Below are 57671 nucleotides of genomic sequence, written 5' to 3' on the forward strand. Positions count from 1 at the left end.
TGTACGACTCCACCAAGGCCAACGGCCGCGGCGCGCAGTTCGAAACCTCGCCCACGGGCGCGGGCGTCAGCTTCGCGGTGGCCACCGGCGCGGTGCCGATCAAGGGCTGGGACCAGGGTGTTCTCGGCATGAAAGTGGGCGGCAAGGCCAACCTGGTGCTGCCATCGAGCCTGGCCTTCGGCGCCGCCGGCTACACCAGCACCACAGGCGTGAAAGTGGCGGCCAACGCGCCGCTGGTGTTCGAGGTGGAGCTGATCGCGGTGAAAAAAGCCTCGCCGTCGGCCACCGTGACCATCAAAGACAATGTGGTCGGCACCGGCGCGGAAGCCGTGCTGAGCAAAACCCTGACCGTGCACTACACGGGCTGGCTCTACGACGAGACCAAGGCCGACTTCAAGGGCACCAAGTTCGACAGCTCGGTCGACAAGGGGCAGACCTTCGACTTCGCCATCGGCACCGCGACCGTCATCAAGGGCTGGGATCGCGGCGTGCTGGGCATGAAGGTCGGCGGCAAGCGCACGCTGATCGTTCCGTCGGAACTCGGCTACGGCAGCGCCGGCACGAAGGACGCCAACGGCGCGGTCGTCATCCCCCCCAACGCGAAGCTGATCTTCGACATCGAACTGATCGCCGTGAAATAAACCACGCGGCGCGCAAGCGAAAGGGCGGCTTCGGCCGCCCTTTTTCACGTCCTTGTTGCTAGAATGCGCCGCATGACCGCCCACATTCTGATCCTCGACGACGACACGGACGTCGCCTACGCCGCGCAAATGCTGCTGCGCCGGCGTCATGGCAAGGTAAGCGCGGCGCACACGCCGGCGGCGCTGCCGGAACTGCTGGCGCGGGACGTGCCGGACGTGGTGCTGCTGGACTTCAACTTCGCGCCCGGCCGCATCGACGGCGCCGAGGGCTTGGCCGCGCTCGACCTGCTGCGCGCCCTGCCTCGCCCGCCCGCCGTGATCGCGATGACGGCCTACGCCGACGTGCCGCTGGCGGTGGAGGCGCTGAAGCGCGGCGCCTGCGATTTCATCACCAAGCCCTGGGACAACGCCCGCCTCGTCGCGGCGGTGGACAGCGCGCTGGCGCGGCACGCCGCGGCCGCGTCGCCCGCCATGTCCCCGGCGACCGAGGCGTTGATGGGCGACTCGGCCGCCATGCGCGCCGTGAAGACCATGATCGCCAGCGTCGCGCCCACCGAGGCCAACGTGCTGGTGCTGGGCGAGAACGGCGTGGGCAAGGAACTGGTGGCGCGCGCCATCCATCAGGCCTCGCGCCGCGCCGGCCAGACCTTCCTCGCGGTGGACATGGGCGCGCTGCCGGAATCGACCTTCGAGAGCGAACTGTTTGGCCACCGCAAGGGCTCCTTCACCGACGCCAAGGCCGACCGCGCCGGGCGTTTCCAGGCCGCGCGCGGCGGCTCGCTGTTCCTCGACGAGATCGGCAACATGCCGCTGGCCGCGCAGGCCAAGCTGCTGACGGTGCTGGAGCGGCGCGAAGTCACGCCGATCGGCGCGGACCGGCCGGAAGCGGTGGACGTGCGCATCGTCAGCGCCACCAACCTGGACGAGGCGCGGCTGTTCGATCCCTCCGTGTTCCGTCCCGACCTGCTGTTCCGGCTGAACACCATCGTGATCCGCGTGCCCCCGCTGCGCGAGCGGCGCGAGGACATCCCGGCGCTGCTGCTGCACTACCTGCGCGCCTACGAGTCGCAATACCAGCGCCCGGCGCGCGGGATGAGGGCGGAGGCCCAGGCCTGGCTGGCGCAATACGCCTGGCCCGGCAACGTGCGCGCGCTGCGCCACGCCTGCGAACGCGCGGTCATCCTGGCGCTGGGCGCGGAATACGAGGTGGACGATTTCGGCCTGGCGCCGCAGGCCCACGCGGCGGGATACAGCACTGGCGGCGTCGCCGGCCCCGGCCCCGGCAATCCGGGCGACGAGCTCACTCTGAGCACCCTCGAACGCGACGCCATCGCCGCCGCGCTGGCCGCCGCCAACGGCAACATCAGCCAGGCCTCGCGCATGCTGGGCGTGAGCCGCGCGGCCCTGTACCGCAAGCTGGGCAAGCATGGCATCTGAGCGCGCGCTCAAGATCCGGATAGCGGCCAGCGTGGCCGCGCTGATGGCCTTGTCGGCCTGCGTCCCGCCCGCCGCATCGTCGCCGCGCGTGCTGGTGCTGTGCGCGCTGGCCGCCGCGATTCCGGCGTGGACGCTGCGCCGCGCCCTGTCGCGGCTGACCCTCCGACAGTCGACGCCGCTTTTTAGGGAAGTAGGCCCCGTGGGATTGCTGACGCCGCTTCGTGGGGGAGGCAGCCCCGATGGGGCTGCCTCCGATCCCGAAGGGACAGACCCTCAAGCGCTCACGCCGCTTCCCGCCGGCAACGCCGAAGCCGCGCTGACGCCCGATCGGCGCGCCCTGCTGGACGCCGCGCAGTCGCTGGAGGCGCGGCTGGAGCACGCCCCCATCGCGCTGTTCAGCATCGAGCGCCTGAGCGGGCCGGGCGCCGTCACGCCGGTGAACGCCAGCGCGCGCCGCATGCTGGCGCCGGGCCGCGCGCGCGATCCCCGGCAGTTGATGGATTTGCTGGCCGCCCAGCCCACCGCGCGCCGCGCGCTGGTCAGCTTCGACACCGAGCGCGGCCCGGAGCGCGCGCTGGCCTCGGTGGCCGCGCTGACGGTGGAGGGCGCCGGCCAGCGCCTGGCCGCGCTGATGCCGGTGGAAAGCGAACTGGAAGCCGAGGCCATGAACGCCTGGCGCCAGCTGGTGCACGTGCTCACGCACGAGATCATGAATTCGCTGACGCCGGTGGCCTCGCTGTCGCGCACCGCGCGCGACCTGCTGGCCGAGGTGCAGGCCGACCTGGCGCCCGACGTCAGCGGCGACCTGGGCACGGCGCTGGACGCCATCGCGCGCCGCGCCGCCAGCCTGGTGGAGTTCGTGGCCAGCTACCGCAGCCTGTCCACGGTGCCGCAGGCCAGGCCCGAGCGCGTGCACCTGGGCGAGCTGTTCGCGCGCCTGTCCATGCTGATGGCGCCGCAATGGGAGGTGCGCCGCGGCAGTGCCGAATTCTCGGTGGAGCCGGCGTCGCTGGATGTGATGGTCGATCCGGGACAGCTGGAACAGGCGCTGATCAACCTGTTGAAGAACGCCGCCGAGGCCACGGCCGATCTGCCGCATCCGCAGGTGCGGGTGCACGCGCGCCTGAGCCGGGGAGGGCGCTTGCGCATCGACGTGGCCGACAACGGCCCCGGCGTGCCGGACGACATGCTGGCCCATATCTTCACGCCCTTCTTCTCGACCAAGAGACAGGGGCGCGGCATCGGCCTGGCCATGGTGCGCCACCTGGCGCACGCCAACGGCGGCATGGTGCGCTACGCCAAGCCGGTGGGCGGCGGCGCGCGCTTCGTGGTCACGTTCTAGCCGGGCGCACCATGTCGACGTGCATGATGCCGTCCTCGTCGTACGGCTCGGTCACGGTCTGGAAGCCGAAGCCGCCGTAGAACTTTTCCAGGTGATGCTGCGCGCCGATGCGGAAGCCGTGGCCGGGATGCAGCGCCTCGGCGCGGGCGATGCCTTCGGCCAGCAGCAGGCGGCCGATGCCGCCGCCGCGCGCGGCCTGCGTGGTCAGCACGCGGCCCAGGGACATTTCGGGGTATTTGACGCCAGGCGCGATGCAGCGCAGATAAGCCGCCAGCTGGCGCTGGCCGTCGACGGTTTGCCAGGCCATCAGGTGATGGGCGCCCTGGTCGTAGTTGTCGATATCGGGATAGAGGCACTTCTGTTCCAGCATGAACACCTGCTGGCGGTGGTGCAGCACCTGGTACAGGTCCGCCACCGGAATCTGGTCGAAAGCCAGCCACTGCCATTCAATCATGTGCGCCTCGCGGGATGAAACGCTGATTGTACGGCAGGGCTGGAGGGCGATGCTTAAACGATGGTCAGGGTGACGTCGATGTTGCCGCGGGTGGCGTTCGAGTATGGGCACACGATGTGCGCCGCGTTCACCAGCTTCTCGGCGGTTTCGCGGTCCAGGCCTGGCAGCGACACTTTCAGTTCCACTTCGATGCCGAAGCCGGTCTCGATCGCGCCGATGCCGACGGTGGCGTCGATCGAGGTGTCCGCCGGCACGGCGATCTTGTCGCGGCCGCCGACGAATTTCAGCGCGCCGATGAAGCAGGCCGAGTAGCCGGCGGCGAACAGTTGCTCGGGATTGGTGCCCACGGCGCCGGCGCCGCCCAGTTCTTTCGGGGTGGTCAGTTTCACATCCAGCACGCCGTCGGACGAGACGGCACGGCCTTCGCGGCCACCGGTGGATTTAGCGTTTGCGCGGTACAGGACTTGTTGGATCGACATGATGGATTCCTTTGCTGTGGTGGGGTTTAGTCGCTATCTATTGAATAGCGTCCTACTTTTTGCTACTTCTCGCCGCGTGTGCGGCGTCGATGGAGTTACTTTACATCGTGCACTATGTAATAGCAAGCGATATTTTTAATAGTCGCCATGGCCGTGCGCCTCTTCACGCGCCGCCGCCGCTACTTCGCCGCCACCGCCTCCACCTGGATGCGCAGTCCCACGTCCATCGAGAAGCCATAATCCTTGCCCGCCGCCAGGCCGAAATCCTCGCGGTTGAACGTGGCGGACGCGTCCGCGCCGCACAGCTCGCGCTTCAGCATGGGGTGGGGGATGCATTTGAAGCGGTTCAGCTTGAGCGTGAGCGGCTTGGTCACGCCATGCAGCGTCAACTGTCCCTGCACCTCGGTGGGCGCGCCGCCGGCCAGGCTGAGCGTGCCGGTGTAGCGCGCGGTCTTGCCGTGTTTTTTCACGTCGAAGAAGTCCTTGCCCTGCGCCCACTTGTTGAGCAGGTCCTCGCCGAAGTCGATGCTGGACAGGTCGATGGCGATATCGACCGTGCCCTGGCCGGCTTCGCGGTCCAGCGTGACCTTGCCGCTGTTCTTGTTGATCTTTCCGCGCCAGAAGGAGATGCCCATGTGGTCGGCCTCGAAGCTGGGGAAGGTGTGGTGAGGGTCGATGTCGTAGGTCACGGGGGCGGCGCCGGCGAGGCCGCTGGCGAACAGGGTGGCGGCGAACAGGGTGCTGCTGATCTTCATGGCGTCTCCTTTTTCGGTGGGTGGTTACAGCGCGGTCTCGAAGCCTTCCAGCACATTGACGACGTTCACGCCCAGCTCCTTCACCGCGTAGCCGCCCTCGAACACGAAGGCGGTCGGCAGGCCCAGGTAGGCCAGGCGCTCGCCGATGCGCAGGTAGTCGGCGCTTTGCAGCGTGAAGCGCGACAGCGGATCGCCGGCGAAGGTGTCCACGCCCAGCGACACCACCAGCGCCTCCGGCTGGTACATCTGCAGGCGCAGGCAGGCCGTTTCCAGCGCCGCGAACCAGGCTTGCGCGCCGGTGCCGGCTGCCAGCGGCAGGTTGACGTTGTAGCCCAGGCCCGCGCCCGCGCCGGTCTCGTCGGCATGGCCCAGGTAGAACGGGTACTCGCCGCGCGGGTCGGCGTGCAGGGAGACGAACAGCACGTCGTTGCGGTCGTAGAAGATGCTCTGCGTGCCGTTGCCGTGGTGGTAGTCGATGTCCAGGATGGCGACCTTGCGCAGGCCGTCGTCCAGCAGGTGCTGGGCCGCCAGCGCGGCGTTGTTGAGGAAGCAGTAGCCGCCGAAGAAGTCGGCGCCGGCGTGGTGGCCGGGGGGACGCGTCAGCGCGAAGGTGCTGCGTTCGCCCAGCCGCAGCGCGTGCGCGGCGTTGACGGCGCAGTCGGCGCCGGTCTTGGCGGCGGTCCAGGTGCCGGCGGTGAGGGGCGTGCCGCTGTCCATCGAGTACAGGCCCAGGCGCGCGCAGAAGTTGTCCGGCTCCACGTCCGAGCGCAGGGTGCGCACCGGCCACACGGCGGGGAAGGCGTCCTTGCCGGCGTTGGCGGGATCGAGCGCCAGCCATTCGTTCCAGGCGCCGCGCAGGAATTGCAGGTAGCGCGGCGTGTGCACGCGCTCCAGCGTCATCAGGGGCACGCCGTGCGGCGTGACGATGCTGCCCAGGCCGCGCCGGCCCAGTTCGGCCAGCACCGCGTCGGCGCGCTCGGGTTTTTCAAAGCACGGCACCATCTCGCCACGGAAGATCTCGTGGCGTCCGCGATGCTGGGCGTGCAGTTCGTTGTAGAAGGTCAGCACGCGGGGCCCCGGGGCGGATCAGTTGGTGTCGTGGCAGAGATTGCTGGCGCGGTAGGCCGCCACGAAGTCGTCGAAGCTGCCCGTCGGCGCGCGCTCGAGCTCGGCCTGTTCGGCCAGCGATTGCTTGGCCAGCGCCGTGAAATAGGCGTGCTCCGCCTCGGTGGGGGGATGGCTGCGGAAGTAGGCGGCGTGCAGCTCGCTCTGGCGCAGGCCGAAGGCGGCGAAGGAGCCGCCGTTGGCGCGCAGTTCGCGCAGCACGCGGGCCGACGGCGTGCGGTCCGGATCGTTCAGCTTGGCGGCCTGGGCGGCCAGCGCGTCGACGTGCGCGGAGCCGCCGCGTTCGCGGTCCAGCAGCTCGGCCACCGGGCGGATGCGTTCCAGCAGTTCGTGGCCCCAGGCCGGCAGCGACACCTCCGCGCCGTCCTTGCGCAGGGTCAGCCCGGGACGGCGGCCCTCCTTGACGGTGCGGGCGAAGTTGTCGGTGTGCACGCGGCCCTCGTCCTCGGAGATGGTCGCGCTTTGCTCCAGCGCGCAGAACAGCAGGAAGGCGTCCAGGAAGCGGCCCGTTTCGAGGCTGATGCCGACCGGTTCGAACGGGTCCACGTCCATGCAGCGCACTTCGATGTATTGCACGCCGCGCGAGCACAGCGCCTGGATCGGCCGCTCGCCGCTGCGGATCACGCGCTTGGGCCGTATCGTCGCGTAGTATTCGTTCTCGATCTGGATCACATTGGTCGACAACTGCACCCATTCGCCGTTCTGCTTGGTGCCGATGGCGGCGTACGGCTCGTAGGGCTGGTTGACCGCCTTGGTCAGCGTGGCGACGTAGCTGTCCAGGCAGTTCTCGTGCGGGCTGAGGCCGGACTGCGCGTCGTTCTGGTAGCCCAGGTCGCTCATGCGCAGGCTGGTGGCGTGCGGCAGGTAGAGGGTGTCGTCCGACAGCGTTTCGAGGCGGTGCGGCTTGCCGCGCAGGAAGCTGGACGACAGCGCCGGCGAGGCGCCGAACAAATACATCAGCAGCCAGCTGTAGCGGCGGAAATTGCGGATGGTGGCGAAGTAGCTGTCCGACTGGAAGGCCTTGGCCGACAGCTTGCGTTCGCGGTTCTCGCTCTCGTCGAGCAGGCGCCACAGGCGCTCGTCCAGCGAGTAGTTGTAATGGATGCCGGCGATGCATTGCATGGCCTTGCCATAGCGCACCGCCAGGCCGCGCCGGTAGACGTGCTTGAGCATGCCGATGTTCGATTTGCCGTACCACGCGATGGCGATGTCCTCTTCGGACGGCAGCTGGCAGGGCATGGACTGGCTCCACAGCATCTCGTCGCCGAGCTTGCTGTAGCTGAAGCGGTGGATGCCGTCCAGCTTTTCCAGCGTGGTGGCGATGTCGTGCTCGGCCGGCGTGATGAATTCCAGCAGCGCCTCGGCGTAGTCGGTGGTGATTTCAGGATGGGTCAGCGCCGAGCCCAGGGCCGCCGGATGCGGGGTGTCCGCCAGGTGGCCGGTGGCATCCACTCGCAGGGTTTCCCGCTCTATGCCGCGCAGGCCGCCACGCAGCACCGGTAGGTGCGCCTCGTCGGCCAGCAGGGCCAGGCGGCGTGTCAAGAGATTGGACAATTTGGTCTTCCTATTCTGGTGCAGCAATCAAGATGGATGCGAGATTAACCGAAAACGGCCAAGCGCGTCGGCGGCGGCAAAAACGATCGGATTGCTATATTAACAAAACACACGGAAGAGGGTGGAGCGGGCCCTTGGCGAGCCCGGCCGGGTCCGGCGCGGGGCCGGAGGCGGCGTCAGGGACGGCGTCCGCCGCTCACCCGTTCGATGCCGGCCAGGTCGCGCCAGCTCTGCACGTCAGTGTAACCCTGGGCCGCGAGCAGGGCGCGCACCGCTACCGCCTGGTCGTAGCCATGCTCCATCAGCAGCCAGCAGCGCGGCGCCAGGCGGGCCGGCGCGCCCGCGACGATGGTGCGCAAGGCGGAGAGGCCGTCGGCGAAGTCGGTCAAGGCGCCGGGGGGCTCGAAGCGCAGGTCGCCCTCGGACAGGTGGCGGTCGCCGTCGGCGATATAGGGGGGATTGGAAACGACGAGGTCGAACCGCTCGTCGCCGACGGCGGCGTACCAGTCGCTTTCCAGCAGGCGCACGGCCACCTGGTTCAATTCGGCGTTGCCGCGCGCCACCGCCAGCGCCTCGGGGCTGACGTCCAGCGCGGTCACCGCCGCGTCCGGGCGCGCGTGCGCCAGCGACACCGCGATGGCGCCGCTGCCGGTGCCCATGTCCAGCGCGCGGCCGGACGGCGGCAAGTGTTCGATGGCGAGTTCCACCAGCAGTTCGGTGTCCGGCCGCGGGATCAGCACGGCCGGGCCCACGTTGAACGGCAGGCCGTAGAACTCGCGCCGGCCGACGATGTAGGCGATGGGTTCGCCGTCCAGGCGGCGCTGGATCAGGGCCGACAGGCGTTGGGCCTCGTCTTCCGTGAGCGCGCGTTCGGATTGCGTGATCAGGCCCACGCGCGTCAGGCCCAGCGCGTGACACAGCAGGATGCGGTTGTCGAGCGGGTCCAGCGGCGACTGCGCCTGCAGCTGCGCGACGGTGGCGCCGGCCGCCACCATCATGCGCGGCGGCCGCGCAGCAGCGTCCAGCCCAGCGCGACCGCGAACAGGCCGAACCAGACGAACGACCATTGCGGGATCGACAGGCCCAGGAAGCCCTCGGTGGCGTTCTCGCACAGGCCGTCGGCCTGGAACAGGAAGGGCAGGTAGGTGGCGGTGGGGATCTTGTTGAGGATGGTTTCCATGGGGTCGATGCCGCAGGAGAAACCGGGGTGGGCCAGCACGTACAGGTGCTTGCCGGCCACGCCCAGGCCGCCCAGCGCGCCCAGCAGGCCGACGCCGGTGGCGATGGCGGGGCGCTGCATGAAGTAGCCGGCCAGGCAGGCGAAGCCGATCAGCAGGAACAGGTAGCGCTGGATCACGCACAGCGGGCAGGGCAGCAGATCCACGACATGCTGCAGGTAAAGCGCGACGCCGATCAGGCCGAAGCAGGCCAGGGCGATGGACAAAAGCAGGGTACGTGGATTCATGATGAAGATCAAAGATTGAGGGCGCGCCAATTTTCGCACAAACCGGAGGCTGGAGCCTTATCCGGTCCTTAAGGCGATGCGCCGTCGGCCGCCCTGGGGACAGACCCGCGGCCCGAGCCCCATGCCTTGGCCGTGGCTTGTGGCGCGGAGGGGCTGTCCCCGGTTTGGCGTATTAATCCCCCAGCGCCGCCAGCAGCTCGGCCTGGTGTTCGGCGGCCAACGCGTTGGTCAGCTCGCTCAGGTCGCCGTCCATGATGAAGTCCAGCTTGTACAGCGTGAGGTTGATGCGGTGGTCCGTCATGCGCCCCTGCGGGTAGTTGTAGGTGCGGATGCGCTCGCTGCGGTCGCCCGAGCCGATCAGGCTCTTGCGGGTGGCGGCCTCCTTCGACTGCTGCTCGCGCAGCTGCACGTCCTTGATGCGCGCCGCCAGCACCTTCATGGCCTGGGCCTTGTTCTTGTGCTGCGAGCGGTCGTCCTGGCACTCGACCACGATGCCGGTCGGCAGGTGGGTCAGGCGCACGGCCGAGTCCGTCTTGTTGATGTGCTGGCCGCCGGCACCGGACGCGCGGAAGGTATCGATGCGCAGGTCGGCCGGGTTGATGTGCACGTCCTCCACCTCGTCCGCCTCCGGCATTACCGCCACCGTGCAGGCCGAAGTGTGGATGCGGCCCTGCGTCTCGGTGGCCGGCACGCGCTGCACGCGGTGGCCGCCCGATTCGAACTTCAGCTTGGAATACACGCCGTTGCCCACCAGGCGCACGATGACCTCGCGGTAGCCGCCCAGGTCGGACGCCGATTCGGACACCATCTCCACCTGCCAGCGGTTGCGCTCGGCGAAGCGGGTGTACATGCGCAGCAGGTCGCCGGCGAACAGCGCGGACTCGTCGCCGCCGGTGCCGGCGCGGATCTCCAGGAAGATGTTGCGCTCGTCGTTGGCGTCCTTGGGCAGCAGCATCTTCTGCAGTTCCATCTCCAGCGCGGCCAGGCGCTCCTTGCCGGCCTCGATCTCCTCCTGCGCGAACTCCTTCATTTCCGGATCGGACAGCATGGCTTGCGCCTCGGCGATGTCGCCCTGCGCGCCCAGGTAGTCCTTGTACAGCGCGACCAGCGGACCGAGCTCGGCGTGCTCGCGCGTCATTTTGCGGTAGCTGTCCATGTTGGCGGTGGCGCCTTCGGACATCAGCAGTTCGTCGAGTTCGTCCAGGCGGTTGGCCAATTGGTCCAGCTTGGCCAGCATTGATGGTTTCATGGGCTATCTTTTCTAAGGCGTTGGGGATGCCCCGGGCGGGGGCGGGCGTGCTTCGGTGGCGCGGACGCGCCGGATCGGACGCAGCTAACGGCGGCCGCGGAACAGCTGCGGCAGCAGCGTGGCCAGGTGGGCGCGCTCGTCGCCCTGGGCGCGGTGCAGCGCCTGCTGCGGGCCGTGCATGAACTTGGCGGTCAGGCCCTTGGACAGCGCCTCCAGCACGGCGTCGACGTCCTCGCCCTTGGCCAGCATCTTGCGCGCGCGCTCCAGCTCCAGCTGGCGCATGGCCTCGCCGCTCTCCTGCAGGCTCTGGATGACGGGCACCACGGCGCGGTCGTCGATCCAGTGCATGAAGGACTGGACCCGGGTCTCGATGATGGCCTCGGCCTGCGCGACGGCGGCCTGGCGGTTCTCCATGCCGGTCTGCACCACCTTGCCGAGGTCGTCCACGGTGTACAGGAACACGTCGTTCAATCGGCCCACCTCCGGCTCGATGTCGCGCGGCACGGCCAGGTCGACCATGAACATGGGCTTGTGGCGGCGCGCCTTGACGGCCCGCTCCACCATGCCCAGGCCGATCAGCGGCAGCGACGAGGCGGTGCAGGACACCACGATGTCGTACTGGTGCAGCTTGTCCTGCAGCTCGGCCAGGCGCATGGCCTTGGCGCTGAAGCGGTGCGCCAGCTGCTCGCCGCGCTCCATGGTGCGGTTGGCGATGGTGACGCTTTTCGGATTCTGCGCCGCGAAGTGGGTGGCGCACAGCTCGATCATCTCGCCGGCGCCGATGAACAGCACGTTCTGCTCGGCCAGCTTGTCGAAGATGCGTTGCGACAGGCGCACGGCGGCGGCCGCCATGGACACGCTGTGGGCGCCGATCTCGGTGGTGCTGCGCACCTCCTTGGCCACCGAGAAGCTGCGCTGGAACAGCTGGTGCAGGTAGGTGCCCAGGCCGCCCGCCTCCTCGGCGGTGCGGATCGCGTCCTTGATCTGGCCCAGGATCTGCGTTTCGCCCAGCACCATCGAGTCCAGCCCGGAGGCGACGCGGAAGGTGTGGCGCACGGCGTCGTGCTGGGGCAGCATGTACAGGTGCGGCCGCAGTTCGGCGTAGTTCAGCTTGTGGAAGTCGGCCAGGAAATGCGCGCCGGCGTCCAGCGGATTGGCGACCTGGCTGGCCGCGTACAGCTCGGTGCGGTTGCAGGTGGACAGGATGGCCGCCTCGTCGGCGCCGCCCGGCGCGATGCGCTCGAACCAGGCCCGCGCCGCCACCACGGCCTGACCCAACTGGTCGGGCGCGAACGCCAGCTGTTCGCGCAGCGACACTGGGGCGGTGGTGTGGTTGAGGCCGACGGCAAGCAGTTGCATTTCGGTGTGGGTGGGGTAGGCGTTAGCGGTGATTATACCGTGATGCGCCCGACGGCAGCGGCGGGCGGGGCGTTAAGCCGGTCCCGCCCCCATATAGTCGCTATAACGCCGCGCCGCGCCATGGCCATAAGCGAACTGAGCCCCATTTGGGGCCTGGCCCCAAATGGGGCTCAGTTCGCTTCAGGCGCCCAGTTTCTCCAGGCGGTAGCCATAGCTGTATACGGGCACCAGGCGGAAGCCGTTCTCCGGCTTGAGCTGCAGCTTGTTGCGCACGCGCGAGACGTGGGTGTCCATGGTGCGCGACGGGATGGCGGTCTCGCGTATCCACACCGCCTCGTGGATGTAGGCGCGCGACAGCGGGCGGCCGATGTTGCGGAAAAACAGCAGCGCCAGCGAGAATTCCTTGTGCGTGACGTCCAGCACGGAGCCGTCCATCAGCAGCCGGCCGGGCCGCGTTTCAAACACATACTGGCCGAATTGCAGCTGTTCGGCGCCGTTTTGCGTGGGATAGGAACGGCGCAGCAGCGCCTGCACGCGCGCCAGCATCTCGCTGCGGCGCAGCGGCTTGATCATGTAGTCGTCGGCGCCCGCCGCCAGGCCGTCCACGATGTCGTCCTCGCCGGCGCTGGTGGCCAGGAACAGCACGGGCGCCTTGTCCGGCATCTTCTCGCGGGCGCGCCGCACCACCTCGGCGCCGTCCATGTCCTCCACCTGCCAGTCCATGACCAGCATGTCGTAGCTGTCCTTGCGCATGTGGGCCAGCAAGTCCTTGCCAGTCTGGAAACCGTGGCACAGGTGGCCGGCCGAGGTCAGCACCTGGCAGATCAGGTCCGATTGGGTCCGGTCGTTGTCTAAAACTACGATTCTCATGATTTGGCGTTCGCAATCGGTAACGGAGTCTCGCTTACCGTGCGGGTTAATGTGGTAACAGAAAGTAAGGCAATTTTACAAGGTTCGGATGCCTAAGCCGTCAACTTTTTTCCAATGGGAATTAAATGATTACTTTAGCAAACTCGCCGCACCATCACACGGTACACTGTAAAAACCGCCTTTTCAATGGCCTTTGGTACAATTGCCCGCATCACGAAAAGTCACCATGTTTACCAAAAAAGCCACCGAATGGACCCTGGTACCCTCGTCCGAGCCTGAGATCGCGGAGGTGCGCGCGCGTTGCCGCCGCCTGGTGCAGCGGCGCGCGGCGGTGTCGGCCGGCATCTCCGCCGTGCCCTTGCCGGGGCTGGACGTCGTGACCGACCTGCGCCTGTTCTCGGTGCTGATCGACGACATCAACCGCGAGTTCGGCCTCACGCCGGAGCAGGTCGAGCGCATGCGGCCGGAACTGAAGGTGCGCGCCTACGAGGCGGCCGTCAGCGTGGGCGGCACGATGGTGGGGAAATACATCACGAAGGAATTGCTGCTGCGGCTGGTGCAGCGCGGCGCGGGCACGGTGGTGGCCAAGCAGGCCAGCCGTTTCGTGCCGCTGGCGGGACAGGCGGCGTCGGCCGCGATCGGCTTTTTCGCCTTCCGCCAGATCGGCTACCAGCATGTGGAGGCCTGCGCCAAGGTGGCGCAGAGCTTGATGGCGGCCCCGGGCAAATCCTAGGGCGCCGCTTGGTTCCGGACTCAGGCGTCCGGCAGCACCACGTTCACGTCCAGCACCTCCAGGTTGCCCTGGCGGTCCAGCGAGATTTTGATGTCGTCCGCGTTCACCTTGGTGTACTTGGAGATCACTTCGATCAGTTCCTTGTGCAGCGCTGGCAGGAAATCAGGACCGGCGCGGCCGTTGCGTTCGCGCGCGATGATGATCTGCAGCCTTTCCTTGGCGGCGGTGGCCGTCTTGGGCTTGGACGGGAACAGAAAAGACAGCAGGGCCATATCACTTGCCTCCGAAAATGCGCTGCAGCAGGCCGGGCTTTTCGTAATTGGTAAAGCGCAGCGGCAATTCCTGGCCCAGGAACCGCGACACCACATCCTCGTAGGCCTCGGCCACGTCGGTCCCCTTGAAGTGGATCGCCGGGTTGCCCTGGTTGGAGGCGTGCAGCACCGATTCCGACTCCGGAATGATGCCGATCAGCGGGATGCGCAGGATTTCCTGCACGTCCTGGTAGGACAGCATTTCATCGGCTTCCACGCGTTTCGGCGAGTAGCGGGTGATCAGCAGGTGTTCCTTGACCGGCTCGCCGCCCGACTGGGCGCGGCGCGACTTGGCCTGGATGATGCCCAGGATGCGGTCCGAATCGCGCACGGACGACACTTCCGGGTTGGTGACGATCAGCGCCTCGTCGGCGAAGGTCAGCGCCATCAGCGCGCCGTGCTCGATGCCGGCCGGCGAATCGCAGATGATGTATTCGAAGCCCATGTTGATCAGCTCGTGCAGCACCGCCTCCACGCCGTCCTCGGACAGCGCGTCCTTGTCGCGCGTCTGCGAGGCGGGCAGGATGAACAGGTTGTCGCAGTGCTTGTCCTTGATCAGGGCCTGGGTCAGCGAGGCTTCCTTGTTGATGACGTTGATCAGGTCGTACACCACGCGGCGTTCGCAGCCCATGATCAGGTCGAGATTGCGCAGGCCGACGTCGAAGTCGATCACCACGGTCTTGTGGCCACGCAGGGCCAGGCCGGACGAGAAGCTGGCGCTGGAAGTCGTCTTGCCGACACCGCCCTTGCCGGACGTTACAACGATAATTCTTGCCACAAAAGTAATCCTTTTCCGAAAGCTGAGCTTTATGCGCGAGTTGGTGAATTGACCGATAGTATATCGATTCGGTCTCCGACCAGGCTGATTTGTGTGGGCTTGCGTGCGTGTTCGGCCGGGAAACCCTCTTCAAAAGTGCTGTAAACGCCGGCAATCGACACCAACTCCGGCTGCATGGACAGGGCGAAGATGCGCGCGCTGGCGTTGCCGGAGGCGCCCGCCAAGGCGCGGCCGTTGAGCGTGTTGTAGACGTGGATGCTGCCGTCGGCGATGATCTCGGCGCCGTTGTTGACCACGGCCGTCACGATCAGGTCGCCGCGCGAATAGATGCGCTGGCCGGCGCGGACCGGGGTGTCGATGATCACGGTGTCGGCGGCGGCGGCCGCGGCCGTCGCGGGCGGCGCCGGCGCGGCGGCGGGCGTCTGGACAGGGGCCGGCGCCGGTTCGGCCGCTGCGGCGGGGGCTTCCTCGTCGCGCTTGCCGGTGTCGATGGACAGGCCCTGGGCCAGGATTTCCTCGACCATGTCCGGCGCGGCGTTGCGCACGGCCACCGGGTTCAGGCGGTATTTCTTCAGCAGGGCGATGGTGCTGGCCCAGTCCATGCGTTCGCAGCCGGGGGCCAGCGAGCCGACGTCGATCACGGCCAGGTCGCCCTCGAAGAAGTCGGGCACGCCGCCGGTCATTTCATTCAGGGCCGCGTCCATCGCGATGCCATCCGAGGTGTACAGGATGGCGGAGACGGCGACAACGGTGGAAATCTTGATTTCGATGGGCTTGTGGAACGGGCTTTTGGACATAAAACGATCTAGCGATCAATAAAAGGGAGTCTGCTTGGCGGCCCGCGGCCGTGCTTGCCCACAGGCTCAAGCATTTTACTGTGGTTGGCGCAGAAATGGGAGTGCCTTTTTATTAATCAAATCGCGGGGGGAGGCAGGAACGGCGGGGTGTTGACGCCGCTGACGCCGCTTTGGGGTCAGACCCCAAAGCGGCGTCAGCAGTTATCGCTTCGGGGATTCGGCGTCCCCGTCAGACCCGAAGCGGTGTCAGCAGTTATGGCGTGCTCAGGCCGCGCGCAGTTGGCGGGCGGCCGCCACCATGTTGCGCAGCGCGCTTTCCGTTTCCGGCCAGCCGCGCGTTTTCAAGCCGCAATCGGGATTGACCCACAGTTGTCCGGCAGGAATCACCGCGCTGGCCTTGCGCAGCAAGTCCACCATCTCCGCCGTGTCCGGCACGCGCGGCGAGTGGATGTCGTACACCCCGGGGCCGATCTCGTTCGGATAGCGGAAGGCGCCGAAGCCGGCCAGCAGCTCCATCGCCGAGCGGCTGGTCTCGATGGTGATCACGTCCGCGTCCATGGCGGCGATCTGCGGCAGGATGTCGTTGAACTCGGCGTAGCACATATGGGTGTGGATCTGCGTGCCGTCCGCCGCCGCGCCGGCCGCCACGCGGAAGGCGCGGGTGGCCCAGTCCAGGTATTCGTGCCAGCGGCCGCGGCGCGGCGGCAGTCCTTCGCGCACGGCCGGCTCGTCGATCTGGATGATGCCGATGCCGGCCCGTTCCAGGTCCGCCACCTCGTCGCGGATGGCCAGCGCGATCTGCAGCGCGGTCTGCGCGCGCGGCTGGTCGTCGCGCACGAAGGACCATTGCAGGATGGTGACCGGGCCGGTCAGCATGCCTTTCATCGGCCGCGTCGTCAGGCTCTGCGCGTACACGGTCCAGTCCACCGTCATGGCCCGGGGCCGGGAGACGTCGCCGTAGATGACGGGCGGCTTCACGCAGCGCGAGCCGTACGATTGCACCCAGCCCAGCCGCGTGAAGGCGAAGCCGTCCAGCTGTTCGCCGAAGTATTCGACCATGTCGTTGCGTTCGGCTTCGCCGTGCACCAGCACGTCCAGGCCCAGTTCCTCCTGGCGGCCCACGGCGAAGGCGATCTCGGCGCGCATGCTGGCCTCGTAGCTTTCTGCGGGCAGCTCGCCGCGCTTGTGGGCCGCGCGCGCGGAGCGGATGGACGCGGTTTGCGGGAAGGAGCCGATGGTCGTGGTCGGATAGGCGGGCAGCTTGGAGCGCGCCCGTTGCGCGGCCTGGCGCGCGGGGAAGGGCGAGGCGCGGCGGTCGGCGTCCGGCGCCAGCGCGGCGATGCGCGCCGCCACCGCCGGATTGTTGACGCGCGGGCTGGCGCGGCGGCTGGCGCAGGCCGCCCGGGACGCGGCCAGCGCGGCCTCGAGCCGCGCGGCGTCGGGTTCAGCGGTCCGGCCCGGCAGCCCGCTCCCGCCTGGCAGCGCGGTCCCGTCGGACAGCCCGCTCCCCTTGGGCAGCCCGGTCACGCGAGACAGCCCGGCACCGTCGGCCAGACCGGTCCCGTCGGACGGGCCGCTGTGGCGGGACAGTGCTGTCGGGGCCGGCGCCGCCTGCGCGGCGAAAGTCGCCAGGGCCGCCTTCAGCAGCGCCAGTTCGTCCAGCTTCTCGGCGGCGAACGCCAGCCAGCTTTTCACCTCCGGGTCCAGCGCGTGTTCGCCGGCCAGGCTGAAGGGCACATGCAGCAGGGAGCACGAGGTGGATAGCCACAGTTTGCCATCGCGTTTGGCGAAGATGGGCAGGAGTTGCGCCAGCGCCGCGTCCAGGTCGGTGCGCCAGATGTTGCGGCCGTCGACGATGCCCACCGACAGCACCTTGTGCGCCGGCAGCCAGTCCGTCACGCTGGTCAGCTCGTGCGCGGCCCGCACGCCGTCCACGTGCAGGCCGGCCACCGGCAGGCGGCATGCCAGGCTGACGTTTTCCTCCAGCGGCGAGAAATAGGTCGCCAGCAGTAGCGGCACGCCCACCTGGTTCAGCTGCCAGTAACCGGTCTCGAACGCGCCGCGCCAGGCCGGCGGCAGGTCCAGGCCGAGGATGGGTTCGTCCATTTGCACCCAGCCCACGCCCAGCGCCTTGAGCCGGTCCAGCACCGCGCCGTACACGGGCAGCAGCTTGTCCAGCAGGCTCAGGCGGTCGAAGCCGGCCGCGCGTTCCTTGCCCAGCCACAGGAAGGTCAGCGGACCGATCAGCACCGCCTTCACCGCGTGGCCCAGCGCCTGCGCCTCGGCCACCTCGGCGAACAGGCGTTCGCAGGCCAGCGAGAACTCGGTCTCCGGCGAAAACTCTGGAACCAGGTAGTGGTAGTTGGTGTCGAACCACTTGGTCATTTCCAGCGCGTGGCTGTCGTGATGGCCACAGCACGCGCCGCCATGTTCATGGGCATGCCCGTGCCCCGCCACGCCGCGCGCCATGGCGAAGTAGCGCGCCAGCTGGCTTTGCCCGGCGTGGAATCCGAAGCGCGCCGGTTCGCAGCCCAGCAACTGGATGTGGTTGGCCACCTGGTCGTAGAAGGCGAAGTCGCCCACGGTCACCAGGTCCAGGCCGGCGTCGCGCTGGCGCGCCCAGTGCCGGGCGCGCAGCGTGGCGCCGGTTTCCTCCAGCGCCGCCTCGCCGATGTCACCGCGCCAATGACGCTCCAGCGCGAACTTCAGTTCGCGCGCCTCGCCGACGCGTGGAAAACCGGGAATATGGGTCTGGATTTGTGCCGTAAAAGTCGTCATTTGTTGTCATCCGCGTTAAATATTGGTGTTGTAAAGTGTGCGGCAAACGGGTTTATAATCAAAACGAAAGTTTTTGCGACTCAACTTGAAAATAATTAATATAGAGCCCCCATGCTGGAAATACGCCACCTCCGCACCTTGAGCGCGCTGCGCTCCGCAGGCAGCCTGGTGCGCGCCGCGCAGCTGCTGAACCTGACGCAGTCCGCGCTGTCGCATCAAATCAAATTGCTGGAGGATCGCTACGGCGGGCCGCTATTTGAGCGCAAATCAATGCCGATCGGCTTCACCGCCACCGGCGCGCGCCTGCTGCGCCTGGCCGATACGCTGTTGCCGGAAATCGAGCTCGCCGAGCGCGACGTGGCGCGCCTGTCGCAGGGCGACCAAGGCCAGCTGCGCGTGGCGCTGGAATGCCACACCTGCTTCGATTGGCTGATGCCGGTCATGGACGAGTTCCGCAAGCGCTGGCCGGAGGTGGAGATCGACTTGGTGTCCGGTTTCCACAGCGAACCGGCGGACTTGCTGCGCGGCGGCCAGGCCGATCTGGTGATCGGTTCCGATTACAGCGCCGATTACGCCACCTTCCCGCTGTTCCGCTTCGAGATCCAGGTGGTGATGGCGCAAAAGCACCGCTTGCAGGCGCAACGCCGTTTAACCGCTTCCGATTTTGGCGGAGAAACTTTAATTACCTATCCGGTGCCCGAGGAACGCATCGACCTGATCCGCGAAGTGCTGCGTCCGGCGGGAATCGCATTCGAGCGCCGCACCGCCGAATTAACGGTGGCGATACTGCAGTTGGTCGCCAGCCGCCGCGGCATAGCCGCCTTGCCCAATTGGGCGATAAAAAATTATCTTGATTACGACTACGTAATTGCACGTAGCGTGGGCGAGTCCGGCCTGTGGAGCGATTTGTTCGTTTCGGTGCCGGAGCCCTTACGCCATAAGGCTTTCGTGCTTGACTTCGTCAACGTGATACGTGAGCAATGCGCCGCGACGCTGGACGGTATCAAACTCTTGTCGTGACAATTCGTTATATTTCGAACACAATGAAATTGGTACGATTGAGCTAAATCAAAGACCGTGCTGAAAAGCGCGAGTACGATCTGATTTTCGTCACGTCGATCATCGTTCTCCAAAGGAATACATGTTTAATCCCGAACAGATTTCGCAAGCGCAATCCCTGATCGAAGCTCAGTACCAAAGTTTTAACACCTGCGCGCGCGCCCTGCTGCAAAGCAGCGCAAGCCTGGTGGACCTCCAGCTCGACACCGTCAAAACCGCACTGGCCACCGCCACTGTCGCCTCCAACCAAATGCTCTCGCTGAAAGACCCGCAGGATTGGTTCAGCCTCACGGCCGCCCAATCGCAGCAGGCGTTCGACCGCGCGCAAGCGTATGGCAGGCAGGCGGCGGGCATCGCCAGCGGCGCGCAGGCCTCGTTGAGTGTGGCGGTCGAGCCGCTGCAAGGGTTATTCCACAATTTGACGCGCAAATAGCTAGAATGAAGTCACGCTTGTCTTTATCACATGGCCACTCCGGCCAAGTTCATTGGAGAAACACATGGATGACGTAGTAATCGTTGCGGCGGGCCGCACCGCAGTAGGCAAATTCGGTGGCAGCCTGGCCAAAGTCTCGGCCGCCGACCTGGGCGCGCACGTGATCAAGGGCCTGCTGGCCAAGACCGGCATCGATCCCAACCTGATCAGCGAAGCCATCCTCGGCCAAGTGCTGACCGCCGGCGTGGGCCAGAATCCCGCGCGCCAGGCCGTCATCAAGGCCGGCTTGCCGAACAGCATACCCGCCTACACCATCAACAAGGTCTGCGGCAGCGGCCTGAAGGCGACCCACCTGGCCACGCAGGCCATCAAGTGCGGCGACGCCAGCATCATCATCGCCGGCGGCCAGGAAAACATGAGCGCCTCGCCGCACGTGCTGAACGGCTCGCGCGACGGTTTCCGCATGGGCGACGTGAAGATGACCGACACCATGATCGTCGACGGCCTGTGGGACGTGTACAACCAGTACCACATGGGCGTCACGGCCGAGAACGTGGCCAAGAAATACGAGATTTCCCGCGCCGAGCAGGACGAGTTCGCGCTGCAATCGCAGCTGAAGGCGGAAGCCGCGCAAAAAGCCGGCAAGTTCAAGGACGAGATCATCCCGCTGGAGATCGCGCAGAAGAAGGGCAGCGTGCTGTTCGACAGCGATGAATACATCAAGGCCGGCTCGACGCTGGAAGCGCTGGCCGGCCTGCGTCCCGCCTTCGACAAGGCCGGTTCGGTCACCGCCGGCAACGCCTCCGGCCTGAACGACGGCGCCGCCGCGGTCATCATGATGACCGCCACCCAGGCGCGCGAGCTGGGCCTGACCCCGCTGGCCAAGGTCAAGGCCTACGCCTCGTCCGGCCTGGACCCCGCCTTCATGGGCATGGGCCCGGTGTCGGCCGCCAAGCTGTGCCTGAAAAAGGCCGGCTGGACTCCGCAAGACTTGGACCTGATGGAAATCAACGAGGCGTTCGCGGCGCAGGCGCTGGCCGTGAACAAGGAAATGGGCTGGGATACGAGCAAGATCAACGTGAACGGCGGCGCGATTGCTATCGGCCACCCGATCGGTGCGTCCGGCGCCCGTATCCTGGTCACGCTGCTGCACGAAATGGTGCGCCGCGACGCCAAGAAAGGTCTGGCATCGCTGTGCATCGGCGGCGGCATGGGCGTGGCGCTGGCAGTTGAACGCGCTTAATTTGGCAAAGTAACACTGTTCAAATAAGAGGGGATAAAAAATGGCAAGAGTTGCATTGGTAACAGGTGGTATGGGTGGTCTGGGCGAAGCGGTTTGCATCAAGCTGGCCGCGCTGGGCTACAAGGTGGTAACCACGTATTCCCCCAGCAATAAGAAGGCAGATGAATGGCTGGCCACCATGCGCGACCAGGGCTACGACTTCAAGGCGTATCCATGCGACGTGGCCGATTTCGATTCGGCGCAGACCTGCGTGGCCGCCATCCAGAGCGAGATCGGTCCCGTCGACGTGCTGGTCAACAACGCCGGCATCACCCGCGACATGACCTTCAAGAAGATGGACAAGGTCAACTGGGACGCCGTGATGCGCACCAACCTGGACTCCGTGTTCAACATGACCAAGCCAGTGGCCGACGGCATGGTTGATCGCGGCTGGGGCCGTATCATCAACATCTCTTCCGTCAACGGCCAGAAGGGCGCGTTCGGCCAGACCAACTACTCGGCCGCCAAGGCCGGCGTGCACGGTTTCACGAAGGCGCTGGCGCTGGAAGTGGCGCGCAAGGGCGTCACCGTCAACACCATCTCGCCGGGCTACATCGGCACCAAGATGGTGATGGAGATCCCGCAGGAAGTGCTCGACACCAAGATCATTCCGCAGATTCCGATGGCCCGCCTGGGCAAGCCGGAAGAAGTGGCCGGCCTGGTGGCCTACCTGTCGTCCGAGGAGGCGGCGTTCGTGACCGGCGCCAACATCGCCATCAACGGCGGCCAGCACATGTCCTAAGACGTCGTCCGCTTCGACTCGAAAAGCACCGCCGGGCACCGCCTGGCGGTGCTTTTTTTTCGCCGCCGTAGGACAATGGCGGGACCACAGGAGGCTTATATGGACCGACTTTTGCCCGATGGCGGGCTGGCGCTGGCCAGCCTGTCCGAACAGCTGCTGCAGCCCGGCGTGAAGGGCTTGCCGCTGACCGAGCCCATGCGCCAGGGCGCGATCGGCGTGCAGCGCTGGAACGTGCTGCGCGGCGACACCGGCTATCCGGTCGCGCTGCTGAAGGAGTCCGCGCTGCTGCACAACCTGGACTGGATGCACCGCTTCTGCGCGAAACACGGCGCGGTTCTGGCGCCGCACGGCAAGACCACCATGAGTCCGCAGCTGTTCGGCGCGCAGATCGCCAACGGCGCCTGGGGCATGACGCTGGCCACCGCCGCGCAGGTGCAGGTGGCCTATCGCTTCGGCGTGCGCCGCGTGCTGCTGGCCAACCAGCTGGTGGCCCCGGCCGAGATCCGCGCCATGCTGGCGCTGATGCGCGACGATCCGCATTTCGACTTCTACGCCCTGGTCGATTCGGAGGAGGGCGTGCACCGCCTGTCGCGCGCCGCCGTCGCCGCCAGGCTGGGCAGGCCGCTGCCGCTGTTGGTGGAGCTGGGCCTGTCCGGCAAGCGCGCCGGCTGCCGCACCGCGGAACAGGCGTTGGCGCTGGCGCGGAAGGTGGCCAAGGCGCCCGGCCTGGAGCTGGCCGGCATCGAGGGCTACGAGGGGCTGCTGCACAGCCATGACCGCGCGGGCAGCCTGGAGGCGGTGCGCGCCTACGTCGCGGCGCTGGCGGACCTGGTGCGCGAGGCCGACGGCAAGAAGCTGTTCGGCGGCGATCGCATCCTGCTGTCGGCAGGCGGCTCGGCCTATTTCGACCTGGTGGCGCACGGCTTCGCCGGCATGCGGGGCTTGTCGCGGCCCGTGCTGCCGGTGCTGCGCAGCGGCTGCTACCTCACCAACGACCATGGCTTCTACCAGAACCTGACCCAGGACGTCGACGAGCGCGAGAAGGTTTCGGCCGGCCTGCGTCCCGCGCTGGAGGTGTGGAGCATGGTGCTGTCGCGGCCCGAGCCCACGCTGGCCATCCTGTCCATGGGCAAGCGCGACGCCTCCCACGACATGGAGCTGCCGCTGGCGCTGTACACGCACCGGCCCGATCCCGAAGCCGCGGGCGGCGCCGAGGCCACCGCGCTGCCGCCCGGCTGCCGCGTCGAGAAGATGAACGACCAGCACGCCTACCTGCGCCTGCCCGAGGGCGACCCGCTGTGCGACGAACTGAAAGTGGGCGACCTGATAGGCTGCGGCATCTCCCATCCCTGCACCACGTTCGACAAGTGGCCGCTACTGCTGGTGGTCGATGACGCCTATACCGTGCGCTACGCGGTGAACACGTTTTTCTGAACGGGACAGCCTGCTACAATTCAGCCACACCCGCAAAGGATACCCATGCCAGACACGATCCCGTCCCTGTACCCTCCCATCGCCCCCCTGCGCCACGGCATGCTGGCGGTGGACGGGCTGCACACCATTTACTGGGAGGAGGTCGGCAATCCGAATGGCATACCGGTGCTGTTCCTGCACGGCGGCCCGGGCGCCGGCCTGTCGCCGGCGCACCGCCGCTTCTTCGATCCGCAGCAGTACCGCGTGATCCTGTTCGATCAGCGCGGCGCCGGCAAATCGTCCCCGCTGGGCGAGTGCCGCAACAACACCACCCAGCTGCTGATCGCGGACATCGAACGCCTGCGCGCCATGTTCGGCATCGGCCAGTGGCTGGTGTTCGGCGGCTCCTGGGGCTCCACCCTGGCGCTGGCCTATGGCCAGGCGCACCCCGAGCGCTGCCTGGGCTTCGTGCTGCGCGGGATCTTCCTGTGCACCCAGCGCGAGATCGACTTCTTCCTCGACGGCGCCGAATGGTTCCACCCGGACGTGTACGACGAATTCGTGTCGCAGCTGCCGGCGGAGGAGCGCGGCGACCTGCTGCGGGCCTTCGTCAAGCGCATCATGAGCGACGATCCGGCCGTGTACTGGCCGGCGGCGCGCGCCTGGAGCCGCTTCGAGGGCCGCCGCGTGTTCCTGATGCCGCAGCCGGAGGAGCCGCCGTCGGACACGCTGGACCTCGGCGTGGGCCGCCTGGAATCGCACTACATGGCCAACCTGGGCTTCTTCGAGCCGGACCAGCTGCTGAACAATGTGGACCGCATCGCCCACCTGCCGGTGGTGATCGTGCAGGGCCGCTACGACGTGATCTGCCCGCCCGTCTCGGCTTGGCGCCTGCATAAGGCCTGGCCCGGATCGGTGCTGAAAATGATCCCGGACGCGGGCCACGGCGCCATGGAAACCGGCATCACGCGCGCGCTGGTCGGCGCCACCGAACAGTTCAAGCGCCTGCGCCATTTCGAATAAGGGCTGGCGGCCTGTTACACTGTGGTCTGGACCCAGCAACCCCCGCGCTACATGAACATACAAGTCGGCGACATAGGCCACATCATCCAACTGGCGATCGCGCCGGTGTTTCTGCTCACCGGCGTCTGCACCAACCTGATGGTGCTGACCAACCGCCTGGCGCGCATCATCGACCGCTCGCGCGTGCTGGAGGACCGGCTGGACGTCGGCTCCAACGACAACTACCTCAATGAGCTGGACGTGCTGTACCGTCGTTCGCACCTGATCAACGTGTCGATCTTCTCGTCCACCGCCTGCGGCCTGCTGATCTGCCTTGTGATCGGCATGCTGTTCGTCGGCGACACGCTGAACCTCACGCTGGACAAGTACATCGCCGGCCTGTTCGTGGTGGCGATGGCGGGCCTGATCACCAGTTTCGTCTACCTGCTGCGGGAGATTTTCATCGCCTCCGCGGCCATGCGCGCGCACCGCCACGTGCGCCCCCCTTTAAAGAAATAAGAGTACCATTTCAACATGCACGACTATCAACGCCCCCCGACCCTGCACCGCTACGGCGAGCGCAGCGACCTGGAACTCGCGCTCACGCAAGGACAGTTCATCCTGCGTCCCGCGGCGCAGTGCCTCACGCTGAGCTTCTCCCAGGTGTGGGACCGCAAGCTGTTCGACCTGTTCTCCGCCGACGCCTGCCTGATCATCCACAACACCGAGGAGTTCGGCGAGCGCATCCACCGCGCCGTGCAGCGCGCGCTGCCCAATTGGGCGGGCATCGACGGCGCCATCGAATACGGCACGCGCGCCGCCCTGGGCGCGGCCTTCACCAAGACGCGCGCCGAGGCGCAGGAACAGGAATGGCAATTCGCCTGGCGTTCCATGCAGGCCAAGTTGAGCAACAACGCGGTGCTGATCAAGATCGGCAGCATCGAGCAGTTCGCCGAACTGCGCGACCGCGACACCTATTTGGCGTAGCCGCCCTCCGGCTTGTCGAGGCGCGCCAGCACGGCGTTCATCATGCGTTCGATGTCGCCGCGGATGATGTTCGTGCCCAGCACCCCGGGCACGTAGAAGTTCGGCATCAGCTTGCCGCTGTAGACCACGCGCGTGCCGCCGTCCGGCAGCGGCGCCAGTTCCCAGCGCGATTCGTAGTGCTTCATGTCGCCCGAGATCAGGGCGATGTCGATGCTCGACATGGCTTGCTCGGTCGCGCGCACGATCAGGTGGATTGATTTGGACATGAACAGGAAGCGCGCCGTGCCGAATTGTTCGATAATGACCTCATTGCCGTTGCGCGACAGCACCCGGCACGAGGTCATGTCCGGCACGAATTCGTCCATGCGCTCGTAGGTCGTGAGGATCTTCCACACCGCCGCGATGGGGGCCTGCACGGCGCCGCTGGCGTCCACCTCGTACAGCTGGAGATTATTCTGATGAATGCGGTTGACCGCTACTTCCAGTTTCGGCAGTTCCGGTTTTGGACTTTGCGCCCGGGCTGGGGAATGCATGCAGGCGCCTACCAGCAAAATCACAAACAATCGCTTCATCTCTTCAGCGTACGGTAAAGGCCGGCGGAATACAAGCGGCGCACGGCAAGTGTTACAAACGGGCGCGCGCGAGCCGCCGGCCGGGATTTTAGAAACACGGGTCTAAAGAATTCCGCTCTAATGCGGGGCTACCGGTCCACCTTCCAAGAGCCATCATGACAACGCCCAGCTATCCCCACCTGCTCGCCCCCCTCGATCTCGGCTTCACCCGGCTGCGCAACCGCGTCATCATGGGATCGATGCACACCGGCCTGGAGGACCGCTTCTACAACTACGGCAAGCTGGCCGCCTTCTACCGTGAACGGGCGCGCGGCGGCGTGGGACTGATTGTGACCGGCGGTATCTCGCCGAACCGCTCCGGCTGGCTGCTGCCGCTGGGCGGCACGCTGAACTTCCTGGGGGACGTGCCCAACCACCGCCGCGTCACCAGCGCCGTGCACGAGGAGGGCGGCAAGATCCTGATGCAGATCCTGCACGCGGGCCGCTACGGCTACCAGCCCTTCGTGGTGTCGGCCTCCGGCCTGAAATCGCCGATCTCGCCGTTCAAGCCCCGGGCGCTGACCGAGGCCGGCATCGAGTCCACCATCCGCGACTACGTGCGCTGCGCGAAGCTGGCGCGCAAGGCGGGCTACGACGGCATCGAGATCATGGGCAGCGAAGGCTATCTGCTGAACCAGTTCCTGTGCGCGCGCACCAACAGCCGCGCCGACCGCTGGGGCGGCAGCATCGAGAACCGCATGCGGCTGCCGGTGGAGATCGTGCGCCGCGTGCGCGCGGCCGTGGGGACGGACTTCATCATCATGTACCGCCACTCGCTGCTGGACCTGGTCGACGGCGGCAACACCTGGGACGACGTGGTCAGCGTCGCCAAGGCCCTGCAGCACGCCGGCGCGACGATACTGAACACCGGCATCGGCTGGCACGAGGCGCGCGTGCCCACCATCGTCACCTCGGTGCCGCGCGCCGCCTTCGCCAGCGTGGCGGGGCGCCTGCGCAAGGAGGTGACGATACCGGTGGTGGCCTCCAACCGCATCAACATGCCTGGCGAGGCGGAGGACATCATCGCGCGCGGCGACGCCGACATGGTGTCGATGGCGCGCCCCTTCCTGGCCGATGCCGAGTTCGTGGCCAAGGCCGCCCAGGGCCGCGCGGACGAGATCAACACCTGCATCGGCTGCAACCAGGCCTGCCTGGACCACACCTTCTCCAACAAGCGCGCCAGCTGCCTGGTCAACCCGCGCGCCTGCCACGAGACGGAGCTGGTCTACCGGCGCGCCGCGAAGCCGCGCAAGGTGGCGGTGGTGGGCGCGGGGCCGGCCGGCCTGTCCGCCGCGACGGTGGCGGCCGAGTGCGGCCACGACGTCACGCTGTTCGACGCCAGCGCCAGCGTGGGCGGCCAGTTCAAGGTCGCCATGCAAATCCCCGGCAAGGAGGAATTCGCCGAGACCATACGCTACTTCAGCCGCAAGCTGGAACTGACGGGCGTGAAGGTCCGCCTGAACACGCGCGTCACGCGCGAGGAACTGCTGGCCGGCGGCTACGACGACGTGATCGTCGCCACCGGCATCAAGGTGCGCATGCCGCCCATCGAGGGCGTGGACCATCCGAAGGTGCTGTCCTACCTGGACGTGCTGCTGCACAAAAAGCCGGTCGGCAAGCGCGTCGCCATCATCGGCGCGGGCGGCATCGGCTTCGACGTCGGCGAATACCTGCTGCACGACACGCGCCACGCCTTGCCGTTGTCGGTGGAGCACTGGACCAGGGAGTGGGGCGTGGACCTGAAGGCCACCAGCGGCGGCGGGCTGGTGGCGCCGGCGGCCGACGAACCGGTGCGCCAGCTGTATCTGCTGCAGCGCAAGACCAGCAAGGTCGGCGCGGGCCTGGGCAAGACCTCGGGCTGGGTGCACCGCGCGGTGCTGGCCCGCAACGGCGTGGTGATGCTGGCCGGGGTCCAGTACAACAAGATCGACGACCACGGCCTGCACATCACCGTCGACGGCGACGAGCGCCTGCTGGCGGTGGACAACGTGATCATCTGCGCGGGACAGGACAGCCTGGCGGAGCTGATGCCGGCGGCCGACGCGCCGCAGGCATCAGGGCCGGACGGCCGGACCCCGCGCTTCCACAAGATCGGCGGCGCGGCGCTGGCGGCCGAGCTGGACGCCAAGCGCGCCATCAAGGAAGGCGCGGAGCTGGCCGCCAGCCTGTAATCGCCGCGGCGTAACACCGGGGACAGACCCGCGTTCAGCGTCCCATGCAACTGCGAAGGCTTGTGGCGTGAAGGGTCTGTCCCCTCGGCCGGCGGCGCTGGCGGGTCAATGCCCGCCGTGCGCCTGGTGCGGCCGCTCGAACTCCTCCATCACGAACTCCGCCATGCCATTGGCCAGTTCGTGCTCGCCGATGAAGATCTTGCCCGCGCGCTCCTTGCCCAGCAGCTCGGCCTCCTCCTCGCTGTGCGTGCGCACCACCGTCTTGATCCCGGGATTGAGCGCGCGCGCCGTTTCGATCATGCTGCGCACGTGGAAGGTGTCCGGCGTCGCGATCACCAGCATGCGCGCGCGCGTGATGTGCGCCTGGATCAGCACCGCCGGTTCGCCCGCGTTGCCCGCCACGGCCGGCACGCCGTCCTTGCGCAGCTGGTCCACCACCTCGCGGTTCTGCTCCGCCACCACGTACGGTATGCCGCGCGCCGTCAGCGCCGCCGCGATGCGACGTCCCACGCGGCCGTAACCCACCAGCACCACCTGGTTGCTCAGCTTCTCGTGCGGCACCGACATCGGCAGTTCGGCCAGCGGGTCGGCGCTGCGGTCGAACCTGGCCGCCAGGCCCCTGTCCCTGCCCAGCCAGCGCTCCAGCGGCGCGGTGGCCGCGAACACCAGCGGATTGAGCGCGATCGAGATGATGGCGCCGGCCAGGATCAGGCTCTGGCCCTCGTGCGGCATCAGCTTCAGCGAAATGCCCAGCGCCGCCAGGATGAAGGAGAACTCGCCGATCTGCGCCAGGCTGGCCGACACCGTCAGCGCCGAGCGCACCGGGTAGCGCAGCAGGATCACCAGCACGAAGGCGGCGATCGATTTGCCGAACACGATGATCGCCACCACCGCCAGCAGCTGCAAGGGCTGCTCGAACAGGATGGACGGCTCGAACAGCATGCCCACCGACACGAAGAACAGCACCGCGAACGCGTCGCGCAGCGGCAGCGACTCCTGCGCCGCGCGGTGGCTCAGTTCCGATTCGCGCAGCACCATGCCGGCGAAGAAGGCGCCCAGCGCGAAGGAGATGCCGAACAGCCTGGTGGCGCCATAGGCGATGCCCACCGCCGCCGCGATCACGCACAGCGTGAACAGCTCGCGCGAGCCGGTGCGCGCCACCTGCCACAGCACCCACGGGAACAGCTTGCGGCCCACCAGCATCATGAAGGCGATGAAGCCCGCCACCTGGCCGAAGGTGACGGCCAGGGTCACCCACAGGTTGTCGCTGGCGTGCATGTCGGCCGGCGTGGCGCCGCCCAGCGTGCCGGCCAAGGGCGGCAGCAGCACCAGCACCAGCACGGTGACCAGGTCCTCCACCACCAGCCAGCCGACCGCGATGCGGCCGTTGAAGGAATCGAGGATGCCGCGCTCCTCCAGCGCGCGCAGCAGCACCACGGTGCTGGCCACGGACAGCGCCAGGCCGAACACCAGGCCGCCGCCTATGCTCCAGCCCCACCAGTGCGCCAGGCCCAGGCCCATCGCGGTGGCGGCGGCGATCTGCAACACCGCCCCCGGCAGCGCGATGCGCCGCACCTCCCACAAGTCGTCCAGCGAGAAGTGCATGCCCACGCCGAACATCATCAGCATCACGCCGATCTCGGCCAACTGGCCGGCCAGCGCGGCGTCGGCCACGTAGCCCGGCGTGGCCGGGCCGATCAGGATGCCGGCGACCAGGTAGCCCACCAGCGCGGGCAGCCTTACCTTGGTGGCGAGAAAGCCGAACAATAGCCCGAATCCGAGCGCGGCGGCGATGGTGGTGATGAGCGGGAGATCATGATGCATGCGTGCGGGGTTCCTTGGGACGGTGGATATCGCCCCAAGGGTAGCACATGCTGAAAAAACAACCGAGCTGAGCCCCATTTGGGGCATGGCGGGGGCGCCGAGCCCCCAAATGGGGCTCAGCTCGTTACAGCTTGCGCACCACCACCGCGCCGATCGAGTAGCCGGCGCCGAAGGAGCAGATCACGCCCAGCGCGCCGGGAGGCAGGTCGTCCTGGTATTTGTGGAAGGCGATGATGGAGCCGGCCGACGAGGTGTTGGCGTAGCTGTCCAGGATCACCGGCGCCTCCGACGCCTCCGCGTCGCGGCCCAGGATCATGCGGGTGATCAGCTGGTTCATGTTCAGGTTGGCCTGGTGCAGCCAGTAGCGGCTCACTTGCGGCACCTCCAGCCCGGCGCGCGCGATGCTGTCCTTGATCATCTCGGCGGCCATCGGGCACACCTCCTTGAACACCTTGCGGCCCTGCTGCTTGAACAGCTTGTCCGGCTTGCCCACGCCGCCCTCGTCGAAGCGGTTCATGAAGCCGAAGTTGTTGCGGATGTTGTTGGAGAAGCTGGTCTTGAGCTTGGTGTCCAGGATCTCGAACTGGTGCGCCGAGGTGGCCGTCTCCTTGGCCTCGACGACGATCGCGGTGCAGGCGTCGCCGAAGATGAAGTGGCTGTCGCGGTCGCGCCAGTTCAGGTGGCCGCTGGTGATCTCGGGGTTCAGCACCAGCACCGCGCGCGCCTGGCCGCTCTGCACGGCCGCCACGGCGGTCTGGATGCCGAAGGTGGCCGACGAGCAGGCCACGTTCATGTCGAAGCCGTAGCCCTCGACGCCCAGCGCCTGCTGCACCTCCACCGCCATCGCCGGGTAGGCGCGCTGCATGTTGGAGCAGGCCACCAGCACCATGTCGATGTCGGCCGGGGTCCGTCCGGCGCGGTCCAGCGCGTGCCGCGCGGCCTGCACGCAGATCTCCGCCTGCAGCGACAGTTCCTCGTCGGCGCGCTCGGGGATGCGCGGCGTCATGCGCCCGGGATCGAGGATGCCTTCCTTCTCCATCACGTAGCGCGACTTGATGCCCGAGGCCTTCTCGATGAAGCCGGTGCTGGACGGCTCCAGCGCGGTGGCCGCGCCGGCCGCGATGGCGTCCGCGTTGTCGGCGTTGAATTGCTCCACGTAGGCGTTGAAGCACGCGACCAGTTCCTCGTTCGAGATCGCGTTCGGTGGCGTGAACAGGCCGGTGCCGCTGATGACGACTGGTTTCATGGTGATGGGTCTTTCTGCAAAGGGTAGGGCGATCGCCGATATAGGAGGGAAATTCTACACGATGGCCGCGCCGAAAAAGCGAACGGCGCCTCTAGGGCGCCGTTCCCGGACAAGTTGTCGCTTTATTTATCCAAGCGGATGCTTTATTTCGGCATCGGCGACTTGGCCGCAGGCGGATCCACCTGCACCAGCTGCGATTCCTGCTTGGCCGTCTGCACCGGCAGGCCCTTCAGATGGTTCAGCGCCTGCCGCAGCTGGAAGTCCTCGCCGCTGCCGTATTCCAGCGGCTTGCGCTTGCGCTCGGCCGCCAGGATGCGCAGCTGTTCCTCGGCCTCGTCGCGCTTGGACTTGCCGGCTTCCTGCTCGCGGTCGTTCGACAGGTGCTTGGCCAGGTCCGCCTCGCGCATGCGCAGCGAGTTCAGGCCGTCGCCGTCCGCGTTCTCGTTCACGTGCAGGTCGGGCGAGATGCCCTTGGCCTGGATCGAGCGGCCGTTCGGCGTGTAGTAGCGCGCCGTGGTCAGCTTGACGGCGGTGTCGGCGGTCAGCTGGCGTATGGTCTGCACCGAGCCCTTGCCGAAGGTCTGGCTGCCGATGATGGTGGCGCGCTTGTAGTCCTGCAGCGCGCCGGCCACGATTTCCGAGGCGGACGCGGAACCGGTGTTGACCAGCACCGCCATCGGCACGTTCTTGATCGCCGCCGGCAGCTTGGCCAGGATGTCGCCCTCGCTGCGCAGCGCGTAGTATTCGGGACGGCCGTAGAAGGTCTGGCGCGAATCGGGCAACTGGCCGTTGGTCGAGACGATGGCCGCGTCCTTGGGCAGGAAGGCCGCCGCCACGCCGATGGCGCCTTGCAGCACGCCGCCCGGATCGTTGCGCAGGTCCAGCACCAGGCCTTTCAACTGCGGGTCCTGGCGGTACAGCTCGGTGATCTTGGTGGCCAGGTCGTCCACCGTCGGCTCCTGGAACTGCGCCACGCGCAGCCAGGCGTAGCCCGGTTCGACGATCTTCGCCTTCACGCTCTTCTGCAGGATCTCCTCGCGCGTGATGTGGAACACCAGCGGTTCCGGCTCGTCCTTGCGCAGGATGGTCAGCGACACCTTGGTGTGCGGCTCGCCGCGCATCTTCTTGACCGAGTCGTCCAGGCTCAGGCCCTTGACCGGCGTGGCGTCCAGGCGGGTGATCAGGTCGCCCGCCTTGATGCCGGCGCGGTAGGCCGGGGAGTCCTCGATGGGCGAGACGATGCGGATGTAGCCGTCGTCGCTCTGGCCGATCTCGATGCCCAGGCCGACGAACTTGCCCTGCGAGCCTTCGCGCAGTTCGGCGTAGGCTTTCTTGTCGAGGTAGGCCGAGTGCGGGTCGAGCGAGGCGACCATGCCGGAGATGGCCTCGGCGAGGAGCTTCTTGTCCTCGACCGGTTCCACGTAATCGGATTTGATGAGGCCGAACACATCGGCCAGCTGCCGCAATTCGTCCAGCGGCAGGGCCGGATCGGCCGGCCGTTGCGCCATCGCGGAGAACTGCAAGGACACGGCGATGCCGGCCACCACGCCCAGGCCAACCAGCCCGGAATTCTTGAGTTTCTTGCCCATATTTCACCTGTGTCAAGCGGGCGCAATGAAGCATTGCGCTGAGGCCAGTATAAACCTGATTTTGGGCAATCCATCTATCTCGTATGTAATTTAAACCGGTTTTACGTCCTTTTACGCCACACAAATATCGGGTCCTTAACATTGCGTTTTTGAAGGGTTGATGTAAATGCAGCGTTCACGACCGTAAGCAATTGTAAGAGTTCGGGAAGGTCCCGAAACCGCGTCCTAAACTGGGTTTGTATTTCTCTCTACCCTGTAGTGGTTTTCGGCCTGTGCACCCTGCGCAGGCTTTTTTTTATCCGCATTTTCACCTGGAGATTCGATGATCGCTCCCGTCATGCTCAAGCGCCTGCGCGGCGCGGCCTTCCTGCTGGCGCTGGCCGGCGCCGGCGCGCCGGTTTTCGCCACGCCAGTGATGGACATGCGGGCCGAGGACCTGCTGGTGATGGCGGCCGATTTCCGCAAGGAGCTCAACCTGAACGCCAACCAGGGCACGCTGTGGCAGCAGACCGAGAGCCGCACCCGCGCGCTGCTGCGCGAGCGCCAGTCGCGCCGCGAACGGATGCAGGCCGCCTCGCGCGCGGCGCTGGACGGCAAGGAGGTGGAACTGCGCGAGCTGGCCGGCGGCGTCGAGGCCGAGGCGGCCGCCAGCGCGGCCGAGGAGAGGCAGCTGCGCGAATGGTGGCTGACCGTCAACGACGCATTGAATGAAACCCAGCGCAAGCAGGTGGCCGTGTTCCTGGCCGAGCAGATGCAGCGCGTGCCGGATGGCGGCGGACGCGGCGGCGAACGCCCGCGCGAGGGCGGCGAGGGCCATGGCGGACGCAAGGGCGGAGCGGGCGGCCACGGCGGCGGCCAGGGCGGCCCGGCACGCGGCGGCTAAGGCCATTGTTCCCTTGCCAATGCTGGCGTGTTGCTGCGTGTTGACGGTGTGTATCGTAAAGTAAAATCCGGGACGCGGCCCGTCCGGCGCGCCGCGTCCGCGACTACAATGCTGGCGCGGCAATCCTCTTCCGCGCCCCCACACAACCATGCGCAAACTGATCCCCATAGCCTGCCTGGCTTTAACAGGCGCCCACCTCGACGCCCTGGCCCAGCAAGCCACCCCGGAGGAGCGGCCAGCCAACGCCGTGAAGCCGGAGGCGCCGCCGGCCGTGCAGCAGGTGACGATCACCAACAGCCGCGCCAGCGACATGGACGAGCGCCGCAATTCGACGGCCGGCAAGCAGGTCTATGGCCGCGAGGAACTGGACCGCAACGGCGACAGCACGCTGGGCGAGGTGCTCAAGCGCCTGCCCGGCGTGACCATCGGCGGCGGCCGTCCGGGACGCGGCGGCGACGTGCGCATGCGCGGCCTCGGCAGCGGCTACACGCAGGTGCTGCTGAACGGCGAGCGCGCGCCGCCCGGCTTCTCGCTGGAGTCGCTGTCGCCGGACCAGGTGGAGCGCGTGGAGGTGATGCGCGGCCCGGTCGCCGAGAACAGCGCGCGCGCCATCGCCGGCACCATCAACGTCGTGCTGCGCGACGGCTACCAGCAGCGCGACGTGCAACTGAAATTGACGGATGCCGTGGAACGCGGACTCCATTCCCCGAACGTCTCGCTGACCTTGCCGGGCAAGGTCGGCGGACTGAGTTACACGCTGTCCGGCTCCCTGGGCCGCAACCGCCAGGAGAACCAGGGCGGCCAGGGCGTCATCCGCGACGTGCGCGACGACGGCACCCTGGTCAAGCTGCAGGAACTGGCGGACGCCAGCGCCACCACATCGGAGAACCTGCACCTGACGCCGCGCCTGTCGTACAAGTTCGCCAACGGCGACACGCTGAACTTCCAGCCCTTCGTCATGGCCCAGCGCAGCGACGGCAACAGCCGCGGCGAGCTGCGCCAGCTGGCGGGCGAGCGGCCGCCCGAATACAACCTGGCGCTGGCCGAAACCCATGCCAGCTCCACTTTCATGCGCGGCTTCGGCAACTGGCTGCACAAGCTGCAGGGCGCCGCCAAGCTGGACGTGAAGTTCGGCTTCGGCCTGGGCCGCCGCGACAGCGATTCCGTGCGCAATCAATACGACAACGCCGGCGCGCTGCTGGACCGGTTCACCGACACCGACGCCACGCGCGACCGCAGCCTGAACACGGGCGGCAAGTACAACACGCCGCTGGGCCAGGGCCATCTGCTGGCCGCCGGCTGGGATCTGGAGGCGGGCCACCGCGAGGAGACCAGGGTGTCGCTGGACAAGGACGGCAACGCGCAGTTCGCCGATTCGGGCGACAACCTGGTGGCCGACACGCGCCGCGTGGCCGTCTACGCGCAGGACGAGTGGGACATCACGCCGCAATTCGGCGTCTACCTGGGCGCGCGCTGGGAAGGCATACGCACCACCAGCGATCGCGCGGCGGGCAGGGTCGCCAACACCAGCCGCGTGTTCAGCCCGCTGCTGCACGGCGTGTGGCGCATCCCCGGCTTCGTCAAGGACCAGGTGCGCATGAGTCTCACGAAGAGCTACAAGTCGCCCAACGTGCAGGACCTGATCGCCCTGCCGGCGCTGTCGCGCCTGAACAGCGCCACCCGTCCGGACCGCAGCGGCAACCCGAACCTGAAGCCCGAGCTGGCGACCGGCCTGGACATGGCCTACGAGCACTACCTGGGCCGCAGCGGCATCCTCAGCGCGAGCGCCTTCATCCGCGACATCGACAACCTGATCCGCCGCGAACTGAGCGAGTACACCGCGCCGGACGGCGAGCGGCGCTGGCTGTCCACCCCCACCAACATCAGCCACGCCCGCACCAGGGGCATTGAGCTGGAGGCCAAGTTCCAGCTGGTGGAACTGATGGCGGACGCCCCCGCGATCGACTTCCGCACCAATTACAGCCGCTTCTGGTCCAGCGTGGACGGCATCCCCGGCCCGGACAACCGCCTGGACCAGCAGCCGAGGCAGACCGCCAATATCGGCGTGGACTACCGCATGAAGGACTTGCCGCTGTCCATGGGCGCCAGCTTCAACTGGACCCCGCCCATCCGCGTGCAAACCAGCACCAGCCAGACCGTGGAGACCAGCCGCCGCCGCGTGCTGGACGCCCACGTGCTGTGGAGAATCACGCCGCTCACGCAGCTGCGTGTGTCGGGCAGCAACCTGCTGGCCGACGATGCAAGCAGCGACAATCTGGTCCATACCAATGGCCTGTCGCAAATGTCCGCCACGCTCAACCCCACCTACACGGTGTGGAGCGCGCGGCTGGAGACCAAATTCTAAAAGGAGAGAGTAGTGAAACGTACCCTGCTGAGCACCCTGGTCCTGGGCCTGATGGTGGCCCACGGCGCCGTCCAGGCGCACGAGGACCACGACCACGGACCGGCCGCGCCGATATCCGGCATCGACACCCAATACATCGACGCCGGCGTGCGCCCGCAGGACGATTTCTTCCACCACCTGAACGGCGAATGGCTGAAGACCGCCAGGATCCCGGACGACAAGTCCAGCTGGGGCTCCTTCGCCAAGCTGCGCGACGACACGCTGCCGCAGCTGCGCGCCATCATCGAGGACCTGGCCAAGGGCAAGCACAAGGCCGGCACCAATGAGCAGAAGATCGCCGACCTGTACGCCAGCTACATGAACGAGGCCGCGCTGGAAAAGCTGGGCGTGAAGCCGCTGGTGGGGGAACTGGCCGCCATCCGCACCATCAAGGACAAGAAGGCGCTGCCCGGCCTGATCGCGCACTTCAACCGCATCGGCGTGGCCGCGCCCTACGCCGTGTACGTGAGCCAGGACGCGCGCGCCTCCAGCAAGTACGCCGCCTACATCACGCAAAGCGGCCTGGGCCTGCCGGACCGCGACTACTACCTCAAGAAGGACGACGCGCGCCTGTCCGGCATCCGCGACAAATACCTGGCCCACGTCGAGCGCGTGCTGGCCCTGGCCGGCAACAAGAACGCCGCCGCCAACGCCAAGGCCATCCTCGCCTTCGAGACCGCGCTGGCCGAGGCGCAATGGACCAAGGTGGACAACCGCGACCCGGTCAAGCGCTACAACAAGACCGACATCGCCAGGCTGGCCGAGGTGGCGCCGGGCTACGACTGGAACGGCGCGCTGGGCAAGGCCGGCGTGGCCGCCAAGACCGACTATGTGATCGTCAACCAGCCGAGCTACCTGGCCGGCTTCGTCAAGGCGGTGGACGCGGCCGACCTGGCCACGCTGCAAGCCTATTTCGAATGGCAGCTGTTGCGCGAGGCGTCGCCCTACCTGTCCAAGGCCTTCGCCGACGCCGACTTCGCCTTCTACGAGGGCGTGGTGAGCGGCGTGGCGGCCCAGCCGCCGCGCTGGAAACGCGGCGTGGGCGTGGTGGAGGGCGCCATCGGCGAGGGCCTGGGCCAGCTGTACGTGGCCCGGCACTTCCCGGCCGACCGCAAGGCGCGCATGGAGCAGCTGGTGAAGAACCTGATGGCCTCGTACAAGGACAGCATCGACGGGCTGGACTGGATGGGCCCGGAGACCAAGCGCGAGGCGCAGGCCAAGCTGGCCAAGTTCAGCTACAAGATCGGCTACCCGAACAAGTGGCGCGACTACGGCGCGCTGGCGCTGACGCCGGGCGACCTGGCCGGCAACATGCGCCGCGCCGCCACCTTCGCCTACAACCGCAACCTGGCCAAGCTGGGCGCGCCGGTGGACCGCGAGGAATGGGGCATGACGCCGCAGACCGTGAACGCCTACTACCGCTCCACCACCAACGAGATCGTGTTCCCGGCCGCCATCCTGCAGCCGCCGTTCTTCGACGCGCGCGCCGACGACGCGGTGAACTACGGCGCCATCGGCGCGGTGATCGGCCACGAGATCAGCCACGGCTTTGACGACAAGGGCAGCCAGTCCGACGGCGACGGCAACCTGCGCGACTGGTGGACCCAGGCCGACCGCGCCAACTTCAAGGCCAAGGCCGACGCGCTGACCAAACAGTACGACGGCTACAGCCCGCTGCCCGGCTACAACGTCAACGGCGCGCTGACGCTGGGCGAGAACATCGCCGACAACTCCGGCCTGGCGATCGCCTACAAGGCCTACAAGCTGTCGCTGGGCGGCAAGCCGGCCCCGGTGATCGACAAACTGACCGGCGAGCAGCGCTTCTACATGGGCTTCGGCCAGGTATGGCGCAGCAAGATGCGCGAGGAGCAGCAGATCAAGCAGGTCAAGACCGACCCGCACTCGCCCGGCCAGTTCCGCGCCAACGGCACCGTGGTCAACCAGCCCGGCTTCTACGAGGCCTTCGGCGTCAAGGAGGGCGACAAGATGTATGTGGCGCCCGAGAAGCGCATCGTCATCTGGTAAGCGAGCAAAACCACCGGCAAATGCTGGGGTCAGACCCGTAGGGTCTGACCCCGGTTTCTGCCTTTGGTTTGGTGCAAAGACCACGCCCGTGGTCTTTTTGCTATCGGCGCGCCGAAGCCCTGTGCTAGAGTGAAAAACCCGGCCACAAGCCGGAGAAAACCATCGCCACAACGAGAGGGACTCCATCTGTGAAACGACATCTGTTAAGCGCATTAACCCTGGCCCTGCTGGCCGGCGCCACCGGCATCGCCGGCGCGGCCGACGTGGCCAAAAGCCCCGCCAAGCCGGCGTCGGGCATCTCCATCGAATACATCGACCCCGCCGTCCGCGCGCAGGACGACTTCTTCACCCACCTGAGCGGCAAATGGCTGGCCACCACCGAGATCCCGGCCGACAAGTCGAACTGGGGCTCGTTCGCCAAGCTGCGCGACGACACCCAGCCGCAGCTGCGCGCCATCATCGAGCAGGCCGCCGCCAACCCGAAGGCGGGCGCGGACGCCCAGCGCATCGGCGACTTCTACGCCAGCTTCATGGACGAGGCCAGGCTTGAGCAGCTGGGCGCCAGCCCGCTGAGCGGCGAGCTGTTGCGCATCGCCCACCTGGCCGACAAGCGGGAATTGCCGGCGCTGATCGCGCGCCACAACCAGAGCGGCATCGCCGCCCCGGTCGACCTCGGCATCCACCAGGACAACAAGGATTCCACCAAATACGTGGTGGACTTCCAGCAGAGCGGCCTGGGCCTGCCGGACCGCGACTACTACCTGAAAAAGGACGACGCCAAGCTGGCCGACACGCTGGCCAAGTACGAGCTGCACGTGGCCGCCATGCTGGCGTTGGCCGGCGACAAGGACGCCGCCGCCAAGGCGCGCGCCGTCGTCGCGCTGGAAACCGAACTGGCCAAGGTCCAGTGGAGCAAGGTGGAGCTGCGCGACCCGATCAAGGCCTACAACAAGGTCGAGATCGCCAAACTGAACGCGCTGACGCCGAACTTCGACTGGAACGCCTACCTGGACGCGCTGAAGATCACCGGCAAGGTGGACTACGTGATCCTGGGCCAGCCGACCTACCTGAAGGGGATGAGCGAGCTGATCGCCGCCACCCCGCTGGACACCTGGAAAGCCTACTTCCAGTGGCAGACCCTGCGCGCCAACGCGCCCTACCTGTCCAAGGCCTTCGTCGACGAGAACTTCGCCTTCTACGGCACCGTGCTGAGCGGCGCCAAGGAAATGCAGCCGCGCTGGAAGCGCGGCGTGGCCACGGTGGAGGGTTCGCTGGGCGAGACCGTCGGCAAGCTCTACGTCGAGCAGCACTTCCCGGCCGCCCGCAAGGCGCGCATGGAACAGCTGGTGAAGAACCTGCTGGTGGCGTACAAGCAGAGCATCGACAAGATCGACTGGATGAGCCCGGCCACCAAGAAGCAGGCGCAAGCCAAGCTGGCCAAGTTCACCTACAAGATCGGCTACCCGAACAAATGGCGCGACTACTCGGCGCTGGTGGTGGCCAAGGACGACCTGCTGGGCAACCTGGTGCGTTCGCGCCAGGCCGACTACAACAAGGAGATCAACAAGCTGGGCAAGCCGATCGACCGCGAGGAGTGGGGCATGACGCCGCAGACGGTGAACGCCTATTACAACCCGGAGATGAACGAGATCGTGTTCCCGGCCGCCATCCTGCAGCCGCCGTTCTTCGACGCCAGCGCGGACGACGCGGTGAACTACGGCGGCATCGGCGCCGTGATCGGCCACGAGATCAGCCACGGCTTCGACGACCAGGGCGCCCAGTACGACGGCGACGGCAACCTGCGCGACTGGTGGACCGCCGCCGACCACAAGAACTTCGAAGCCAAGACCAAGGCGCTGGTGGCGCAATACGCCGCCTTCAGCCCGCTGCCCGGCTACCAGGTGAACGGCGAGTTGACGCTGGGCGAGAACATCGCGGACAACTCCGGCGTGGCGATCGCCTACAAGGCCTACAAGCTGTCGCTGAAGGGCAAGCCGGCGCCGGTGATCGACGGCCTGACGGGCGACCAGCGCTTCTACATGGGCTTCGGCCAGGTGTGGCGCAGCAAGATGCGCGATCCGGAACAGATCGCCCGCATCAAGACCGACCCGCACTCGCCCGGCAAGTACCGCGCCAACGGCACCATGCGCAACCAGCCGGGCTTCTACGAAGCCTTCAAGGTCAAGCAGGGCGACCAGATGTACCTGGCGCCGAAGGACCGCGTGATCATCTGGTAAAGCACGGGGTCGGATTCGGACGAAAAAAAACCGCTCATTCGAGCGGTTTTTTTCATGGAGCGGTGGGAATCAGCCTTTGGGCGCCAGCTCTGGTTGCGCCGCCGCCGGCGTCGCGGCGGGCGCGGCCGCCGGTGCCACTGCTGGAGCGGCCGGCACTTCGGGTTCCTTCAGCTTGCCGCCGGACTTGTTCGCCATGAACACCACGGCGCGCGCCACTTCGATATCGTCCAGATCCGGATTGCCGCCCTTGGCCGGCATCGCGCGCAGGCCCTGGATGGCGTGTTTCACCACGGTGTCGTAGCCTTGCGCCAGACGGGCGCCCCAGGCGCCGGCGTCGCCGGTTTTCGGCGCGCCAGCCGCGCCGGTGCCGTGGCAGGCCGCGCAGGTGGAGGTGTAGATGGCTTCGCCGGACTGCAGCACCTTCGGTGCGTTCGCGTCTTTCAGCGTGTAGCCGGCATCGGCCACGGGACGCAGGCGCGCATCGATCGATTGCGCGCTCTGGCCATCGGAGCCGGCGCCGGGCAATTTGGTGGCCGTTACGTATTGCACCAGCAGGGCGATGCCCAGCACGGTAATGAGGAAGAAGCCTATGACAGCAGCTGCGAGTTGCTTGGGCGTGCGGATGGCGGATTCGTGGTTGTCGCTCATGATTTCCTTGGTAACAAATTTCGAAACTTGCGTCGGCGTTATCGTTTGTGCATGAAGAAGAGCAAATTCGCGCCAAACGGGCGATTATAGACTTAAAAATAAGCGGATGGACGCGCAAAGGTGTAAAAGAGACACTTTTCGTGGACGCGCGGAACGAAACCCGGTATCCTTCTGACACTTCGTATTTCCCTCCTGCGCGGCTGTAGCTCAATGGATAGAGTATTGGCCTCCGAAGCCAAGGGTTGTGGGTTCGATCCCCGCCAGCCGCACCAGATTTCTTCGCGTTCCGTCCTCCGTATCACTGAACCATGGCTCCGCCGTTTGGCGAGGACTTGGTCGTGCGTCAGACCGCTTCCCGTAGCTACATGTCAACGCCTCATTTGAGCTATATTGTCGTCTTAAAGGAGACGATCATGGCCCAAACCAAGTCGCTTGCAAAACAGGCTTCGGCACAGCAGGTCGCAGCGGCAAAAGTGGCCCGGCCGGCGGCCAGCCGCTCTGACGGCCAAGCTGAAACCGCACCCCGCGGCTCCACCGCCGTCCTCTTCGACCGCCTGGAAATCTTCCGGTTCGATCCACAAGCGCGCATTGCCCTCATACGCCAGGGTATTCCAGCCTCGGTGGTGGGGCGGCTCTCGTCGAGCATGGGTATGAGCAAAGAGCTTTTGCTCGGCAGCCTGGGCCTGTCCCGCGCGACCATTAGCCGCAAGGAAAAGGATGACACCACCTTGTCGAAAGACGAATCCGAGCGCGTCCTTGGCGTCGCGTCCTTGATTGGCAAGGTGCAAACGATGGTGGAGCAGTCCGGCGATCCGGACAGGTTTGACGCCGCGCGTTGGCTCGCGGATTGGCTCGGCCAGCCGCTTCCCGCCTTGGGCGGCGCGACGCCGGCGAGTTATATGGACACCTTCGAGGGTCAGAAACTGGTGGGTGAATTGTTGTCCATGAGCCAGAGCGGGGCCTACGCGTGACCCAGTCTGTGTGGCGGATTGCCGTCGACGCCCCCATGTACGCCGCGGCGGACCTGAGCGGCACCGGAGCCAAGATCACGGGCGGGCGTTGGAATAGTCCAGGCACGCCGCTCACATACTGCTCCACCAGCATCGCGCTGGCGGTGCTCGAGACCGTCGTCAACCTGGGCAACGGTGGCATGCCCTTCAATCGCTTTCTGGTGCGCATCGACGTTCCCGACGCGGTGTGGGCCGCGCGCTCGTTTCTCGATCCGCTGCCCGGCGGGTGGGACGCAGTGCCGGCGGGCCTGTCGAGCCGCATGGCGGGGGACGCCTGGGCCGCCGCGCGCGGTTCTGCTCTGCTGCTGGTGCCGTCGGTGATCGTGCCCGATGAATTTAACGTACTGATCAATCCGTTGCATGCCGACTCGGCCTCCATCACCGCGACGGCGCTGAAGCGCTGGATTTGCGACCCGCGCTTTTTCTGAGACGGGATCGCGCCTACACGCCCAGCGCCTGCCGCGGCATCCACCCCATGCGCCTGGCGCCCGCGTTCAGGTAGCCGGTGAAGCTGCGCTTCAGCTTTTCGCAGTACAGGGCCAACACCGTCGACATGGCGAACGGCAGCGCGTAAACCACCTCGACGTAAAGCAAGCCCTCGGTGATCTCGGCGCACCACATCAGCGCCTTGGTGAAGTACAGCGCGGGATAGTGGAACAGGTACAGGCCGAAACTCGTGTCCGCGATGATGCGGACGCGGTTGGACAGGGCCTTGGACGGCGCCGGCAGACGCGTGCTGGCCCAGGCGAAGCCCAGGATATGGGCCGAGACGATCAAGCCGATCGCGTAACTCTCCGGCACGAAATTGACGGCCCAGGTGCTGGTGGCCCAGGCGGACAGCCGCGGGAAGACGGCCGTCAGAGTGTCGTGCGCGCCCAGCAGGGTGTAGCAGACGGCCGCCACCAGGCTGAGGGCCCATATCGCCCACCCGGCGCTGCCCGCGCCCGCGCTTTGCGGCTTGAGGTGCCGATACAGCAGGACCCCCAGCAGCCAGATGGGCATGGCCACCAGGATCTTGGGACCGGCGATCGCCGCGGCCGCGCCGACCACCGCGACGCGTTTCCAGCCCCGGAAATAGCAGGCCGCGCCGAACAAGGCGTAATACCAGAATTCATAGCTCAGCGACCAGAACGGGCCGTTGGTGCCGGGCCAGATGGACAGGCTCCAGATCTGGTTCAGGAAGAGCGAGTTGGCGACGATGGACGCCGCCCATTTGAACGCCGAATAGGGCTGCATCGGCGTATACGCGGCCGGCGCGATGATCTGGCCGACCGTGTCGAGGACCAGCGTGAGCAGCAGCGCCGGCAGCACCACCGACCATAGCCGCGCCAGGCGCGCGATGGCGAAATCGACGCCGTCCTGATGCTTGCTGCCGGTCGAATACGCGATGACCAGTCCGGACAGCACAAAAAACACGATCACCGCGTGGGAACCGAAGTTGCCGAAGAAGGGCACCCTCACCCCCGCGAAGTGACCCGCGTGATAAATGTAGACGGCGAAGGCGGCGAGAAAACGCAGCAGGTTCAGGTAGAGGGCGGGTGTCATATCGGGCTTGGACATGTGGCGGCCACCGCGGGGCCGGCAGGCTGCGCGGAAGCAACGATGTTAGCATAAATGCCACCCGGAAAGAACATGACGTCGTGGACAGAAGCTGGCGTTGTATCCAGGCCGCCTCAAACGAGCGGCGGCCACCGCCCGTTCGCCTTACTTCACGCCGATGAGTTCCACCTCGAACACCAGGGCCGCGTTGCCCGGAATGCCGGCGCCGGCGCCCGCCGTGCCATAGGCCAGGCCGCTCGGGATCAGCAGGGTGCGCTTGCCGCCCACCTTCATGCCCAGCATGCCCTGGTCCCAGCCCTTGATGACCTGTCCCGCGCCCAGCTTGAAGCTGAAGGGCGCGCGCCCGATGGACGAGTCGAATTGCGCGCCCTTGAAGCCGGCCGCGCCGGGGGTGTACAGCCAGCCGGTGTAGTTGACCGTCAGCGTCTGGCCGCTCTGGGCCGCGGCGTCGGCGCCCACGACGGTGTCGGTCGCAGTCAGCTTGGCCGGCTGGGCGTTGGCCGGGCTCTGTGTGTAGACCAGGTGGATGCCGCTGGCGTACAGCTCGTCCACCGTCAGTTGCTCGAGGGTGGCGTCGGCGCCGATGCGGTAGGTGGTCGCGCGCGTCAGGCTGGTCTGGCCGGCGGCCGTGGTGTGCACGGCGGTCAGCTTGAGGAGGGCGGTGGTGGCCGAGTTGCCGTCGGCCTCGACCGCATAGCTGAGCACGCGCTGGCCGGGCGTGCCCTGCTTGCCGCTGTTGGCGTAGCTGGCCTGGGTCGCGTAGACGCCTCGGGCGCCTATCCTGGCCGCCACCGGCAGGGTGTCCTGGGCGCCGCCGACGTCGTATTCGTTGCCGGGTTCGTTGTGGCCCAGCAGGGCGTCGTTGCCGTCGTAATAATCGGTCACGGTCCACGCCAGGCTGGCCGGCGAGCAGGTCGTCAGGCCCAGGCTGATCGTGCTTTGCACCGACAGCGCGCTCTTGCCCTCGAAACTGGTGCTCACGGGGGCGCCGTAGGCGAAGGACGCGTAGCCGTTGCAGCTGCCCGAGATGCCCAGGTAATCCGTGCCGCCCGCCGTGGCGCGCTGCTGGTAGGCCGTGCGCACCGGGAAGGGCGGCACGGAGTCCGGATAGGTCACGCCGTATTCCTGGTAGCGGATGCCGCTTTGCAGGGCGGCGGCCGTGCCGCTCCTGTTCTCGTCGCCGCGGCTGAAGTTGAGCAGCACGCCGGCCAGCGTGTCGGCTTTGCTGTCGAGGACGCCGCTCCAGTAGGCGACGCCGTCCGCCTCGCCCGGACGGTTGAGCACGTTCACATAGTATTGATTGACGATGTCGGCGTTGCTCTTCGCGTTGGCGTACAGCGCCTTGTATTCGGCCGAGTCGACGAAGCCCCTGGCCATGTCGTCCAGGCTGGCGCCCTGGTCGAGCGCGCCCAGCCAGTAGCCCAGGCCGGCCGCGTCGGGCGTGCGCGCGAAGCCCGCGCGGTACAGGCGGTAGGCCTGGCCGGGCAGGCCGTCGATGTCGAAGGACAGGGAGCCGTCGCTGAAGCGCAGCCGCGCCGTGGCGGCGACGGCGCGCGGCGCCTCGCCGCCGGTGGTGTCGGTCACCAGGTAGCCGGCGTCCGTCTTGGCGATGCTGTAGTTGGCCAGCGGGCCGCTGAATACCACCGGCTGCGCCAACTGCGGAAGCGCCGCGGCCATGCGCGGCCGCTCGGCGGCGGCGGGCGCCGTCGCGCTTTCCCGCGTACCGCCGCAGCCGGCCAGGACGCTTGCGGCCAACAGACCGGCGTAAACGAGGGTGGAGCGCATAGTCGACTTTCCTGGGGTTCAAAGCCGAAGAGTGTAGCATTTTCCTCTGCGGCAACATAGCGGCGCGGCGGCCACCGGAGCTCCGGCATTTGTTGGAAATCATGTGGGCCGAGCGACTTTCTTGCGCATACCGGCTGCGGTTTCCCGGTCGCGCCAGCAGAGTCAAGCGGTTACGGATTGTTAACCGGGAGGCTCAAGCATGTTGGACAGAGTTGTCTATTCCCGCCACGCGTCCCTGCTCATCCTGCTAGCGCTGTACTGGATGGTCGCCGCGGCCGCGATGTCCGGTTTTGCGGGAAAGTGGGCGTTCCGCGACGGCGAAACGCAGTTCGGCATCGAACTCGTGCTGGACGACGCGGCCCGCAAGCCGTTCGCCTATCGCCGGCTGGCCCCGGAGCTCGCCGACATGGCGCAAGAGTTCACTCCGCCCGCGGCGCGGAACTATCTGTCGGCCAAGCTCGGCCCCGGCCTCACCTTCGCGCGCGCCGCCGCGTCGGTCAAACCGGCCTATCAGTTCCGCTATGTCGTCATTTACTACCTGTGCTTCGTCGCTTTGCTGGGGAGCCTGTTCGTCTTGCGCGGCGTCTTGCTCGAGCTGGGCGTGCGGCGCCAGCATGCCGTCTTCGCGCCGCTTGCGTTTGTGCTGGCGTTTCCCTACCTCGAAACGGTGGGCGGCTATTTCTATGACTGCCTGGAGCTGTTCTTCCTCGCGACGGCCATGCTGCTCGCCTTGCGCCGCCATTGGCTGTTGCTGGTCGCGCTGGCGCTCCCGGCGACCTTGAACAAGGAATCGTTCTTCTTCTTCCTGCCGACCCTCTATCCCCTGATCCGCGACCGGGGCGGCCGCGGGACGGCCCTGCTGGCCACCGGCGCGGCCATGCTGCTGGCGGGGCTGGTCAACGCCGCGATCAAATGGTCGTATCTCGACGCGGAAGGCGGCGCCGCGCATTTCCAGCTGCTGAACAATGTCTACAATTACGCGCGCCCGCGCGCCTATCTCCAGGCCGAGCTGACATACGGCGTGGTCGGCCCCAGCGGCGCGTTCGCCGGCGTCCTGATGCTGATCGCCGTCATCGCCCTGCGCGGCTGGCTGTCCTGCCCGGCGGGGATGCGGCGCCACCTGCTGCTTGCGGCCTGCGTCAACGTCCCGCTGTTTCTCGCCTTCTGCGCGCCCGGCGAACTGCGCAACCTCAGCATCCTGTTCCCCGGCTTTGTGGTCCTGGTCGCCCATGCGATGGAAAAGAGCCAGGTGGCGCGTCGGGAAGGAACGAAGCCCGACCGGTCCGGGCTGGAGCCTGTGGCGCGGCCGCAAGCCCATCTTCGCCCCGGGCGTTACTGAGCGGACTTGCGCTGCAAGGCCACCGCGTAGGGATGCAGCGTGGCCGTCATCACCCCCGCCACCACGGCGGGATCGGCTTCCATGAAGGCCTTGGCGGCGGCGTCGTCCGCCGCTTCGAAGATCACCAGGCCGAAGGTCTTGTCCAGGTCCTCGGTGCTGCGGCCGGCCAGGATCACCTGGCCGCTGTCGGCCGCCTTCTTGAGGCGCTCGAAGTGGCGCGAGGTGGCGGCCTTGTCGGCGTCGCTCCATTTGGCGGGGTCCTGCAGTGGCGGCGCCACCCGCAGCATGTACAGGTATTGCCTGGGCTTGGCGGCGGTTTGCGCGCTGGCGGTGGGAGCGGCCGCGATGGCGGCGGCCAATGCGGGAAGCAGGAGAAGCCTGGTCAGTGATTTCATGTTCCGCCTTGTCGGTGAGTTCGGCGCGCCCGGCGCCACCCTTGTATGGTGACGCCGGGCGGAGCACGCGTCAACGGGCCGTTTGGGCCATTAGTTGTAGCCGTAGTCGTAGTTGTAGCCGCCGGTGGTGCCGGTGGTCACGGTCTGGCGCTTGCCCATCAGGTAGGTCTTCTCGATGGCGCGGTCGTCACCCAGCGTTTGCAGCACGAACAGCTTGTCCACGATGCTGGTGGCGCGCTGCATGCGGAACTTCAGCAGGTCGGTGGCGTTCGGGTTCACCACGATGAAGTCCGCCTCGTTGCCGACCTTGAAGCTGCCGATCTTGTTGTCCAGGTCCAGCGCCTTGGCCGCGCCCAGCGTGGCCAGGTAATAAGCCTTCAGCGCCGTCAGCGGTTCGCGTGTGGACGGGTCCTCGGCGTAGGCCTTGTGCAGCTGGATCACCTTGTACGCCTCGTTCATGGTCTGCAGCGCCGAGAAGCTGGTGCCGGCGCCGACGTCCGTACCCAGGCCCACGTGCACGCCGTAGTCCTCGGCCTTCTGCAGGTCGAACAGGCCGCTGCCCAGGAACAGGTTGGAGGTCGGGCAGAAGGCCACGGCGGACTGGGTCTGCGCCAGCGACGCGAACTCGTCGTCGCGCAGGTGCACGCCGTGCGCGTAGACCGAGCGCTTGCGCGACAGGCCGAAGCTGTTGTACACGTCCAGGTAGCCGTTCGAGGACGGGAACAGTTCCTGCACCCAGGCGATCTCGCCCTTGTTCTCGGACAGGTGGGTGTGCATGTACACGTCCGGGTATTCCTGCAGCAGGCGGCCGGCCTCGGTCAGCTGCGCCGCCGTGGAGGTGGGCGCGAAGCGCGGCGTGACGGCGTACAGCGCGCGACCGTTCTTGTGCCAGCGCTGGATCAGCGCCTTGCTGTCCGCGTAGGAGGTGGCGGGCGTGTCCAGCAGCCAGGACGGCGCGTTGCGGTCCATCATGACCTTGCCGGCGATGATGCGCATATTGCGCGTCTGCGCCTCCTCGAACAGCGCGTCCACCGATTGCGGATGCACGGTGCCGAACACCAGCGCGGTGGTGGTGCCGTTGCGCATTAATTCATTCAAGAATGTTTTTGCGACACCCTTGGCGTAGGTTTTATCGGAGAATTGTTTTTCGGTCGGGAAGGTGTAGGTATTCAACCATTCCAATAACTGTTGGCCAAAGGAGCCAATCATTTCCGTTTGCGGATAATGCACGTGGCTGTCGATAAAGCCCGGCATGATCAGCCGCCCGGAATAATCGATGACTTGCGCCTGGTAATTGCTGGAGATAATCGTGGAGGCGGGGCCGATGGCCTTGACCTTGCCGTCCGAGCCCACCAGCAGGGCGCCGTCCTCGTAGTATTCATAGGGGTTCTGGCTCGTGGCAGGGTCCGCCACGAAATGCAATACCGATCCCCGGTATATTGTCTGTTGTTGATATTGCGCAAATGCCGGAACGGCGGCGGTTAACATTAAAGCGGATACCAGGGCTGCATAGCACTTTGATAGTTTCACTTATAAGTCTCCATTTAAATTGTTGTGGCGGAGTTAATGCCGCAGCAAAATTTACTGGAGTCGAATTAATACGTTATATTCAACGGATTATGTGGCATTAATTCTGCGAATATACTGTTCCGATAAACAACACTCGCGGGCCGCTGCACAATTTCTCCATATTTCCATTCGATAATTGGCGGCAATAACAGACTGCCCACCCTCGGGGGAAACATGAAGGCTCGCACTACCACCACCGCCGCGCTCACCGCGCTCATCCTGGCCGCCTGCGGCGGCGGTTCCGACACGCCTGGCCTCGGCGCCCGCCTGCTTGGCGGCGCAGTGCTGGGCGCCACCGTCGCCGGCAATGGCGTCTCGACCGTCACCTTTTCCGGCAACGCCAGCCGCTACACCATCGCCGCCAGCGGCGCGGGCTACACGGTGACCGACACCGAGGGCGGCGAGGGCGTGGTCGGCGTGACGCGCACGCAACGCCTGCAGTTCGCGGACACCAATGTCACGCTGGATGTGGACGGCATACCCGGCAAGGCCTACCGCCTGTACCAGGCCGCCTTCAACCGCGTGCCGGACGCCGCCGGCCTGGGCTACTGGATCAGCGTGATGGACGACGGCGCCTCCATGAGCAGCGTGGCGGCCTCCTTCATCGCCTCGGCGGAATTCAAGTCGCTGTACGGCGCCAACCCCGGCAACGGCGCGCTGGTCACCGCCTTCTACACCAACGTGCTGCACCGGGCGCCCGAGCAGGCCGGCTACCTGTATTGGCTGGACGTGCTGGACCGCAAGCTGAGCCCGGTGGAGGACGTGCTGGCCAATTTCAGCGCCGGCAAGGAAAACTACGACGCCGTGCTGCCGTCCATACAGGGCGGCATCGGCTATACGCCGCTGAGCCGCGTCGCGGCCGACAGCGTGCCCGGCGCGCCCGTCATCGGCGCGGCCACGGCCGGCAACGGCAGCGCCACGGTGGCGTTCACGGCGCCCGCCTCCAACGGCGGCAAGGCCATCACCGCCTACACCGCCACCTGCGCCGGCGGCGGCGCCAGCAAGTCCGCCACCGGCGCGGGCAGTCCGCTGACGGTGACCGGCCTCGCCAACGGCGTGGCCCACGCCTGCACGGTGAAGGCCGCCAACGCGCTGGGCAGCGGCGCCGCCTCGGCCAGCGTGGGCGTGACCCCGGCCGGGCCGGCCGTCACCGTGCCGGGCGCGCCGGCGATAGGCGCGGCCACCGCCGGCAACGGCAGCGCCAGCATCGCCTTCACCGCGCCCGCGTCCACCGGCGGCGCCGCCATTTCCGGCTATACCGCCAGCTGCGTCGGCGGCGGCGCCACCAGGACCGGCGCCGGCACCGCCAGCCCCGTCGCCGTGACCGGCCTCGTCAACGGCACCGCCTACAGCTGCAGCGTGACGGCCGCCAATTCGGCCGGCAGCGGCGCGGCGTCGGGCACGGTCGGCGTGACGCCGGTGGCCACCACCACCTCCAGCTCGATCACCGGCCACCTGTTCTGCCCGCACAGCGCCAGCGTGCTGAACACCACCGTCAACCTCACCAGCACGGTGGCGATGAGCTGCACCACCAGCCAGCGCACCATCACCGGCAACGGCGTGCCGGACCACGTGATCGGCGCCTTCCCCAACTCGGGCAACCCGAACACGGTCAAGGCCATCACCGTCAAGTTCAGCAACACGCTGAACCCGGCCGTGGCGAGCGCCACCGGCACGGCGGTGGCGCACATCCTCGGCTTCGCCAACAACAGCGTGAAGTTCGACCCGTCCACGGCGGAGAGCTACCAGAACGCGGGCGTGTGGAAGATCGAGGCGCTGAACCAGACTTATTTCCCGTTCGGCGTGGACAGCAGCAACGCCCACGTGCAGCCGGACGGCGCCTACCATTACCACGGCATGCCCGAGGGCTACATCACCAAGCTGAACAAGGGCACCGCGATGACGCTGGTGGGCTTCGCGGTGGACGGCTTCCCGATCTACGCGCGCTACGGCCACAGCACCGCCACCGACGCCGCCAGCGCGGTCAAGGTGATGACGGCCAGCTACCGCATGAAGACCTCGCCGTCGTCCGGCCGGCCGTCGACCGGCATCGCGCCGATGGGCACGTTCACGCAGGACTACGAGTACGTGGCCGGCCTGGGCGACCTGGACGAGTGCAACGGCCGCACCGGCGTCACGCCCGAGTTCCCGAACGGCATCTACCACTACTACATCACCGACGGCTATCCCTACATCCAGCGCTGCGTGAAGGGCACGGCGGCCTCGACCACGGGACCGTGATGGGGCGCCGCGACGACGCCTGGCCGCGCCGCTGGTGGCTGTGGTGCGCCTGGTGCGCCTGGTGCGGCCTCGCGCTGCTGTCGCCCGGTCCCGCGCAAGCGCATCTGGTGGCCGGCGGCCAGGGCGCGATCCGGCTGGTGGGCGACTCGGCCTACGCGGCGATCTCGGTGCCGGCGCGCGCGCTGGCCGGCTACGACGACGACCGCGACGGCCGGATCAGCCGCGCCGAGATCGACGCCCACCGCGACGCGCTGGGCATGCAGCTGTCCGTCATGATCGACCTGCGCAGCGGCGGCCGGCGCGGCCGCGTGGTGTTCGAGGACCTGCTGCTGCCGCACGCCGAGCCGGGCGCGCCCGGCGCCGAGGAGCTGACCGTGCTGCGGCGCTACCAGTGGGACGCCCCCGTCACGGCGCCCAGCGTCGAGTTGCATCTGTTCCACACTCCCGCCACGGCGGACGCGCGGCTGGCGCTGCGCGTGATCGCCGGCGAACGCAGCGAGCTGGCGCTGCTGTCGCGCCAGCGCAACGCGCACCAGTATTTCGCCGGCCCCTGGGCCGTGTTCCGCGACTTCGCCGCCGCCGGCGCCGGGCACATCCTGCTGGGGCCGGACCACCTGCTGTTCCTGCTGACGGTGCTGGCGGCGGGGGCGGGCTGGCGCTACTGGCTGGCGGTGGTCACCAGTTTCACGGTCGCGCACAGCGTCACGCTGGCGCTGTCGGCGCTGGGTTACGTCGGCGCGCCGCCGCGCGTGGTGGAACCGCTGATCGCCGCCAGCATCGTGCTGCTGGCGCTGGACAACCTGCGGCGCGGCGCCGGCGCCGCGCGCCACCGGCCCGCGCTGGTGTTCGCCTGCGGCCTGCTGCACGGCCTGGGCATCGCCACCGCGCTGGTGGACATGGGGCTGTCCGGCGACAACCGCGCGCTCAGCCTGCTCGGGTTCAACCTGGGGGTGGAACTGGGGCAGCTGGCCTTCGTGGCCTGCGCGCTGGGCCTGCTGGCCCTCGCGCGGCGGGCCTCGCCGGCGCCTTGGCGGGCGGGCGCGCCGCGCGCCGGCTCGGCCGTCGCCGCGCTGGTCGGCTGCTATTGGCTGGCCGAGCGCGTGGCCTGAGGCGAAAAGATTGTCCAATACAGAAAATCAGGGCAAAATTAACAATTGTCATTAAAAAACCCGGCGCAAACGTTAAAATCTATTGCCACATTGGACACATCTGTTGTAATATAAGAACTTACCCTGGGCCGTTCCATCACAGCTTTATTTGTTATAAGGCTTGCGTTTCCCGATGAACGCGCCGAGGATAGCGGCAATCCAAAACCAAACTCAGCTGTATTGTCGCGGAACCCCAACGCAATGCTTGCGCTTGAGCTCGTCCTCGCGGACACTAGCTGTTTCGCTGGCGCATTATGCAGTTCGGGCCGGGTACTGACATTCAGATGGACGCCGTGATGAATCATGATTCCGAGCGCGAGGAGGCGTTGTCCCGCGTGCCGCAGCAGCCTGGAGCGCATCGCCATCACCGCGCGTTGTCCCACTCCCACATTCCGCGCCGTTCCGCGCGATCCACCACACGCATCGCCTGCCTCCATCGCCCCCGCAAGGGCGGGAAGCCGGCGTGTTTTCGAAACCATGACGGCGCGGATCCGCGTACGGTCCGCACCTTAATCGCCTTCAGTCGCAGTACGCACGCTGGGGAGGGGAAATAAAATGTTAAGAATATCCAATCACTATGTGTCGAAAGTCGCGTTCAGCCTGCTGTTCGTGGAAGTCCTCATATTGATAGGGGCATTCTATGCCGGTTCCGCCATCCGCTTTTTTGATGGCGACGACTTCATGTTGCCGAAACTGGATCATTTCCTGATCTCGGCCTGCGTGTTCGCCGCCTCGGTGGTGTTCAGCATGAGCGCGCTGGGCATGTACCAGCTCAATTTCAACGAGGGGCTGCGCAATCCCTTCTTCCTGAAGCTGATGCCGTCGTTCGCCATGGGGTTCGGCATCCTGACGCTGGTGTTCTACATCGCGCCGGAACTGTATTTCGGCCGCGGCATCCTGTTGCTGGTGTTCCTGATCGCCGCCGTCGGCATCCTGGCCGCGCGCACCATCTTCTTCACGACCTCGGAGTTCCGCTTCCTGGAGTCGCGCATCATGTTCCTGGGCATCGGTCCGCTGGCCAAGGAATGCGGCGACCTGGCCTTGCGCACCGCCAGCTACCACAAGTACGACGTGGCCGGCTACGTGGCCATGCCGGCCGAGGAGTGCCTGGTGCCGTCGGCGTCCGTGCTGCAGGTCGAGCCCGGCATGTCGCTGGTCAACTTGGCGCGCAAGCACAACGTCAGCGAGATCGTGGTGTCGGTGCAAAACCGCCGCGGCGGCACTTTTCCGATCCGGGAATTGCTGGAATGTAAGTTGTTTGGCGTCAAGGTGACCGACGCGGCCACCTTCTTCGAGCGCGAAACCTGCCAGATCCGGGTCGAATCGCTGCAGCCGAGCTGGCTGGTGTTCGGCGGCGGCTTCGACCAGAGTTTCGTGCGCACCTTCATGAAGCGCACCTTCGACATCATCGTCAGCACCATCATCCTGGCGCTGACCATGCCGGTGATGCTGATCACCGCCGCGCTGGTGCGGCTGGAGGACGGCGGCCCGGTGTTCTACAGCCAGGAGCGCACCGGCAAGGGCGGCCGGCCGTTCAAGGTGCACAAGTTCCGCAGCATGGGCACCAACGCTGAAAAGGGCGGCAAGCCGCAGTGGGCCGCGCTGAACGACCCGCGCGTGACGCGCGTGGGCGACTTCATCCGCAAAGTGCGCATCGACGAGCTGCCGCAGCTGTGGAACGTGTTCAAGGGCGAGATGAGCTTTGTCGGCCCCCGTCCCGAGCGGCCCTATTTCGTCGAGCAGCTGATCGCCGACATCCCGTACTACAACGTGCGCCACAGCATCAAGCCCGGCATCACCGGCTGGGCCCAGGTGCGCTACGGCTACGGCGCCTCCGTCGAGGACGCGGTGCAAAAGCTGCAGTACGACCTGTATTACGTGAAAAACAACAGCCTGTTCCTGGACCTGCTGGTGCTGATCGACACCTTGAAGGTGGTCATGTTCGGCAGCGGCCGGTAGGCAGTGCGTTCGCCAGAGAGCCCGCTGGCGTTGAACTACCCCGTCCGGCTTGCCGCCTATCCTACTTGCTTAGCCATTGCCGCGCGCACTTGGGATAGACTCAAAAAAACTCCCCCCAGCTCCTGTTGGAACCAAGTGCAATAGCTTCGAATCGATTCCACGAACTGCGCCAGATCGGCGGCGCTGCGTACATATGGGGTGTGCCCAGGTACCAGTGACGGACTGTGATAGGTTAGGGAATAGACTTGGCAGCCGGTTCGCATCAGCGCTTGTGTCAGACGCATCATGTCGCCCGCAGTGGCTCCCTCCGGGCTGAGACGGATACGCTCGAGTCCGCGGGTGCGTGCCAGAATGCCGCCAAGCTTGACTGTCTTGGCCCACGATTGTTGGGTAATCGGATATATCGCGGGGCCCGAATTGCGCAACCAGCCACAAAAACCGGCAGTGACCGGCAATTCCAGCAAATCACCGCCGCCCGCCGTGAACCAGTAAGGATGTTCGTCAAATGCTGAGAAGTCTGGGCCGCCATCTATCGTGAATGCAGTGTACGGCACGACGCTGGCGTCAATCTGGTAACCGAGCGACGCAATGATCTCCGCCGTGTTAGGCCCCACCCCATATCGTCCGGCCTTGAAGGCGACCGGAGACCGCTGGAACGCATCTGTTATCGCAGAAGTCAACAGGCGAAGTTTGTCGTATTCCAGTTGACGCGGTAGATTGCCGGCATAGGAATTGAACGGCGAAACGGTCTCTTCGTATGGTGGCGATACCCACGGATGCAGGTGGGTGCCGATTTCACACTGCCCCGCCTTCATCAAGGCATGTAGTGTGGCGATGGACTGCGGGGTGGTAGCCACCGGCCAGTCAACCATATAGGTTGGCACAATGCCTAGCCGGTCATAAACCCTCTCGTGAATGTGCGGTTGGCCGCTGATTGACGTGGTTCCCACACTGCCACGGTTGAATGGCTGGTCCCAGGCGAACTCCTCCTCGGTGTCGACTATGACCAGTAAGACAGGTGGATGGTCAGGGCGCAGGCGTGCTGTGGTGTTCGGGTTAGGCAGCAACATGTTTAACGGTTCCGTTGATTCGAGAACGCGACCCGGGCCAGTCTTTCAAGGCTGGCGTCGATACGCTGGAAAGTTGTCAGGAAGGTGGCTTCGGATTTACCTTCGGGATCCGGAATCTCAACTTGATCCCCTGCATCTCCCGCCTCCCCCAGCAGGAAAACCTGTCCCTTTAGTTCGGGGTAGCGTGCGGCGATACTGCGCAAATTAATGTGGTCAAATGCAATTATCAAGTGAGCTTGCGACAGCAGTTCGGCTGTAGCGTGCCGCGACAAGTGAGCGGTCAGGTCCACGCCATGGCGCGTGGCGGCGCTGATTGCAACGGCCGGGGATGGGCGGCGGTTGCGGGGTAGCATGCCAGCCGAATCAAAGGAATAGCGCGCACTGCGCGTGGCGAATATTTGCCGCGATTTTTGTTCGGCATAACTGCTGCGATTGATGTTGCCCTGGCATACAAATAGGATCCGTATCGTTTCCGCCGGCGATGCCGATATCTCCTGCATTCGGCGTTCAAGCGCCTTGGTTGGCGCGACCGGGCCTCGTATTCTGGTCTTCAACGATCGCATCTGGGTGAGCACCAGTTCCCCCAACTCCCGTAAACCGGGCCGTGGGTCATTCCAGACCCCCACGTCGTGATGTTCGCGTCCCAGCAGCAGTCGATGGAACCCCCATAGCCAGCCAGCCCAATGCCCGAGCAACTGGCCGGGCCGCGCTGGAAGTGTCGCTGCCCTTTTTCTGGCCTGCCAAAGATCGAGTACCAAGTTGCGGCCGTAATGACCGATGGGATACGGGACCTGCGGCGTGCGCTCACCATGCACCATGAGGCGATACAACCGATACGGAAAATCGACACCGATCGACACAGGCAGGGGCAGCGATCCCCAAGGACGAGCGTTGACTTCGATGAGTATCCAGGCGCCGCTTCGCTCGTCGACCTTAAATTCGAACATGGCGAGCCCAGTGTAAGCAGTGGCTGCCGTCATGCGGCCGACCGCAGCGAGCCGCTCGGGATCAAGCGGCGCACTCTTGCGATAATAACTGCTGCCATCGAGTTCGTTCGCCCGGTGATGCTCGAACGCCTGCAAAATCGTGCCTTCGTGGCACAGCACGGACACACCGATGCCGAAGCCCGGAAACATCGCCTCCAGTAATATCGGTTCGCAGCCGGCAACTCGATTGGCAAGCCAAGCTTCCAGACTCGTTTGGTCCGGCACGATCCTGGTGCTGGTCCGGACATACAGCTCCGGCAACGCGTACGACTTGGGGTGCTTGACCACAACCGGCAAGTTTAGCGATGCCGCAATGCTGCCAGCGGTATCATCCGATTGCAGCATGCGGCCATTCGCCACAGGGACGCCGCAGCGCTCCGCCAATTGGCGCGTTTTGACTTTGTCGAAAAAGATCTCCAATGGATCCGGGGAGGGAATCGCCAAGGAACACAAAGCGCCTAACGTGTCGCGGTGGAGGCATAGCGGCAGCAATCCGCGCTCGTCGCATGGAATGATCAATGAGAACGCTTGGGTACGCACCAGGCGAGTTATAGCCTCCAACCATCCGGCCCCGCCGTCCAGATAATATGGCAGATGATGAATGGCGCTGATGTGGCGTGAACTTAGTGTTGGAGCATTGAAGTCGAACGGCGCGACATGGACTTCGATGCCTTTGCGGCCAAGTGAACGCACCGTGGTCAGGAAGCTGCGCGTGTCGTCGCCCAAGACCAGAACTTTATCCTTCCCACTCATGGTGTCAATCTCCGCAGAATACTCCTTACCATCAATAAAATCGTGTATCCAGTCCACTTGATCGACGCGCGCGCAGCCAGTGCGCGTCGCGCATACTGCAGAGCCATTGTATGGTTCCCCTGCTCTGAGAAATGCAACGACAGATGGCGCCAAATATCGCCCTCGTAACCGAGGCATAATGCCTTGATGGCGTGGTCACGAGTGTTAATGGCTATATGCTGAGATACCAGCACAGAAATGCTCCATCGTTCTACTTGGGAAAAACTGCTTGACAAATTGCTTTGGCGGCTGTGGTCTGGGATATTGTGCTGCCCAATGATGGTGGGGTTGAAGCAGATCTCCCTGGCGGCGTCCGCCGCACGCCAGTAGAAGTCGCGATCCTCTTCGTACGTGGTGCGCGTCCAAAATCCGCCGATCGCTCGTGCTGTTGTGGTTCGCAACGCCAATATGTTAAGTTGGGCGAAGCCGCCGCCGCGCGTGAGCTCGGCAACCGTCACCAGATACCCTTGGCGATCTGCGCGCTCCTTCCCGCGCATGATTCCGACTAGCCCGGGCAGCCATTCCGCCATGACGACGGCGCCGTTGGTCGACACTGCAGTCTGATTGGCGATATACATGTCCAGCGACGGCCGCGCCGCAAATGTGGCGGCGGCAGTTTCAAGATGTCCGTCATCCGTCCAGAAGTCGTCATCGTCACAGAACGTGACGATTGTGCCGGAAGCGGCCGCTATGCCCAAATTACGCGTTACGGACGGCCCGAGCGGCGCACCGCCCGCCTCGCCGACGCAGCGCAGAATGAAGCGTGGATCGAGTTGATCCCATAGCTGGGCATAAGCTTGGCGCACGTCCGCAGTGGAAGAGTCATCGATTACAATCACTTCAAACGCGCGATAGGACTGTGACAGAATCGATTGGAGGGCGCGCGCCAGCAAGGCGGGGCGATTGCGAGTCGGTACTATGATGGAAACGCCGCACGGAGATTCTGCCTCCGCGCACCTTTGAGCTTCATCAGCGGAATTTGGGGCAGCTCCTGGGACCAGCAATTCTTCGCCTCTATTAATGAGAGCCGATGCCGACTGAATAATCGGCATCAAACCCGACCATGCTATCACATCGATAATATATTGGATACGGAAACATATCTGCGGTCCAGACTGCCGGCCACCCAGCGGT

At 66.2% G+C, this 57671-nt stretch carries 49 protein-coding genes and 1 tRNA gene (1 of these 50 cut by a window edge); 24 read left to right on the forward strand and 26 right to left on the reverse strand.

What is annotated here, in order from left to right; genetic code table 11:
* The 3 genes from BM436_RS04980 to BM436_RS04990 all read left to right on the forward strand — a co-directional run.
* Positions 1–641 carry the 3' portion of an FKBP-type peptidyl-prolyl cis-trans isomerase gene (locus BM436_RS04980; protein ID WP_229489057.1) on the forward strand. The gene continues 175 nt to the left of window position 1, outside the view, so the window shows 641 of its 816 coding nt (coding positions 176–816); the start codon falls outside the window, past its left edge; the stop codon is at positions 639–641.
* Positions 642–713: 72 nt separating this feature from the next.
* Complete coding sequence (locus BM436_RS04985) at positions 714–2078, forward strand: sigma-54-dependent transcriptional regulator (RefSeq protein ID WP_093554151.1); 1365 nt, start codon at positions 714–716, stop codon at positions 2076–2078.
* Positions 2068–3420, forward strand: coding sequence for a sensor histidine kinase (locus BM436_RS04990; RefSeq protein WP_143132972.1), 1353 nt, complete (start codon positions 2068–2070; stop codon positions 3418–3420). Before BM436_RS04985 ends, BM436_RS04990 begins: the two co-directional genes overlap by 11 nt.
* Here the strand turns inward: BM436_RS04990 and BM436_RS04995 are convergent.
* From BM436_RS04995 to BM436_RS05040, 10 genes are all read right to left on the reverse strand, one after another.
* Positions 3410–3874: a GNAT family N-acetyltransferase gene (locus BM436_RS04995; protein WP_093554153.1), complete on the reverse strand. Its 465-nt coding sequence runs from the start codon at positions 3872–3874 to the stop codon at positions 3410–3412. The two genes, BM436_RS04990 and BM436_RS04995, sit on opposite strands and share 11 nt — an antisense overlap.
* A gap of 53 nt (positions 3875–3927) precedes the next feature.
* A complete protein-coding gene (locus BM436_RS05000; RefSeq protein ID WP_093554155.1) occupies positions 3928–4353 on the reverse strand; it encodes an organic hydroperoxide resistance protein in 426 nt (141 codons plus the stop codon).
* Positions 4354–4532: 179 nt separating this feature from the next.
* Complete coding sequence (locus BM436_RS05005; protein ID WP_093554158.1) at positions 4533–5108, reverse strand: YceI family protein; 576 nt, start codon at positions 5106–5108, stop codon at positions 4533–4535.
* Between the two features lie 24 nt (positions 5109–5132).
* Positions 5133–6176, reverse strand: coding sequence for a histone deacetylase family protein (locus BM436_RS05010; RefSeq protein WP_093554160.1), 1044 nt, complete (start codon positions 6174–6176; stop codon positions 5133–5135).
* An 18-nt stretch (positions 6177–6194) separates the two neighbouring features.
* Positions 6195–7787: a glutamate--cysteine ligase gene (gshA, locus tag BM436_RS05015; RefSeq protein ID WP_093554162.1), complete on the reverse strand. Its 1593-nt coding sequence runs from the start codon at positions 7785–7787 to the stop codon at positions 6195–6197.
* A 176-nt stretch (positions 7788–7963) separates the two neighbouring features.
* Positions 7964–8782, reverse strand: a complete 819-nt coding sequence (prmC, locus tag BM436_RS05020) for a peptide chain release factor N(5)-glutamine methyltransferase (protein WP_093554376.1) — start codon at positions 8780–8782, stop codon at positions 7964–7966.
* On the reverse strand, positions 8782–9252 hold the full coding sequence (locus BM436_RS05025; RefSeq protein WP_371859621.1) for a disulfide bond formation protein B: 471 nt from the start codon (positions 9250–9252) through the stop codon (positions 8782–8784). Before BM436_RS05025 ends, prmC begins: the two co-directional genes overlap by 1 nt.
* 172 nt (positions 9253–9424) lie before the next feature.
* Entirely contained in the window at positions 9425–10501 is a 1077-nt protein-coding gene (gene prfA, locus BM436_RS05030) for a peptide chain release factor 1 (RefSeq protein WP_093554164.1), read from the reverse strand.
* An 84-nt stretch (positions 10502–10585) separates the two neighbouring features.
* Positions 10586–11860 carry a glutamyl-tRNA reductase gene (hemA, locus tag BM436_RS05035; RefSeq protein ID WP_093554166.1) on the reverse strand — a complete coding sequence of 425 codons (1275 nt, stop codon included), beginning with the start codon at positions 11858–11860 and terminating at the stop codon, positions 10586–10588.
* 180 nt (positions 11861–12040) lie between these two features.
* Positions 12041–12730 (reverse strand): response regulator transcription factor, encoded by a 690-nt coding sequence (locus BM436_RS05040; RefSeq protein WP_093554168.1) that lies wholly within the window; start codon positions 12728–12730, stop codon positions 12041–12043.
* A 226-nt stretch (positions 12731–12956) separates the two neighbouring features.
* Here BM436_RS05040 and BM436_RS05045 point away from each other — a divergent pair, with 226 nt between their 5' ends.
* The gene (locus tag BM436_RS05045; RefSeq protein ID WP_093554170.1) at positions 12957–13463 is read left to right on the forward strand and encodes a PLP-dependent aminotransferase family protein; all 507 of its coding nucleotides are present in this window, start codon (positions 12957–12959) and stop codon (positions 13461–13463) included.
* Positions 13464–13483: 20 nt separating this feature from the next.
* Here the strand turns inward: BM436_RS05045 and minE are convergent, their stop codons facing one another.
* From minE to metE, 4 genes are all read right to left on the reverse strand, one after another.
* Positions 13484–13735, reverse strand: coding sequence for a cell division topological specificity factor MinE (gene minE, locus BM436_RS05050; RefSeq protein ID WP_056400827.1), 252 nt, complete (start codon positions 13733–13735; stop codon positions 13484–13486).
* 1 nt (position 13736) lies between these two features.
* Positions 13737–14552 carry a septum site-determining protein MinD gene (gene minD, locus BM436_RS05055; RefSeq protein WP_093554172.1) on the reverse strand — a complete coding sequence of 272 codons (816 nt, stop codon included), beginning with the start codon at positions 14550–14552 and terminating at the stop codon, positions 13737–13739.
* A gap of 29 nt (positions 14553–14581) precedes the next feature.
* The gene (gene minC, locus BM436_RS05060) at positions 14582–15349 is read right to left on the reverse strand and encodes a septum site-determining protein MinC (RefSeq protein ID WP_093554174.1); all 768 of its coding nucleotides are present in this window, start codon (positions 15347–15349) and stop codon (positions 14582–14584) included.
* A 264-nt stretch (positions 15350–15613) separates the two neighbouring features.
* Positions 15614–18127 carry a 5-methyltetrahydropteroyltriglutamate--homocysteine S-methyltransferase gene (metE, locus tag BM436_RS37705; RefSeq protein ID WP_229489060.1) on the reverse strand — a complete coding sequence of 838 codons (2514 nt, stop codon included), beginning with the start codon at positions 18125–18127 and terminating at the stop codon, positions 15614–15616.
* A 111-nt stretch (positions 18128–18238) separates the two neighbouring features.
* Between metE and BM436_RS05075 the strand changes: the two genes are divergently transcribed.
* From BM436_RS05075 to BM436_RS05110, 8 genes are all read left to right on the forward strand, one after another.
* Positions 18239–19147: a LysR family transcriptional regulator gene (locus BM436_RS05075; protein ID WP_093554176.1), complete on the forward strand. Its 909-nt coding sequence runs from the start codon at positions 18239–18241 to the stop codon at positions 19145–19147.
* Positions 19148–19268: 121 nt separating this feature from the next.
* Positions 19269–19619 (forward strand): phasin family protein, encoded by a 351-nt coding sequence (locus BM436_RS05080; protein WP_093554178.1) that lies wholly within the window; start codon positions 19269–19271, stop codon positions 19617–19619.
* A gap of 64 nt (positions 19620–19683) precedes the next feature.
* Positions 19684–20862 carry an acetyl-CoA C-acetyltransferase gene (locus BM436_RS05085; RefSeq protein WP_093554180.1) on the forward strand — a complete coding sequence of 393 codons (1179 nt, stop codon included), beginning with the start codon at positions 19684–19686 and terminating at the stop codon, positions 20860–20862.
* 40 nt (positions 20863–20902) lie between these two features.
* Positions 20903–21643 carry an acetoacetyl-CoA reductase gene (gene phbB, locus BM436_RS05090; RefSeq protein ID WP_093554182.1) on the forward strand — a complete coding sequence of 247 codons (741 nt, stop codon included), beginning with the start codon at positions 20903–20905 and terminating at the stop codon, positions 21641–21643.
* Between the two features lie 99 nt (positions 21644–21742).
* Positions 21743–23077: an amino acid deaminase gene (locus BM436_RS05095; RefSeq protein ID WP_093554184.1), complete on the forward strand. Its 1335-nt coding sequence runs from the start codon at positions 21743–21745 to the stop codon at positions 23075–23077.
* Positions 23078–23122: 45 nt separating this feature from the next.
* On the forward strand, positions 23123–24079 hold the full coding sequence (gene pip / locus BM436_RS05100) for a prolyl aminopeptidase (RefSeq protein WP_093554186.1): 957 nt from the start codon (positions 23123–23125) through the stop codon (positions 24077–24079).
* Positions 24080–24130: 51 nt separating this feature from the next.
* Positions 24131–24577, forward strand: a complete 447-nt coding sequence (locus tag BM436_RS05105) for a DUF2721 domain-containing protein (RefSeq protein WP_093554188.1) — start codon at positions 24131–24133, stop codon at positions 24575–24577.
* 15 nt (positions 24578–24592) lie between these two features.
* Positions 24593–25045, forward strand: coding sequence for a hypothetical protein (locus BM436_RS05110; protein ID WP_093554190.1), 453 nt, complete (start codon positions 24593–24595; stop codon positions 25043–25045).
* Here BM436_RS05110 and BM436_RS05115 read toward each other — a convergent pair.
* A complete protein-coding gene (locus BM436_RS05115) occupies positions 25033–25578 on the reverse strand; it encodes an SRPBCC family protein (RefSeq protein WP_229489063.1) in 546 nt (181 codons plus the stop codon). The genes BM436_RS05110 and BM436_RS05115 overlap by 13 nt on opposite strands.
* 194 nt (positions 25579–25772) lie before the next feature.
* On the opposite strand from BM436_RS05115, the gene BM436_RS05120 reads away from it, so the two are divergent.
* Positions 25773–27827, forward strand: coding sequence for an NADPH-dependent 2,4-dienoyl-CoA reductase (locus BM436_RS05120; RefSeq protein ID WP_093554194.1), 2055 nt, complete (start codon positions 25773–25775; stop codon positions 27825–27827).
* Positions 27828–27932: 105 nt separating this feature from the next.
* On the opposite strand, the gene BM436_RS05125 is transcribed toward BM436_RS05120, so the two are convergent.
* The 3 genes from BM436_RS05125 to BM436_RS05135 form a co-directional block, all read right to left on the reverse strand.
* Positions 27933–29651, reverse strand: a complete 1719-nt coding sequence (locus BM436_RS05125; RefSeq protein WP_093554196.1) for a cation:proton antiporter domain-containing protein — start codon at positions 29649–29651, stop codon at positions 27933–27935.
* Between the two features lie 124 nt (positions 29652–29775).
* The gene (locus BM436_RS05130) at positions 29776–30897 is read right to left on the reverse strand and encodes a beta-ketoacyl-ACP synthase III (protein ID WP_093554198.1); all 1122 of its coding nucleotides are present in this window, start codon (positions 30895–30897) and stop codon (positions 29776–29778) included.
* Positions 30898–31040: 143 nt separating this feature from the next.
* On the reverse strand, positions 31041–32486 hold the full coding sequence (locus tag BM436_RS05135; protein WP_093554200.1) for a S41 family peptidase: 1446 nt from the start codon (positions 32484–32486) through the stop codon (positions 31041–31043).
* A 322-nt stretch (positions 32487–32808) separates the two neighbouring features.
* Here BM436_RS05135 and BM436_RS05140 point away from each other — a divergent pair, with 322 nt between their 5' ends.
* The 4 genes from BM436_RS05140 to BM436_RS05155 all read left to right on the forward strand — a co-directional run bounded on the left by BM436_RS05140 (position 32809) and on the right by BM436_RS05155 (position 40035).
* A complete protein-coding gene (locus tag BM436_RS05140; RefSeq protein ID WP_229489074.1) occupies positions 32809–33369 on the forward strand; it encodes a hypothetical protein in 561 nt (186 codons plus the stop codon).
* A gap of 148 nt (positions 33370–33517) precedes the next feature.
* Positions 33518–35734, forward strand: a complete 2217-nt coding sequence (locus tag BM436_RS05145) for a TonB-dependent receptor plug domain-containing protein (protein WP_093554202.1) — start codon at positions 33518–33520, stop codon at positions 35732–35734.
* A gap of 51 nt (positions 35735–35785) precedes the next feature.
* Positions 35786–37798, forward strand: a complete 2013-nt coding sequence (locus BM436_RS05150) for a M13 family metallopeptidase (RefSeq protein ID WP_093554382.1) — start codon at positions 35786–35788, stop codon at positions 37796–37798.
* A gap of 188 nt (positions 37799–37986) precedes the next feature.
* Positions 37987–40035: a M13 family metallopeptidase gene (locus BM436_RS05155; RefSeq protein WP_093554204.1), complete on the forward strand. Its 2049-nt coding sequence runs from the start codon at positions 37987–37989 to the stop codon at positions 40033–40035.
* Between the two features lie 69 nt (positions 40036–40104).
* Here BM436_RS05155 and BM436_RS05160 read toward each other — a convergent pair whose 3' ends face one another.
* The gene (locus BM436_RS05160; RefSeq protein ID WP_093554206.1) at positions 40105–40683 is read right to left on the reverse strand and encodes a c-type cytochrome; all 579 of its coding nucleotides are present in this window, start codon (positions 40681–40683) and stop codon (positions 40105–40107) included.
* Positions 40684–40879: 196 nt separating this feature from the next.
* Here BM436_RS05160 and BM436_RS05165 point away from each other — a divergent pair.
* The 3 genes from BM436_RS05165 to BM436_RS05175 all read left to right on the forward strand — a co-directional run bounded on the left by BM436_RS05165 (position 40880) and on the right by BM436_RS05175 (position 42121).
* A tRNA-Arg gene (locus BM436_RS05165) sits at positions 40880–40955 on the forward strand.
* A 141-nt stretch (positions 40956–41096) separates the two neighbouring features.
* Positions 41097–41654 (forward strand): Xre family toxin-antitoxin system antitoxin, encoded by a 558-nt coding sequence (locus BM436_RS37710; protein ID WP_229489076.1) that lies wholly within the window; start codon positions 41097–41099, stop codon positions 41652–41654.
* Complete coding sequence (locus BM436_RS05175; protein WP_093554208.1) at positions 41651–42121, forward strand: RES family NAD+ phosphorylase; 471 nt, start codon at positions 41651–41653, stop codon at positions 42119–42121. The genes BM436_RS37710 and BM436_RS05175 overlap by 4 nt, the downstream gene beginning before the upstream one ends.
* Positions 42122–42134: 13 nt before the next feature.
* Here BM436_RS05175 and BM436_RS05180 read toward each other — a convergent pair whose 3' ends face one another.
* The gene (locus BM436_RS05180; protein WP_093554210.1) at positions 42135–43253 is read right to left on the reverse strand and encodes an acyltransferase family protein; all 1119 of its coding nucleotides are present in this window, start codon (positions 43251–43253) and stop codon (positions 42135–42137) included.
* A 144-nt stretch (positions 43254–43397) separates the two neighbouring features.
* Positions 43398–45038, reverse strand: coding sequence for an FKBP-type peptidyl-prolyl cis-trans isomerase (locus BM436_RS38435; RefSeq protein ID WP_093554212.1), 1641 nt, complete (start codon positions 45036–45038; stop codon positions 43398–43400).
* Between the two features lie 199 nt (positions 45039–45237).
* Here BM436_RS38435 and BM436_RS05190 point away from each other — a divergent pair, with 199 nt between their 5' ends.
* Entirely contained in the window at positions 45238–46377 is a 1140-nt protein-coding gene (locus BM436_RS05190) for a hypothetical protein (RefSeq protein ID WP_093554214.1), read from the forward strand.
* Here BM436_RS05190 and BM436_RS05195 read toward each other — a convergent pair.
* Positions 46371–46772 carry a YciI family protein gene (locus tag BM436_RS05195; RefSeq protein WP_093554216.1) on the reverse strand — a complete coding sequence of 134 codons (402 nt, stop codon included), beginning with the start codon at positions 46770–46772 and terminating at the stop codon, positions 46371–46373. The two genes, BM436_RS05190 and BM436_RS05195, sit on opposite strands and share 7 nt — an antisense overlap.
* A gap of 90 nt (positions 46773–46862) precedes the next feature.
* Positions 46863–48260, reverse strand: a complete 1398-nt coding sequence (guaD, locus tag BM436_RS05200) for a guanine deaminase (RefSeq protein ID WP_093554218.1) — start codon at positions 48258–48260, stop codon at positions 46863–46865.
* A 255-nt stretch (positions 48261–48515) separates the two neighbouring features.
* Here guaD and BM436_RS05205 point away from each other — a divergent pair, with 255 nt between their 5' ends.
* The 3 genes from BM436_RS05205 to BM436_RS05215 all read left to right on the forward strand — a co-directional run bounded on the left by BM436_RS05205 (position 48516) and on the right by BM436_RS05215 (position 53689).
* Positions 48516–50582 carry a YHYH protein gene (locus BM436_RS05205; protein WP_093554220.1) on the forward strand — a complete coding sequence of 689 codons (2067 nt, stop codon included), beginning with the start codon at positions 48516–48518 and terminating at the stop codon, positions 50580–50582.
* The gene (locus BM436_RS05210; RefSeq protein WP_093554222.1) at positions 50582–51691 is read left to right on the forward strand and encodes a HupE/UreJ family protein; all 1110 of its coding nucleotides are present in this window, start codon (positions 50582–50584) and stop codon (positions 51689–51691) included. The genes BM436_RS05205 and BM436_RS05210 overlap by 1 nt, the downstream gene beginning before the upstream one ends.
* A 594-nt stretch (positions 51692–52285) precedes the next feature.
* A complete protein-coding gene (locus BM436_RS05215) occupies positions 52286–53689 on the forward strand; it encodes a TIGR03013 family XrtA/PEP-CTERM system glycosyltransferase (protein ID WP_093554224.1) in 1404 nt (467 codons plus the stop codon).
* A 56-nt stretch (positions 53690–53745) separates the two neighbouring features.
* Here the strand turns inward: BM436_RS05215 and BM436_RS05220 are convergent, their stop codons facing one another.
* The 3 genes from BM436_RS05220 to BM436_RS05230 are packed head-to-tail and all read right to left on the reverse strand — an operon-like array spanning position 53746 to position 57589.
* Positions 53746–54759: a polysaccharide deacetylase family protein gene (locus BM436_RS05220; RefSeq protein WP_093554226.1), complete on the reverse strand. Its 1014-nt coding sequence runs from the start codon at positions 54757–54759 to the stop codon at positions 53746–53748.
* Between the two features lie 2 nt (positions 54760–54761).
* On the reverse strand, positions 54762–56498 hold the full coding sequence (locus BM436_RS05225) for an arsenate reductase/protein-tyrosine-phosphatase family protein (protein ID WP_177306961.1): 1737 nt from the start codon (positions 56496–56498) through the stop codon (positions 54762–54764).
* On the reverse strand, positions 56495–57589 hold the full coding sequence (locus tag BM436_RS05230) for a glycosyltransferase family 2 protein (protein WP_093554230.1): 1095 nt from the start codon (positions 57587–57589) through the stop codon (positions 56495–56497). Before BM436_RS05230 ends, BM436_RS05225 begins: the two co-directional genes overlap by 4 nt.
* Positions 57590–57671: the final 82 nt, after the last annotated feature.

The sequence above is a fragment of the Pseudoduganella namucuonensis genome (assembly GCF_900116645.1).
Lineage (GTDB): Bacteria > Pseudomonadota > Gammaproteobacteria > Burkholderiales > Burkholderiaceae_D > Rugamonas > Rugamonas namucuonensis.

Coding starts and splice junctions, on each gene's coding strand:
- BM436_RS04985 (WP_093554151.1), top strand. CDS start 714: ATGACCGCCCACATTCTGATCCTCGACGACGACACGGACGTCGCCTAC.
- BM436_RS04990 (WP_143132972.1), top strand. CDS start 2,068: ATGGCATCTGAGCGCGCGCTCAAGATCCGGATAGCGGCCAGCGTGGCC.
- BM436_RS04995 (WP_093554153.1), bottom strand. CDS start 3,874: ATGATTGAATGGCAGTGGCTGGCTTTCGACCAGATTCCGGTGGCGGAC.
- BM436_RS05000 (WP_093554155.1), bottom strand. CDS start 4,353: ATGTCGATCCAACAAGTCCTGTACCGCGCAAACGCTAAATCCACCGGT.
- BM436_RS05005 (WP_093554158.1), bottom strand. CDS start 5,108: ATGAAGATCAGCAGCACCCTGTTCGCCGCCACCCTGTTCGCCAGCGGC.
- prmC (WP_093554376.1), bottom strand. CDS start 8,782: ATGGTGGCGGCCGGCGCCACCGTCGCGCAGCTGCAGGCGCAGTCGCCG.
- BM436_RS05025 (WP_371859621.1), bottom strand. CDS start 9,252: ATGAATCCACGTACCCTGCTTTTGTCCATCGCCCTGGCCTGCTTCGGC.
- prfA (WP_093554164.1), bottom strand. CDS start 10,501: ATGAAACCATCAATGCTGGCCAAGCTGGACCAATTGGCCAACCGCCTG.
- hemA (WP_093554166.1), bottom strand. CDS start 11,860: ATGCAACTGCTTGCCGTCGGCCTCAACCACACCACCGCCCCAGTGTCG.
- BM436_RS05040 (WP_093554168.1), bottom strand. CDS start 12,730: ATGAGAATCGTAGTTTTAGACAACGACCGGACCCAATCGGACCTGATC.
- BM436_RS05045 (WP_093554170.1), top strand. CDS start 12,957: ATGTTTACCAAAAAAGCCACCGAATGGACCCTGGTACCCTCGTCCGAG.
- minE (WP_056400827.1), bottom strand. CDS start 13,735: ATGGCCCTGCTGTCTTTTCTGTTCCCGTCCAAGCCCAAGACGGCCACC.
- minC (WP_093554174.1), bottom strand. CDS start 15,349: ATGTCCAAAAGCCCGTTCCACAAGCCCATCGAAATCAAGATTTCCACC.
- metE (WP_229489060.1), bottom strand. CDS start 18,127: ATGACGACTTTTACGGCACAAATCCAGACCCATATTCCCGGTTTTCCA.
- BM436_RS05075 (WP_093554176.1), top strand. CDS start 18,239: ATGCTGGAAATACGCCACCTCCGCACCTTGAGCGCGCTGCGCTCCGCA.
- BM436_RS05080 (WP_093554178.1), top strand. CDS start 19,269: ATGTTTAATCCCGAACAGATTTCGCAAGCGCAATCCCTGATCGAAGCT.
- BM436_RS05085 (WP_093554180.1), top strand. CDS start 19,684: ATGGATGACGTAGTAATCGTTGCGGCGGGCCGCACCGCAGTAGGCAAA.
- phbB (WP_093554182.1), top strand. CDS start 20,903: ATGGCAAGAGTTGCATTGGTAACAGGTGGTATGGGTGGTCTGGGCGAA.
- BM436_RS05095 (WP_093554184.1), top strand. CDS start 21,743: ATGGACCGACTTTTGCCCGATGGCGGGCTGGCGCTGGCCAGCCTGTCC.
- pip (WP_093554186.1), top strand. CDS start 23,123: ATGCCAGACACGATCCCGTCCCTGTACCCTCCCATCGCCCCCCTGCGC.
- BM436_RS05105 (WP_093554188.1), top strand. CDS start 24,131: ATGAACATACAAGTCGGCGACATAGGCCACATCATCCAACTGGCGATC.
- BM436_RS05110 (WP_093554190.1), top strand. CDS start 24,593: ATGCACGACTATCAACGCCCCCCGACCCTGCACCGCTACGGCGAGCGC.
- BM436_RS05115 (WP_229489063.1), bottom strand. CDS start 25,578: ATGCATTCCCCAGCCCGGGCGCAAAGTCCAAAACCGGAACTGCCGAAA.
- BM436_RS05120 (WP_093554194.1), top strand. CDS start 25,773: ATGACAACGCCCAGCTATCCCCACCTGCTCGCCCCCCTCGATCTCGGC.
- BM436_RS05125 (WP_093554196.1), bottom strand. CDS start 29,651: ATGCATCATGATCTCCCGCTCATCACCACCATCGCCGCCGCGCTCGGA.
- BM436_RS05130 (WP_093554198.1), bottom strand. CDS start 30,897: ATGAAACCAGTCGTCATCAGCGGCACCGGCCTGTTCACGCCACCGAAC.
- BM436_RS05135 (WP_093554200.1), bottom strand. CDS start 32,486: ATGGGCAAGAAACTCAAGAATTCCGGGCTGGTTGGCCTGGGCGTGGTG.
- BM436_RS05140 (WP_229489074.1), top strand. CDS start 32,809: ATGATCGCTCCCGTCATGCTCAAGCGCCTGCGCGGCGCGGCCTTCCTG.
- BM436_RS05145 (WP_093554202.1), top strand. CDS start 33,518: ATGCGCAAACTGATCCCCATAGCCTGCCTGGCTTTAACAGGCGCCCAC.
- BM436_RS05150 (WP_093554382.1), top strand. CDS start 35,786: ATGGTGGCCCACGGCGCCGTCCAGGCGCACGAGGACCACGACCACGGA.
- BM436_RS05160 (WP_093554206.1), bottom strand. CDS start 40,683: ATGAGCGACAACCACGAATCCGCCATCCGCACGCCCAAGCAACTCGCA.
- BM436_RS37710 (WP_229489076.1), top strand. CDS start 41,097: ATGGCCCAAACCAAGTCGCTTGCAAAACAGGCTTCGGCACAGCAGGTC.
- BM436_RS05180 (WP_093554210.1), bottom strand. CDS start 43,253: ATGTCCAAGCCCGATATGACACCCGCCCTCTACCTGAACCTGCTGCGT.
- BM436_RS38435 (WP_093554212.1), bottom strand. CDS start 45,038: ATGCGCTCCACCCTCGTTTACGCCGGTCTGTTGGCCGCAAGCGTCCTG.
- BM436_RS05190 (WP_093554214.1), top strand. CDS start 45,238: ATGTTGGACAGAGTTGTCTATTCCCGCCACGCGTCCCTGCTCATCCTG.
- BM436_RS05195 (WP_093554216.1), bottom strand. CDS start 46,772: ATGAAATCACTGACCAGGCTTCTCCTGCTTCCCGCATTGGCCGCCGCC.
- guaD (WP_093554218.1), bottom strand. CDS start 48,260: ATGTTAACCGCCGCCGTTCCGGCATTTGCGCAATATCAACAACAGACA.
- BM436_RS05205 (WP_093554220.1), top strand. CDS start 48,516: ATGAAGGCTCGCACTACCACCACCGCCGCGCTCACCGCGCTCATCCTG.
- BM436_RS05210 (WP_093554222.1), top strand. CDS start 50,582: ATGGGGCGCCGCGACGACGCCTGGCCGCGCCGCTGGTGGCTGTGGTGC.
- BM436_RS05215 (WP_093554224.1), top strand. CDS start 52,286: ATGTTAAGAATATCCAATCACTATGTGTCGAAAGTCGCGTTCAGCCTG.
- BM436_RS05220 (WP_093554226.1), bottom strand. CDS start 54,759: ATGTTGCTGCCTAACCCGAACACCACAGCACGCCTGCGCCCTGACCAT.
- BM436_RS05225 (WP_177306961.1), bottom strand. CDS start 56,498: ATGAGTGGGAAGGATAAAGTTCTGGTCTTGGGCGACGACACGCGCAGC.
- BM436_RS05230 (WP_093554230.1), bottom strand. CDS start 57,589: ATGCCGATTATTCAGTCGGCATCGGCTCTCATTAATAGAGGCGAAGAA.